Source organism: Streptomyces gobiensis, from assembly GCF_021216675.1.
GTDB lineage: Bacteria > Actinomycetota > Actinomycetes > Streptomycetales > Streptomycetaceae > Streptomyces > Streptomyces gobiensis.
On the sequence record NZ_CP086120.1, the window covers coordinates 2,412,400 to 2,465,796 of the forward strand.

The window sequence follows — 53,397 nt, forward strand, 5'->3', positions numbered from 1 at the left end:
TTGACTGACATCCCGTTCCCGTCGCCCCACCGAACGCATTACTGCGCATAAGACGTGAATTCGGATGAACAGGTTGCCCCTTTCTCAGGAAGTGCACGGTTCATGGGTCTCACCAGCAACAAGGTGCTCGCGTTGGCCATCTTCGCGGCCGTGCTGCTGTTCATCGCCACCATCTGGCTGTGGCCGAAGCTCTCCCGTAACAGCGTCCGCAGCATCCTGGGACGAATCGGACTCGTACTGGGGACCCAGCTCGCGATCTTCGCCACCGTCGGGCTGCTGGCCAACAACGCCAATGGCTTCTACGCCAGCTGGTCCGACCTCAAGGCGGATCTCTTCGGCGTCGAACGGCCGAAGGGCACCGTCACGGAGTACAACTCCGACGGCAAGCCGCTTCAGGTGCGGGGCCAGCGGAGCCTTCGCGTCAGGCACGGCGCCGACCCGGCGAAGGCGGGCCGCATCGACGAGGTGCGGATCAACGGCCTCCGGAGCGGTATCAGCTCACCCGCGCTGGTCTATCTGCCGCCGCAGTACTTCCAGCGGGGGTACGAGAGAAAGAACTTCCCGGCGGCGGTGGTGCTCACCGGCTACCCGGGCACCACGGAGAACCTGATCACCCGGCTGCGTGTCCCCCAGACCGCGTCAGCCCATATCCAGGCGGGCAGGCTGCAGCCGACCATCCTGGTCATGATGCGGCCGACCCTCATCCCGGGCCGGGACACAGAGTGCGTGGACGTCCCGGACGGGCCGCAGACCGAGACCTTCTTCACCCGGGACGTACGCGGCGCGGTGTCCACCCACTACCGAGTGGGGGACAAGGCCGAGAACTGGGGGATCATGGGCAACTCAACGGGTGGCTACTGCGCCCTGAAGATGACCATGCGCCACCCGGACGCCTTCTCCACCGGCGTCGGCCTCTCCGCCGACTACAAGGCCCCCCGCGACTCGCAGACCGGCGACCTGTTCGGCGGCAGCAAGCGGCTGGAGAACGAGAACAACCTGACCTGGCGACTGGACAACCTCCCACCGCCGCCGGTCAGTGTGCTGGTCACCAGCAGCAGGCAGGGCGAGAAGAACTACGCGGCGACCCGGGCCTTCATCAAGAAGGCAGCCGTCAATCAGCCGCCGCTGAAGATCGCTTCGATCATCCTCGACAGCGGCGGCCACAACTTCTCCACCTGGGGCCGCGAACTGGCCCCCGCCCTGGACTGGATGGGCGAGCGGCTCAGGGCGTAAGACGATCCTCGCGGTCCCCGCGATCCCCGTGGTCCCCGCGCAGGAACTCCTCGATGGCCTGGATGAGTTCCAGCGGGGTCTCATCGGCCGGGTAGTGCCCGGCGCAAGGGAGCTCGACCAGATCGATCCGCTTGTACCACCGCAGCCATGTCTGCCGCATCACCTCGGCGTTCAGCGCCGGATCACGCCCGCCCACCACCACCCGGGTGGGCACGGCCGCCCCCTGAACATCGGTGTGGAAGTCCTCCAGGGCCCAGGAGTTCAGCCACTGCCGGAAGGCCTTGGCGTCACTGCGCTCGAGGGACTGCCGCAGCATCCGGTCCAGATAGGCGTCCGGCCGCTGACCGCCGGTCGTCAGGTCGAGGATCGCGCGCCGGTTCTCCGGCCGCTCGGCGGCTCCCTCGAACAGCTCCCACTGCGCGCCCTCCATCGGCACCCCGCTCGCGGGCACCGGAGCGATACCGACCAGCCTCCGCACCCGCTCGGGAGCCGCCACCATGACCCGCTGGATCACCGCACCGCCCATCGAGTGCCCCAGCAGCGAGAACCGCTCCCAGCCCAACTCATCGGCGAGCGCCAGCACATCGCGAGCCGCCTGACTGGTCGTATACGGCCCGGAGGCGTCCCGGGCCGCACCGTATCCCCGCAGATCGACGACGGCGTAACTGAATGACCGCCGGTCCACATCCGGCAGCACGGCAGCGTACGCACCACGGTCGGCGAACCACCCATGCACCGCGATCACCCGGTGCGGACCATCACCAACGACCTCGTGAGGGAGCAGTAAAGAAGTCATGCGCTCAAGGATCGAAGCCCCGGCGTCCACCCCGCAAGACCGCCCAACTGGCGGGGTCAGCCGCCCGGCACGGTCTGGATGTCGGTGTCCTCGCGGCGTACGCCCTGCTCGTCGGCGTCGATGGAGCGGCGCAGTGCCTCGTGCAGCCGGGCCGGGGTCAGTACGCCTTCGAAGTGGTCGCCGTCCAGAATGGCGATCCAGCCCGCGTCGTGCTGGAGCATGGTGCTGAACGCCTGTTTGAGGGAGGCGCCCAGGGGGAGCCAGGCCTCCATACGGCGGGCGTGGGTGCGGACCGGGGCGGCCGGGTCCGCCGCCGCGGCGACCTCTTCCGCGGCGACCCAGCCGTGCAGAGCGTCCGCGTCGTCCAGGACGACCGCCCAGCGGGCGCCGTCGGTACGCATCCGGGTGGCCGCCTTGTCGAGGCGGTCGTTCAGCCGGACGACCGGTGGCTGCTCCAGATCGCCGCTCTCGACCGGGGTGACCGAGAGCCGCTTCAGGCCGCGGTCCGCGCCGACGAAATCGGCGACATACGGGGTGGCCGGGGCGCCCAGCACCTTCGCGGGCGGGTCGAACTGCTCGATCCGGCCGGCACCGTATACGGCGATACGGTCGCCGAGCCGTACCGCCTCCTCCATGTCATGGGTGACGAACAGGACCGTCTTGCGGACCTCGGCCTGGAGGCGCAGAAACTCACTCTGGAGGTGTTCGCGGACGACCGGGTCGACCGCGCCGAAGGGCTCGTCCATGAGGAGGACGGGCGGATCGGCGGCCAGCGCACGGGCCACACCGACGCGTTGCCGCTGGCCGCCGGAGAGCTGGTCCGGGTAGCGGTCGCCGTATACGGAGGGGTCGAGGCCGACCAGTTCGAGCAGTTCGGCGGCGCGCTCGCGGCCCTTGGCCCGCCGCCAGCCCAGCAGCTGCGGAACGGTCGCGGTGTTGTCCAGGACCGTCTTGTGCGGGAAGAGACCGACCTGCTGGATGACATAGCCGATCCGGCGGCGCAGCTTCACCGGATCACTGGCGGCGATGTCCGCACCGTCCAGCAGGATGCGCCCCTGGGAAGGGTCGGTCAGCCGGTTGACCATCTTCATCGTGGTCGTCTTGCCGCATCCGGACGGCCCGACGAGCGTCACCAGCTCGCCCTTCGCCACCTCGAAGGACAGATCGTCCACGGCGATGGTGCCGTCGCCGTAGCGCTTGGTGACGTGCTCAAACCGGATCATCGCGCCATTGTGTCAGTGCTGGGGATTGTCAGTGCTGAAGGTTAGGGTCGCGGGCGTGACTTCGAAAGGATGTCTGAGCGCCAACGACTGGGTCTGCGGAGAATATGTCCGCAGCCGTGGTGAGGAGCTGGCCGACGCGACGGTGCAGCATGTGGGGATCACCGCCGTCTCCGTGCTGCTCGGGCTGCTGCTCGCCTTTCCGCTGGCACTGCTCGCGCGCCGCTGGCGAGTGGCGGCCGGGCCGGTGCTGGGGATGACCACCGTGCTCTACACCGTGCCGTCGCTGGCCATGTTCGCGCTGCTGATGCCGGTCTTCGGGGTCTCCGTGTCGGTGGTCATAGGCGGTCTGGTGCTCTACTCGCTGACCGTGCTCGTACGGAACATCCTCGCGGGTCTGGAGGCCGTGCCCGCCGAGGCGCGGGAAGCGGCGCGGGGCATGGGGTACGGCCCGGGAAGGCTGCTGTTCAGTGTTGAACTGCCGCTCGCGGTGCCCGCGTTGATGGCCGGGGTGCGTATCGCGACCGTGTCGGCCGTCTCCCTGACCACGGTTGGCGCGATCGTCGGCTATGGCGGGCTGGGCAATCTCATCTACAGCGGCATGGAGAGCTTCTTCAAGACCGAGGTGCTGACCGCCTCGGTGATCTGTGTGGTGCTGGCGGTGCTCGCCGATGTGCTGCTGCTGGGCGTACAGCGGCTGCTGACGCCCTGGGCCCGGGCCGGAAAGGCGGCCTGACCGATGGGGGCGATGGTGGACGCCTGGTCCTGGCTGACCACCGGTGCGCACTGGACCGGGACCGGCGGGATCGGGCAGCGGCTGGGCGAGCATGTCTTTCTGACGGTGGTGTGTCTGGCGGTCGCGTGCGCCATCGCGCTTCCCGTGGCGCTGTGGCTCGGCCATATCGGCCGGGGCGGCGCGCTGGCCATCAATATCTCCAACGCCGGGCGAGCGGTGCCCACTTTCGCGGTGCTGGTGCTGCTGACGCTCAGCCCGCTGGGCAGATACGCCCTCTGGCCCACGCTGATCGCGCTGATCCTCTTCGCGATTCCACCGCTGCTGACGAACGCGTATGTGGGGATGCGGGAGGCCGACCGCGATGTGGTGGAGGCGGCGCGCGGGATGGGGATGTCGGGTGGCCAGCTGTTGTGGCGGGTTGAACTCCCGCTGGCCTTCGCGCTGGTCATGACCGGTATCCGCGCTGCGGCGGTACAGGTGGTGGCGACGGCGACGCTGGCCGCCCTGCCCGGCGGCGGTGGGCTGGGCCGGATCATCACAGCAGGCTTCAACACCTACAACACGCCGCAGGTAGTGGCCGGTGCGGTGCTGGTCGCCGTGCTGGCACTGGCCGTCGAGGCGGCCTTGGTTCTGGCAGACCGGGCGCTGGATCCGATGCGGCGGCGCGCACGAGCGGTACGTGAGCCCGAGCCCGACACGGCTCCGGTGCCGGTGGGGGTGGCGTCATGAGAGACGTCAGGAGAGGAGTATCCGTGAAGAGGACCCGTATGCGCTGTGCGGCGGCGGTCACCGTAACGGTGCTGGCCGCAGGCCTGACCGCGTGTGGTGGTGAGAGCCTGGAGAAGGCGGGAGGGAGCGGCAAGGGCACCCTGGTGGTGGGGTCGGCCGGGTTCACCGAATCGGAGATCATGGCGCAGCTCTACGCCATGATGCTGTCCGACGCCGGTTATCAGACCAAGGTGCAGAAGCTCGCCAACCGTGAGCTGTATGAACCCGCCCTGGAGAAGGGCGAGATCGATGTCGTACCCGAATATGCCGCTACGCTCGCCGAATTCCTCAACGCCAAGGTGAACGGCGCGAAGGCCGCCGCCGAGAAGCCCGTCGCTTCCAGTGATGTCGACAAAACCGTTAAGTCGTTGACGAAACTCGCCCAGCCCCGGGGTCTCACGGTTCTGGCGGCCGGTGACGCCGTCGATCAGAACGCCTTCGCGGTGACCAAGGAATTCGCCAAGAAGTACGAGCTGGATACGCTGTCCGATGTCGGCGAGGCCAATCTGAAGATCAAGTTGGCGGCCGGGGACGAGTGCCCGGAGCGGCCCTTCTGCCAGCCGGGACTGGAGAAGACCTACGGTATCGAGGTCACCGAGGTCGACCCCAAGGGCGTCGGCACGGTACCGGCCAAGCAGTCGGTGAAGGACGGCACCAACGACATGGTGCTCACCACCACAACGGACGCCACGCTCGATGAATTCGGGCTCGTCCTGCTGGCCGATGACAAGAGCCTCCAGAATGCCGACAATGTGCTGCCCGTCGTGAACACCAGGGACGCGGGCGATGACGAGATCGCTCATGCGCTCGGCAAGCTCACCCGGGTACTGACCACCAAAGATCTCACCGAGCTGAACCGTAAGGTGGCCGCGGAGCGGCAGAAGGCAAAGGATGTCGCTGAGGAGTATCTGAAGTCAAAGGGTCTGCTTGGGGACTAGGGCTGTCGCCAATGCGTAACCACCGGGGAACAGTTTGCCAGGCACCCTCCCCCGGGCCTGCCACTCACGGTAAGTTTCAGGCCATGCCACGAGGACGCCATCGCCATTCGCCGCCCCTGCACAGGCTGCTCGCACCGTCGGCCATAGCGGCCGTCGCGTTGGCCTGTGCGGGCAGCGCCTGGCTGGTCGGCGGCGGGCTCGGACAGGCCGACGCGCTGGTGCTGCGCGGCCTCAGTGGTGGGGCCGCGGTCGCCGCCGTGACCGGGGCGGTGCTGATGCGCCGCTGGGACCGGGCGGCCGGTCGCCGGGTCGGCGCTGTCAGGGCGGCCAAGGCGCGCCTTGAATGGCGGCTGGAAGAGCGGCAGGCCGAGCTGGAGACGGACTTGGAGGAGTCCGAGGAGATGCGCGGCAAGCTGGAGGACAAGCTCCGTGAGCGCCGCGAAGAGCTGAACCAGCTGCGTACGGAGCATGCCGCGCTGCTGCGGCGGTACGCGCACGCCGAGACCGAGCGGGCCAGCGCGTTGGAGGGGCGGCGGCAGTTGGCCATAGCGGCTGGGGAACCGGCCAAGGAGCTGACCGCTGAGGCCACCGACCACCGTGCGGCCTCGGGCGCGCCGACCTCGCTCACCTACCGTCAGGCGGACGAGGCGCTGCGGAATCTGCGGCGTAACGCCGCGCGTCAGCGGGAGCGCGAGCAGGAGCAAGAGCAGGAACCGGAACGAGAGCCGGAACCGGGGCAGGAGCCGGGCCCGGAGCACGGGGAGACCGCGGCGCCGGAGGGGCCCGAGGGCGGCTTCAGCTTTTTCGGGTCTCAGCCGCGGCTGCCACAGCCGCCGAAGGAGCCCGCCCCGGTGAAGGCCGCCCCGGTGAAGGCCGAGCCCGCGAAGCCCGCCGCCCCGGAGGTGCCGCGTCAGCCCGCCCGGCCCCGTCCCAACGCGGCCGGCAAGGTCATCGACCTCGCCGGTTAGCCAGCCCCGGTCCCGCCGCCCGCACTTGTCGGTTCACTCGTCGGTTCACTTGTCGATATCGCCGACGACGAAGTAGAACGACCCCAGGATGGCCACCATGTCGGCAACCAGCGTCCCCGGCAGCAGCTGGCTCAGCGCCTGGATGTTGTTGTACGAGGCCGAGCGCAGCTTCAGCCGGTAAGGGGTCTTCTCACCCTTGGAGACCAGGTAGTAACCGTTCAGACCGAGCGGGTTCTCGGTCCAGGCATAGGTCGCCCCCTCCGGCGCCTTGAGTACCTTGGGCAGCCGCTGGTTGATGGGCCCCGGCGGCAGTTCGGCCAGCCGGTCCAGGCAGGCGTCGGCGAGGTCCAGGGAGTTGTGGGTCTGGCCCAGCAGTACCTCGAAGCGGGCCAGGCAGTCGCCGCTGTCCCGGGTGATGACCTTCAGGGTGTCCTGGAGGTCCCCGTACGCCAGATAGGGCTCATCGCGGCGCAGATCGAAGTCGACCCCCGAAGCGCGGGCGATCGGCCCGCTGACCCCGTACGCGTGGACCGTCTCCGGCGCCAGCACCCCGACGCCCTGGGTCCGTCCCCGGAAGATCTCATTGCCCAGGACGAGATTGTCGTAGATGTCCATCCGGGAACGCACCTCGGCGATCACCGCCCGCGCCCGGCCCAGCCAGCCCGCCGGCAGATCCTCCTTGAGGCCGCCGACCCGGTTGAACATGTAGTGCATCCGGCCGCCGGAGATCTCCTCCATGACGTGCTGAAGATCCTCCCGCTCCCGGAAGGCGTGGAAGATCGGCGTGATGCCGCCCAGCTCCAGCGGATAGGAGCCGAGGAACATCAGATGGTTGAGCACCCGGTTCAGCTCGGCCAGCAGCGTCCGCGTCCATACCGCCCGCTCCGGCACCTCCATACCGAGCATCCGCTCGACGGCGATGACGACACCCAGCTCATTGGAGAAGGCGGAGAGCCAGTCATGCCGGTTGGCGAGCACGATGATCTGACGGTAGTCGCGGGCCTCGAACAGTTTCTCGGCGCCCCGGTGCATATAGCCGATGACGGGCTCGGCGGCGCTGATCCGCTCGCCGTCCAGGACCAGCCGCAGCCGCAGCACACCGTGCGTGGAGGGATGCTGCGGGCCGATGTTGAGCACCATGTCTGTGCTTTCGGCCGCGCCTCCGATACCGACAGTCGTCTCCGTCATGCTCTTAGTCTGGCAGCTGCCTCGCTGGCATCCTCCCTCGGTCGGAGCCATGAGCTGCGGCAGGCGCTTACGCTGGGCCTATGCGGCAGCTATCAGGGGGCGACCCCCCTCCAGGGCAAGAGGGGCGGCAAGAGGGGCCAGCGGCCCCGGGTGAAACCGTGCCGCCGGGGGAAGCGGTGCGGTGGCGGGGGGTGGAGCGTGCGCTGCTGCGGATGCGCAGAGCCGTACTGCTGGCGGCGACGGCCGTCGTGGTCACCGTCGTCGCGGCGGTGCTGGGTCCGCTGGCCGGTCCGGCGTGGGTCCTCTGGGCGCTGATTCCGCTGGCGATAGCGGGCTGGGGCTGGTTCGCGCTCGGCCGTAACTGGCGGTCCTGGCGGTATGCCGAGCGCGCGGACGATCTGCTGATCAGCCGTGGCGTGCTGTGGCGGGAGCTGACCGTGGTGCCGTACGGCCGGATGCAGCTGGTCGAGGTCACCTCGGGGCCGCTGGAGCGGCAGTACGGGCTGGCCCGGCTGCAACTGCACACCGCGGCCGCCGCCACCGACGCGGCCATCCCCGGGCTGGTGCCCGCCGAGGCCGAGCGGCTGCGGGACCGGCTCACCGAGCTGGGCGAGGCCCGTTCGGCGGGGCTGTGATCGCGGTGAACCGCGTGGTCCCGGAACGGCCGGAGGGCAACCGGCTGCACCCCATCACCCCCTGGCGGCGGGCCTGGGCGCCGATCGCCGCGCTGGTCGTCTTCGCAATACAGGACTTCCAGCGCACCCGGGAGTGGATCACCGGGCTCACCGTCGGCTGGCTGATCGTGGCCTTCCTGGTGCTGCTGCCGGTGGCCGCCGCGTACGGCTTCCTCTCCTGGTGGGTGACCAGCTACCAGGTCACCCACACCGAGCTGCGCATCCGCACCGGGCTGCTCTTCCGCCGGGTCGCGCATATCCGGCTGGACCGGATCCAGGCCATCGATGTCACCCGGCCGCTGCTGGCCCGGGTCGCCGGGGTCGCCAAGCTCAAGCTGGATGTGGTCGGCACCAAGGACAAGGACGAGCTGGCCTTCCTGGGCGAGGCGGACGCCGTCGCGCTCCGCGCCGAGCTGCTGGCCCGCGCCGCCGGGATCGCCCCCGAGGCGGCACCGCAGGCAGGCGAGGCCCCGGAACGGCAGCTGGCCCATGTGGGGCCCCAGATGCTGACGGTCGCCCTGCTGCTGATGGGCACCGGCTGGGGCTTCCTGGCCGCGACGGTGCTGGGGCCGCTGCTGATGTGGTGGTGGACCGGCAGCATCGCCGCGGCCATCGTCACCGGTATCCCGATGCTCGGCGGCGCCTGGGTGGCCACCCTGGGCCGCTATCTCACCGAGTACGACTGGAAGGTCGCCGAGTCACCGGACGGGCTGCGGCTCGACCACGGGCTGCTGGACCGTGAGCACGCCACGGTGCCGCCGGGCCGGGTGCAGTCCGTACGGATACTCGAGCCGCTGCTGTGGCGGCGGCGCGGCTGGGTCCGGGTGGAGCTCGCGGTGGCGGGCGGCCACCTGGAGTCCACCGTGCTGCTTCCGGTCGCCGAGCGGGAGGTCGCGGCCGGGGTGCTGGCCCAGGTGCTGCCCGGCGTCGATCTGGCGGCCGCCGCCAAGGTGGCGGCCCCGGTGCCACGGCGGGCGCGCTGGGCGGTGCCGGTCTGGTGGCGCGGTTACGGGCATGGGGTGACCGATTCCGTCTTCGTCACCCGGCGGGGGCTGCTGCGCCGGGAGATGACCCTGGTGCCGCACGCCAAGGTGCAGAGCGTACGGCTCACCCAGGGCCCCTGGATACGGAAGCTGGGCCTGGCCGACGTGCATGTGGACCACGGTGCGAATGGCTCGACGGCGGCGCGGCTGCGGGACGCGGATGAGGCGTACGCGGTGGTCTCGGCCCAGGCGGAGCGCTCCCGCACGGGCCGCCGGGAGGCCCGCCCGGAACGCTGGCTGACGTAGCCGGGTGTGTTCTTCCCCAACCCCGCCCCTTCCCGAAACCGGGGCTTTGCCCCGGACCCCAGTCCTCAATCGCCGGACGGGCTCGATTTCGAGCCCGTCCGGCGATTGAGGACGAATTCGGGAAGGGGCGGGTTAGGGGAGTACACCCCCGGTCTCAGCCCAAGGGGCTGCGGATGCCCACCGGCTCCACTAGCCACGTATGCGCGCCCAGCCCGGCCGGATCGACCAGCTCCGCCACCTCGCCCGCGTGGCTCAGCGCACGCAGATAGCCCGCCGGATCGGCGGACGCCATGGCCAGCGGCGGCCGCCCGCCATTGACGCCCAGCGCCCGCAGCGCGTCGCGCTGGGGGCGCAGCACCGCACCATCCCCGGCGCAGGCGTCCAGCGCGACATGGGCCGTCAGATCGCACGACCCGTCCGGCACCGGGCGCACCACGTACCCGTCCCGGTAGCCGGTCAGTGTGCCGAAGGGCGGCCGGGTCGCGGCCGTATGGGCGTAGTCGACGGCGACCGCCAGGCCACGCTCCACCGACGACACGGCCTGCCGCCACGCGGCGTCCCGGGGGCGGCCGATCTCCGCCCGCATCCCCGGCTCGGGGCGCCGTGGGGTGGGGTACCAGTCGGCGAGCCACCGCGCGTCCGCGCCCTCGACCGGCTCGCCCAGCCGCTCGGCGCCATCGGCCGGGCGGACCAGGACCCGGCGCCACACCCCTTCCCCGTCCGTCTCGGCGACCTCACACGGGACGTTGTCCAGCCACTCATTGGCGAACAGCAGACCCGTCACCCCGGCGGGGATCTCCGCACTCCACTCGATCCGGGGATCCAGCCCGCCCGGCCGGGCGGCCCGTTCCACGGCATACGGCCGCAACCGCTCGGCGACGGCGCCGGGCAGCCCGTCCAGCACCCCGGCCAGCAGCTCCCCACGTCCCGCCCCGACATCGACGAACGCCAGCCCATCCGGCTCGCCCAGCGCCTTGTCAACCTGGCACAGCAGGGCGGCGACGGCGGTCGCGTACTGCGGAGAAGCGTGCACGGACGTGCGGAAGTGGGCGCTGGGCGCCTCTCGTACGAAGAAGCCCTCCGGGCCGTACAGCGCCTGCTCCATGGCTGCCTGCCAGCCGCTCCACTCGCTCTCCACGGAAGCAACGTTACGTGGGAGCGCTGGGCCGGTCTCCACCTTGCGGAGTATGCGGGGGGAGTGGGGATCGACCGTCCGGTTGACCCGTGCACGTACTACGTCTGCCTACGCTGGGTTACGTGAACCGGCTCTATGAGTTCCTCCGCAGGCATCCCACCGGGGTCGATGCCTCCTGGGCTCTGGTCCTGCTGATGTTCTCGGCGCTGTGGCTGCTGTCCAGCGAGGCGGCAATGCAGGCCGACAGCGAGCTGGAGCACCTCGCCGGTATCCCCGTCTCGCTCGCCCTGTGCACCGTGGTGACACTGCGCCGCCGGTATCCCCAGCCCATGCTGCTGCTGGCCACCGCGGCGGGCCTGGCCCAGCTGGCCGTGGGCATCCTGGTGGTCCCCGCCAACTTCGCCCTGTTGGTGATCGTCTTTACGGTCGCCTCCCGCACCGTCCGCTGGGCGTCCCGTTACGCCCTGGTCGCCTCCCTGGTGGCGCCCACCCTCGCCACACTGCGCTTCTCGGAGACCGAGCCGGGCTCATTGGAGGCCGTCTTCGCCACGGTCTTTCTGACCGTCTGCTTCCTGCTCGCCTGGGTGCTCGGCGACTCGCTGCGCACCCGCCGCGCCTACTACGCCCAGCTGGAGGAGCGCGCCGCCCGGCTGGAGAAGGAGCGGGAGGCCCAGTCCAAGGTCGCGGTCGCCGCTGAGCGCGCCCGGATCGCCCGGGAGCTGCACGATGTGGTCGCGCACAATGTCTCCGTGATGGTCGTCCAGGCCGATGGCGCCGCGTATGTCCTGGACTCCTCGCCCGAACAGGCCAAGCAGGCCCTGGAGACCATCTCCGGCACCGGCCGCCAGGCCCTCGCCGAGATGCGCCGCCTGCTGGGCGTGCTGCGTACCGGTGAGGCCGCCGAGGGCGGCGAGTACGTTCCGCAGCCCGGCGTCGAGCAGCTCGCCGACCTGATCGAGCAGGTACGCGGGGCGGGCCTGCCCGTCGACTTCAAGATCGAGGGCACCCCGCGCCCGCTGCCCAGTGGTGTCGAGTTGACCGCCTACCGCATCGTGCAGGAAGCGCTGACCAACACCCGCAAGCACGGCGGTCCCGATGTCGGCGCCACGGTCCGGCTCACCTACGGCGACCAGGAGCTGGCCCTGCTCGCCGAGGACGACGGCCGTGGCTCCCAGCAACAGCTGTATGAGGACGGCGGCGCGGACCGCCAGGGCCATGGGCTGATCGGCATGCGTGAGCGCATCGGCATGGTCGGCGGCAGCCTGAAGGCGGGCCCCCGCCCCGGCGGCGGCTTCCGGATCAGTGCGGCGCTGCCCCTCAGGGGCGCCGACTGACGTACAGAAGAGACGCACAGGACGTACAGAAAGACGTACAGAAGGACAGAGAGGACCCGAACATGACCGTCCGCGTGATGCTCGTCGACGACCAGGCGCTGCTGCGCACCGGCTTCCGTATGGTGCTGGCCGCTCAGCCGGATATGGAGGTCGTCGCCGAGGCCGGGGACGGTGCGGAGGCGCTGGACATCCTGCGGGCCACCGCCGTCGATGTGGTCCTGATGGATATCCGGATGCCGAATATGGACGGCGTCGAGGCCACCGGCCGCATCTGCGAGGGCGGCCAGGGCGGGCCGGGCAACCCCAAGGTGCTGATACTCACCACCTTTGACCTCGACGAATACGCCTTCGCCGCGCTCAAGGCCGGGGCCAGCGGCTTTATGCTCAAGGACGTGCCGCCGGGCGAGCTGCTCGCCGCTATCCGCGCCGTGCACAGCGGCGACGCGGTGGTCGCACCGACGACCACGAGGCGGCTGATCGACCGCTTCTCGCCGATGCTTCCGGCCAGCGCCAGCGAGCCGCAGTCCAAGGAGCTGCGACGGCTCACCGAGCGGGAGCGCGAGGTGCTGCTGCTGGTCGCCCAGGGCATGTCCAACGGTGAGATCGCCGGACACCTGGTGCTCTCCGAGGCGACGGTCAAGACCCATGTCGGCCGCATCCTCACCAAACTGGAGCTCCGCGACCGCGTCCAGGCCGTGGTCCTGGCCTACGAAACCGGCCTGGTCCGCGCAGGCGGCACGGCTTCTTAACGGCCACTTCGGACCACCCCGCGAGCCCGAAAGGGGCTGGGCCGGCGGCCGAGACGGGTGGTGGGGGTGGGCCTACGCTGGGGGCATGAGTGCGACGCGTGACCCCATCCGTACGGTGACCGGATTGCCGACCTGGGACCGGTGTGCGGTCATGGGCGTGGTGAACGTCACGCCCGACTCCTTCTCGGACGGCGGCCGGTGGTTCGACACCACCGCCGCGGTCAAGCGCGGCCTGGACCTGGTCACCGAGGGCGCCGACCTGGTTGACGTCGGCGGGGAGTCCACCCGCCCCGGCGCCACCCGGGTGGACGAGTCGGAGGAGCTGCGCCGGGTGATCCCCGTCGTCCGGGGCCTCGCGGGCGAGGGCGTCGTGGTCAGCGTGGACACCATGCGGGCGTCCGTCGCCGAGCAGGCCGTCGCCGCCGGGGCCCGCCTGGTCAATGACGTCAGCGGCGGCCGCGCGGACCCCCGCATGGCGCCGGTGGTCGCCGGGGCCGGGGCGCCGTATGTGGTGATGCACTGGCGCGGCCAGTCCCTGGGAATGAACAGGCTGGCGGTCTACAGCGATGTCGTCACCGAGGTGATCGATGAGCTGCGGGCCAGCCTGGAGCAGGCCGTCGAGGGCGGTATCGCACTGGACCGGATCATCATCGACCCGGGCCTTGGCTTCGCCAAGCAGGCCGAGCACGACCTGGCCCTGGTGGCCGCGCTGGGGCGGCTGCGCCGCGAGCTGGCGCGGCCCATGCTGGTGGCCGCTTCCCGGAAGCGGTTCCTGGGCCGGGTGCTGGCGGCGGACGCGGCAGACCCGGCCGCCCCTCCGCCGCCCGCCCGGGAGCGGGACGCGGCCACGGCGGCGGTCTCAGCGCTGGCCGCCCGGGAGGGCGCCTGGGCGGTACGGGTGCACGAGGTGCGGGCGAGCGCCGACGCCGTACGCGTCGCACGGGCCATCGAGCGCGCAGAAGGAGCCGTGTGAGCACCGGCGGCACCCACACCGACATCGAAGCGGTCGAGGCCGCGAACACAGCGCTGTATGAGGCCTTGGAGCACGGCGACCTCGACGCCATGGCCGAGCGGTGGCTGGACGGCGACATCAGCGTGGTCCACCCGGGCTGGCCGGTGCTGACGGGCCGCGGCGAGGTGATGCGCTCGTATGCGCTGATCATGGCGGCCACCGAGTACATCCAGTTCTTCCTGACGGATGTCGAGGTGTCGGTGCGGGGCGACACCGCGCTGGTGACCTGTACGGAGAACATCCTCAGTGGCGGCCCGGCGGAGGCGGACGGTTCAGCGGGTCCGCTGGTGGGCGGGCTGGTGGTGGCCACGAATACCTTCCGGCGGACGACGGGGGGCGAGTGGAAGGTGTGGTCGCACCATGGCTCGCCCGTACTCGTCGAGCAGGAGGAGGAAGAGGACCAGGAAGGCCCGGAGGGCCCGGTGGGCGGGGAAGACATTCTCTGAGCGTTCTCGAGCGTTGTCGAGCGTTCTCTGAGCGTCAGCCGCGGTCACCGCGGGTCACTCATGGGAGCCATCCGACGGGGAATACCGGAGTGCCCCACAGAGCTCTTGGGTAGGCAGCGGCCCGCTGCCACCGATGACCAGGAGCCCCCGCGGGCAAGCGGGGTCAGTGCTCGCAGGTAGATTCGAATCGGCGGGTGCCTCCGTGCGCCCGGACACCGGCCAGCCACAGAAGACCAAGGGGAGTGATGCGCTGTGGACCACGTCGCTCTGCGCGGCCTGAGAGCCCGGGGGCATCACGGGGTTTTCGCGCGGGAACGGGAAGAAGGACAGACCTTCATCGTGGATGTGGAGCTGGCCGTGGACACCCGCCCCGCGGCGGCCGGGGACGACCTCAGCAAGACGGTGCACTACGGCGTCGTCGCCGAGGAGGTCGTGGCCATCGTCGAGGGCGAGCCGGTTGAGCTCATCGAAACCCTCGCCCAGCGGATCGCCGATCAATGCCTGAAGCACCAGGCGGTGCGGGAGGTCCAGGTGGTCGTCCACAAGCCGGACGCCCCGATCACCGTGCCTTTTGACGACGTGACCATCACTATCAAGCGGAGCCGATCATGACGCCGAACAGTGACCCGACAGTGCAGCCGGTGCCCGCTTCGGTGGTGCAGCAGGTCGACGACGCCGATACGACGCTGAGCAACCCGAAACACGCCGTGCTCTCCCTCGGCAGCAACCTCGGCAACCGGCTGGAGACGCTGCAGGGCGCCATCGACGCGCTGGAGGACACCCCCGGGGTACGGGTGAAGGCGGTCTCGCCCGTCTACGAGACCGAGCCCTGGGGTGTCGAGCCGGGCTCCCAGCCCACGTATTTCAACGCCGTGGTGCTCATCAGGACCACCCTGCCGCCCGCCTCGCTGCTGGAGCGCGGTCAGGCCATCGAGGAGGCCTTCGAACGGGTACGGGACGAGCGCTGGGGCCCGCGGACCATCGATGTGGACATCGTGTCCTACCAGGATGTCGTCTCCGATGATCCGCAGCTGACCCTGCCGCACCCCCGCGCGCATGAGCGGGCCTTCGTGCTGGTGCCATGGCACGATGTGGACCCGTCCGCCGAGGTGCCGGGCCAGGGCAAGGTCACTGAGCTGCTGGCGGCCGTGGGCCAGGAGGGCGTGGCCGCCCGCGGTGACCTGGAACTCGTCGTACCTGAATAGTCGTTGGGACCGTCTGTGAGAGAACTTCGCATCGGGACACTCGCCGCGCTCTTCGTCATCGCCGGGGTGCTGTCCTGGGCGGGCGCCCGGCTGTGGGACGCGATCGGCAGCCTGCCGGCGGTCCCCGTCGCGGCCCCCATCGTGCTGGCCGTCATCGCGATGGTCCTGCTGGGGACGGCTCTCTCCATCCGCTCCCGGCTGCGCGCCCAGCGTGACCGGGAGCCCGGCGCCAAGGGCGTGGAGCCGATGATGGCGGCCCGCGCCGTGGTGCTCGGCCAGGCCAGTGCCCTGGTCGCCGCCCTGATCGCCGGAATGTACGGCGGCACCGGTGTCTTTCTGCTGACCTCAGGGCTCGCCGAGGTCCCCGCCCGCCGCGATCAGGCCATCTACGCGGGCCTGTCCGTCCTCGCCGCCTTCGCCGTGATCGCTACGGCGATGTGGCTGGAGCGGATCTGCCGCCTCCCCGAGGAGCCCGACGATGACCAGGGCCCACAGGGGGCAACGGCCTGAGCCGCCCCTCCGGAGCGGCGGACCTGGTCAGCGAGCCATTATCAGGCTCATCGCCTCGGCACGGGTGGCGGCGTCCCGTAGCTGGCCGCGCACAGCGGAGGTGAGGGTTTTGGCACCGGGCTTGCGGACGCCCCGCATCGTCATGCACATGTGCTCGCACTCGATGACGACGATCACGCCGCGCGCCTCCAGCAGGCGCATCATCGAATCGGCGATCTGTGTGGTCAGCCGCTCCTGGACCTGGGGGCGGCGGGCGAAGACATCCACCAGGCGGGCGAGCTTGGACAGGCCCGTGATCTTGCCGCTGCTCGATGGAATGTAACCGATGTGGGCATACCCCACGAAGGGCACCAAGTGGTGCTCGCACTGGCTGAGGACCTCGATCTCCTTCACCAGCACCAGCTCGTCATGGCCCAGGTCGAACGTGGTCGTCAGCACGTCCTCGGGCTTCTGCCACAGGCCCGCGAATATCTCCTTGTAGGCCCGCGCGACCCGCGCCGGGGTCTCGCGGAGACCCTCGCGGTCCGGATCCTCACCGACCGCGATGAGCAGCTCACGAATGGCGTTCTCGGCCCGTTTCTCATCGAACTCGCCGATCTCGCCCTCGCCGTCAAGCCTCACCGGGTCGATCATGGATTTGCCTCGCTTCTCACACGTACGCACGGAAAAACCGCGCTCCTCAGGGTAGAACCTGAGGAGCGCGGTTGACATTCCGGGGGCTGTGACGTGTGAGGAAGCCCTCCTCGGCCCTCAGCCTTCCGTCGTCCGGGGCTGCCGCTCCCGCTCCGCGTCGCCGCCGCCCTCGGTCGGGCCGATCTCCTTGCCCTTCTCCAGGGTGGGGCCGCCGCCGTTGCTGAGCGCCAGCTCCTTCGGGGAGGTGACCGGCGGACGGGTCGACGGTGTACGGCGGGCGGAGCCGGTCCAGGCCGGGCGGGCCGGGCGCTTGACGACCGGCTTGAAGATCTCGGCGATCTCCTCCTTGCCCAGCGTCTCCTTCTCCAGGAGGGCCATCACCAGGTTGTCCAGGACGTCGCGGTTCTCCACCAGGATTTCCCAGGCCTCGTTGTGCGCGGTCTCGATCAGCTTCTTGACCTCTTCGTCAACGAGACCCGCGACCTCCTCGGAGTAGTCGCGCTGGTGTGCCATCTCCTTGCCCAGGAAGGGCTCGGACTGGTCGGAGCCGAACTTGATCGCGCCGAGCCGCTCGGTCATGCCGTACTGCGTGACCATCGCGCGGGCGGTGGTGGTCGCCTTCTCGATGTCGTTCGCGGCGCCGGTGGTCGGGTCGTGGAAGACCAGCTCCTCGGCCGCGCGGCCACCCAGCATGTAAGCGAGCTGGTCAAGCATCTCGTTGCGGGTCGTGGAGTATCGGTCCTCGTCCGGCAGCACCATCGTGTAGCCAAGGGCACGGCCCCGGGACAGAATGGTGATCTTGTGCACCGGGTCGGCGTTCGGGGAGGCCGCCGCGACCAGGGCATGTCCGCCCTCGTGGTACGCGGTGATCTTCTTTTCCTTCTCGCTCATGATCCGGGTCCGCTTCTGCGGTCCGGCCACGACCCGGTCGATCGCTTCGTCCAGGAACTTGTTGTCGATCAGCTTGGCGTCGCCACGGGCGGCGAGCAGCGCGGCCTCATTGAGGACGTTGTTCAGATCCGCACCGGTGAAGCCGGGCGTACGGCGGGCGACGGCGCCCAGATCGACATCCGGGGCGACCGGCTTGCCCTTCTGGTGGACCCTGAGGATCTCCAGACGGCCCTGCATGTCCGGGCGGTCGACCGCGATCTGCCGGTCGAAGCGGCCGGGCCGCAGCAGCGCCGGGTCGAGGATGTCGGGACGGTTGGTGGCGGCGATCAGGATGACGCCGCCCTTGACGTCGAAGCCGTCCATCTCGACGAGGAGCTGGTTCAGCGTCTGCTCGCGCTCATCGTGGCCGCCGCCCATACCGGCGCCACGGTGGCGGCCCACGGCGTCGATCTCATCGACGAAGACGATCGCCGGGGCGTTGGCCTTGGCCTGCTCGAAGAGGTCACGGACGCGGCTCGCACCGACACCGACGAACATCTCCACAAAGTCGGAGCCGGAGATCGAGTAGAACGGGACGCCCGCCTCCCCCGCGACGGCGCGGGCCAGCAGGGTCTTACCGGTGCCGGGCGGGCCGTAGAGCAGCACGCCCTTGGGGATCTTGGCGCCGACGGCCTGGAACTTCGCGGGCTCCTGCAGGAACTCCTTGATCTCATAGAGCTCCTCGACGGCCTCATCGGAACCGGCCACATCGGAGAAGGTGGTCTTCGGGGTGTCCTTGGTGATCAGCTTGGCCTTGGACTTCCCGAACTGCATGACCCGGGAGCCGCCGCCCTGCATCTGGTTCATCAGGAACAGGAAGACGACGATGATCAGCAGGAAGGGCAGCAGTGAGAGCAGCATCCCGACGAACGGATTCTGCTTCTTCGGCGAGACGGTGTACCCCTCGCTGAGCTGCTTGTCCTGGAACTTGGACTGCAACGCCTTGGCGAGCTCTGAGCCCTGCTCATCGATGTAGCTCGCCTTGATCTTGCTGCTGTCCTTGATCTTGACGCCGTCCTTGAGCTCGACCTCGATGTTCTGCTCATCGCCGGTCGTCAGCTTTGCGGACTTGACCTTGTTGTCGTTGATCGCCTGAACGACCTGGCCGGTGTCAACCGTCTTGAAGCCCTCGGACGACCCGACGACCTGCATCAACACGACCACGGCGAGGACGGCCAGCACGATCCACATGACTGGCCCACGGAAGTATCGCTTCACGTCCATCCATACGAGGCGATGCCGCCCCGTCCCTCCTGCCACAGTGAGTTGAAAAGACTGACCTTCGGACCGTACCCCAGCATCGTCACCCGATGCCGCCGGGCACAGTAAACCAACCGGTCTCTGCCTGCTCCAACGGCGGGAAGCGGCTCAATGTTCCCGCCGTCGGACGTCCGGGCGGCCATCAGCCGCCGTAGACGTGCGGAGCCAGGGTGCCGACAAAGGGCAGATTGCGGTATTTCTCGGCGAAGTCGAGCCCGTAGCCGACAACGAACTCATTGGGGATGTCGAAGCCGACCCACTTCACATCGATGTCGACCTTCGCCGCCTCCGGCTTGCGCAGCAGCGTGCAGACGTTCAGCGAGGCGGGCTCCCGCGAACCGAGGTTCGACAGCAGCCAGGAGAGAGTCAGCCCGGAGTCGATGATGTCCTCGACGATCAGGACATCCTTGCCCTTGATATCGGTGTCCAGGTCCTTGAGGATCCGGACGACACCGGAGGACTGGGTGCCGGCTCCGTAGGAGGACACCGCCATCCAGTCCATGGTGACCGGAGTGGACAACGCACGTGCCAGATCCGCCATCACCATCACGGCGCCCTTGAGAACACCCACGATGAGCAGGTCCCTGCCCGCGTACTCCGCGTCGATCTTCGCGGCCAGCTCGGCCAGCTTCGCGTCGATCTCTTCCTTGGTGATGAGCACCGACTTGAGGTCGGCGCCCATGTCCTTGTCGTCCACCGTGCTGCTCTCGCTAGGTCGATCGGGGTGCGCTCGGGTCCGGATGAGCGCTCAGCTGTCGCTCTGCCGGATGACCAGTGTGCCACCCTGCCGACGGGCCTCGACCCGGCCGGGCAGATTGATGGCCCGCTGACCGCGCCAGCCGGTGATCAGACGGTCGGTTTCCTCGATATGACGGGCGAACAGTGATCCCGCGGGCGCTCCGGCGGCGATGGCCGCACGGCGGAGCACCCGGCGGCGGACGGCGGGCGGGAGTGCGTAGAGCCGGTCCACGTCGAGCACGGCCTGCGCGCCCGCCGTGCCCTGATCGAGCGCACCGCTGCGGACGGCACGCTCGGCGTCGGCCGCCCAGGCGTCCAGGGCGTCCGCGTCATCGCGGGAGAGCTGCGCGGTGCGGGCAAGGGCCTCGATGACGCCCTTACCGAGCGCCTTCTCCAGGGTGGGCATGGCTTCGTGACGGACACGGGAGCGGGTGTAGGCGGGGTCAGCGTTGTGCGGGTCGTCCCAGACGGGAAGGGACTGGACCATGCAGGCCTTGCGGGTGGTCTGCCGGTCGATGGTCAGGAACGGGCGGCGGTAGCGACGCTCGGTGCCGGGGCGGGCGGTGAGCGAACCGGAGACGGCGGCCATACCGGACAGTGAGCGGGTGCCGGAGCCACGGGCGAGGCCGAGCAGCACGGTCTCGGCCTGGTCGTCGCGGGTGTGGCCGAGCAGCACGGCGGCGGCGCCATGGCGGTCGGCGACCTCGTCCAGAGCGGCATAGCGGGCCTGACGGGCGGCGGCCTCGGGACCCGCACCACGGCCGACGGTGACGGTGACGGCCTCGACCGGGTCGAGGCCGAAGGCGGTGAGCCGGCTGGCGACATCGAGCGCCCGGCTGTCGGAGCCGGTCTGGAGCCCATGGTCCACCGTGACGCCGCCGGCCCGCGCCCCCAGCCGTGGGGCTTCAAAGGCCAGCGCCGAGGCGAGCGCCATGGAGTCGGCACCACCGGAGCACGCCACAAGGATGAGCGGAGCGGGCCGGTCCGGGGCGGGCTGGGTTCGGGGGGTGGATGGGGTGTGGGCGGCTTGGTCGTGAAGCACCTCGTGGAGGATTTCCGCCTCGTTGAGGACTTCATGGAGTACGCGGCGGACCGCCAGGCGTATCGCGGCGACCGCGGGGTGAGGGCCCATGTCCGTTTCACTTCCTCGGGATGTCGTCTAGCACGCTTCGTTACGCTGAGTGCGTTGATGGTGACAGAGACGGGCTATTCCCCTGAGCATCGCACGCGCTCATGGCTGGTCACGGTCCCTCGGATGGGTGATTCGTGGGTCATTTTGGGCTCATGATTCAGCTTTGCGGTGCACCCTCGCCACCCATTCCGTCGGCTTGGCGATCTCCGACTTGGTCGGCAGCGTGTTGGGCGACGTCCACACCCGGTTGAAGCCGTCCATGCCGACCTGGTCCACCACGGCCCGTACGAACCGCTCCCCGTCCCGGTACTGCCGCAGCTTGGCGTCCAGTCCGAGCAGCTTGCGCAGCGCCTGGTCAAGGCGGCCCGCACCGGTCTGGCGGCGCTTTTGGAACTTCTCCCGGATCTCGACGACGGACGGCACGACCTGCGGGCCGACCCCGTCCATCACATAGTCGGCATGGCCCTCGAGGAGTGACATCACGGCGGTGAGCCGCCCCAGGATGTCCCGCTGTGCGGGCGTCTGCACAAGCTCCACAAAGCTACGGCTGCCGTCGTCCTCGCCCGTCCCCTCCGGCCTGCCGCCGGCGGCGGCCTGCGCGGCCTCCCGCAGCCGCTCCAGCAGCGTGGACGGGTCGACCTCGGTCTCGCTGAGGAAGGCCTGGATCTCGCCCTCGATGTGGTCCCGCAGCCAGGGCACGGCCGTGAACTGGGTGCGGTGAGTCTCCTCGTGGAGGCTCACCCAGAGCCGGAAGTCGTGCGGCTCCACATCGAGCTCCCGCTCGACATGCACGATGTTCGGGGCGACGAGCAGCAGCCGCCCGCCGCCCTCCCCCGGCGAGCCGGGCAGCTCCCGGGAGGCGGGAGCGAAGGTCTCGTACTGGCCGAGGACGCGCGAGGCCAGAAACGACAGCAGCATGCCGACCTCGACGCCGGTCACCTTGCCGCCGACGGCACCGAGCATCGCACCGCCGGGCACGCTCGCGCGGCGCTGCCGCATCTTGTCCAGAAGCGGCGCCAGCAGCTCCCGGAATCCGGCCACATTGGCCCGGATCCAGCTCGCCCGGTCCACCACAAGGACGGGGGTGTCGCTTGCCGGACCAACGGGTTCCATGCCGGTGAAGGCGCGTACGTGCCCCTCCGAGGCCTTGGCGTGCCGCCGCAGCTCAGCGACGACAGCACGCGCCTCGTCACGGCTCACTTCGGGCCCGGGCCGCACGAGCCGGGTCGCGGTCGCGACCGCGAGATTCCAGTCGACCATCTCCACACCACCGAGGCTCGTCATGACTTCACGGTACGTGGCGTTGGCCGCGTACGGGAGGAGACGGTCTCCCCGCTCAGCGGCAGCCGCAGCCCGCCACCGCCGTGGCCAGGCGGTCCAGGGCGGCCTGAGCGCTGTAGGGGTACTGCGTGCCGGTGGTCATAAAGGCGAAGGCCAGCAGTCGCCCATCGGCGTCAACGACCGTACCCGCGAGGGAGTTCACCCCGGTGAGGGTGCCGGTCTTGGCGCGTACGAGGCCCGCCCCGCCGGATACGGAGTCGGCGGCGTAGCGGCCGCCGAGGGTGCCGTTGAAGCCCGCTACCGGCAGCCCGGTCAGCAGCGAGCGCAGCTCGGGATGGTCCGGGTCGGCGGCGCGGACCAGCAGCTCGGTGAGGAAGCGGGCCGAGACCCGGTCCGCGCGGCTGAGTCCGCTGCCGTCGGCGAAGCGGGTGCCGGACATCGGCAGGTCCAGCTTCGCCAGCCGGTTGCGCACCGCCCGCTCGGCGCCCGCGAAGTCGGCCTTGTGACCATCGGCGCGCGCGGTGTGCCGGGCCAGCGCCTCGGCGATGTCGTTGTCGCTGTTCGTCAGCATCCGCTCGACCAGCGCGGACAGCGGCGCCGAACGCACCGCGGCCAGCTGCTCCACCCGGCTGTGCTTCCCGGCCGTTCCGGTCGTTCCGGTCGTTCCGGGCGCTTTCGCCTGGGTGGGGCGGCTGGTGCCGACGCCACGGTCGCGCAGCAGCTCGGCGAAGCGGGCGGCGGCGTCGGCGGCCGGATCGGCGGCGCGCGGGGCGGGGCCACGGGTGCTGTCGTCGAGCCGGGCCTCGTTGAGCATCAGGGCGGTGACCGGCGCGATGTTGTTGTTGACGCCGATGGGGTGCCGACTGGGTCCGGCGTAGCGGGAGGTGTCGTAGGCCAGCGTCCTGGGCTTCAGGCCGCGTTTCCGGACGGTACGGGCCGTGGCCTCGGCCAGCTCCGTGAGCCGCTTCTCGGTCAGTGTGGGGTCTCCCCCGCCGACCAGCGTGATCCGCCGCTTGTCCGGGTCCCATACGGCCCGCGTGGGGATCCGGTGGTCGGGGCCCAGGGCGCTGAGCGCGGCGGCGGCGGTGCCGAGCTTGATCGTGGAGGCGGGGGTGGCGTTGGTGCCCGCGCGGACCGAGAAGAGCTCCTTGCCGCTGCTGACGTCCACCACCGAGGCGGTACGCAGGGGGCCGAGCGAGGGGTCCTCCAGCAGTGGCTCCAGTGCGTCGGCGAGCGCCGACCGGGTGGGCGGCGGCGCCGCGTTCCTCAGCGCGGTGAGCACCGCGGGGGCGCTGGGCGCGGGCTTGGGGAGCGCGTCCCGGTCCCGGGCTCCCCGGGGGTCGTCGGTGTGCTGGCCGGTGTGTTGGCCGGTGTGTTGAGCGCCACTGTCCCTGTCCGGTTCCTGACCGGCCGCGCGGGCGCGTTCCGCCGTACGCTGACCCGAGTCCCACGGTCCCGCGACGGCTACCGCGGTCAGGGCGAGCGTGAGGCCGACGGCGGCGGAACCCGCCGTCAACCGCCAGGTCTGCCGCTTCCGCGGCGGTGCCGTCCGCCAGCGCTGCCGGACGTTCGACCAGTTCACGGGCGTACCCCGCACCTCGGACCAGCCCCTTTCGCGAGCACACACCTGCGTGGGGGACACTTAATCACCAGAACATGTGTTGATCACGGAGGAGCCTCCCTTGGAGTTCGACGTCACCATCGAGATCCCGAAGGGGTCACGGAACAAGTACGAGGTTGACCACGAGACCGGTCGCATCCGTCTGGACCGTCACCTCTTCACCTCGACCGTGTATCCGGCCGACTACGGTTTCGTCGACGGCACCCTTGGCGAGGACGGCGACCCGCTGGACGCGCTGGTGCTGCTGGAGGAACCGACGTTCCCGGGCTGCATCATCAAGTGCCGGGCGATCGGCATGTTCCGGATGACGGACGAGGCGGGCGGCGACGACAAGCTGCTGTGCGTCCCGGCTTCTGACCCGCGGGTGGAGCACCTGCGTGACATCCACCATGTGAGCGAGTTCGACCGCCTGGAGATCCAGCACTTCTTCGAGGTCTACAAGGACCTGGAGCCGGGCAAGTCGGTCGAGGGCGCGAACTGGGTTGGCCGCACCGACGCGGAGGCGGAGGTAGAAGCCTCCCGCAAACGCCTGGAAGCCCAGGGCGGCCACTGATTTTTTTTGCGGCTCTCGCGCTGCTCGGCCCTGGGGGCCTCCCAGGCTTCGAGCCGCTGCACCGGACTCCGTCCGGTGGTTTGGGCTGAGCACCACCGCGAGCTGACACGGGTGCGCACCCCGAGGGGTGCGCACCCGTGAGCATTCCCCAACCCCGCCCCTTCCCGAAACTGGGTGCTGCCGCCCCCAGACCCCACCCATGTTGTGGGCACTCGGTCCGCCCGAGGGGCGGAACGGGTGGGCACAACACCGGCCACCGAAGCCGCACCGCCCAACCCCGGGGCCCCGGGGCAAAGCCCCGGTTTCCGGGAAGGGGCGGGATACGGGGAACCCCACCCACAGCCACCCACCCGCCCCGGGGCGAAGCCCCGCCACGCGGCGGAGCCGCGCACCCACCCGGCGGCACGTACCCACCCGGCGGCGCGTAAGCCCCGCGCAGCGGCCCGCGGCGCTCAGAAGCCCCGCGTCCGCTTCGCCCCGCGCCGCCCCGGCAACGGCGTCTCCACCCCCGGAGACTTGATGAAGAGCCGGGCCAACTCGTTGCCGAGATTCACCCCGATGGCGATAGCCAGCGCCAGCGCCACCGCCGTGGCGAGATGCTGGATGCCCTTGTCCATGTCCCCCTGCGCGATCCCCAGCAGCCCGAAGTAGATCGCGCTACCAGGCAGCAACGGACCAATCGCCGCCGTGATGTACGGCATCGCGGAGACGAACTGATAGCGGGACATCAGCTGGCCGAAGAGGCCGACAAGCCCGGCCGCCGCGACCGTCGCGGGCACCGGGTCCATTTCGGCGGTGTGGGCCAGCGTGCCGAACACCAGCCACGCGACACCGCCATTGAACGTGGCCCACACCACGGTGTGACGTTCCTGCTGGAGCAGTACGCAGAAGGCCAGCGCCAGCAGCATCGCGGCGAAGATCTGAATCACCGGCCGCTCGACATGGTGCACCACGTCCGGGTTGAACCGCGCGCCGAGCTGACCGCCCACATACAGCACCGTCAGCACCCCGAAGACGATGCCGACGATGAGATAGATGACCTCCAGGAGCCGCGCTCCCGCGGTGATGTAGTAGCCGGTCAGCCCGTCGTGCACCGCGGCCACCAGCGCCCGCCCCGGGATCAGCGCGAAGAGTCCACCCGTGATCACCGCGGAGGCCCGTACATCCCCCAGCACCGGATGATCAGACAGCACAACCGTTACGCCCATCGCGGCGGACGGCATGGCCGCCGCCACGAACTGGTAGAACTCCGGCAGCCCCCGGCCTGAGCTCAGCCAGGCCAGCCGGTCTCCCGCCATCGCGCCGAGCGCCGCGAGCAGGAAGACCAGCCAGCCGCCGCCGACCAGCGTCGCCGCCGCCCCCGCCAGCAGCCCGCTGGCCAGGGTGAGCGTCCCCTTCGAATACGGGTGCCGGTTACGGCGGATCTCCGCGAGGCGGCCGTACGCCTCCTCCAGGGTCACGTGCCCGGACGTGATGTCATCGACCAGCCGGAAGACCGCCGCCAGCCGGGTGTAGTCGGTGCCCCGGCGCCGTACGGTCCGGCTCAGCGTCACCGGATCGTCGACCAGCGACGGCTGATGGGTGACCGAGATCAGCGTGAACGTGACGGTCGGCTCACAGCGGTCCAGCCCATACGCGTGGGCGACACCGAACATCGCCGCCTCAACATCCTCCGCGCCCTCGCCGCCCCCGAGCAGCAGATCGCCGATCCGGAGCGTGAGGTCGAGCACACGCGGGACGGAAGGCCCGTGCTCGCCCTCCACCCGTTCCAGCCGCTCAGGCGCGGGCCGCTCGGCGAGCGGCGTACGCACCATGGCGCGCATACGGTCCTGCCAGGGCACATTGGGCTGCGCCAGCGGCCCTATCGCGGGGGTGCCCTTGGCGGGCGTGAAGGCGAAGGCGCTGTGCTCCGGCTCCGGCGGCTGGGGCTGCTTGAAGCCTTCCGGAACAGCGAACTCCGAGGTGGGGTGCTCCTCCTCCGGCGCGGGTGGCATCGGAACACCCAGCGGCGGGGTGAACGCGCTGTGCGCCTCGTCCGAGGAGGGCTTGGCGTCCTCGGAGCCTTCCGATTCCGCGCCAGCGTCATTCCGCTTCGGGTCCCCGACCACTACCAGCTTTCTCCTTCTGCCCCCAGAGGGTGCCTATGACCGGAAGCATAAGATGAACCCCGCCGCACCGCCCGCTTGAGGGCTTCCCGGGGAAACAGGAGATCATGGCCAACTCACTCGGCACCCGACTGTTCAACGCGTTCCGCGGGTCACTCATCGGCGCCGCCGAGGTGGTACCCGGTGTCAGCGGCGGCACGGTCGCTCTGATCATCGGCGTCTACGAAAAGCTCATCGGCGGCGCCGGGAACATCACCACGGCCGTCCGCTACGGCCTCACCGATCTGCCCCGCGGCCGGGGCACGGCGCGGGCCGCAGCGGAGCTGCGCAAGGTCGACTGGGGGGTCATCTTTCCCCTGATGATCGGCATGGCCGCCGCCCTGGTGCTGGGCGCCAAGCTGATCGCCCCGCTGGTGGAGGACCACCAGCAGTACGCGTACGCGCTCTTCTTCGGCCTGGTGCTGGCCTCCCTGTGGATCCCCTTCACCCACTCGGGCCGCCGCTGGACGCCGGCCAACTACGCGCTGGCTCTGCTCGTAGCGGCAGGCGCGTTCCTGCTCACGGGGCTGCCCCCGGCGAACGGGACCGTCAGCCCCGTAAGCATCTTCCTGGGTGGCTCGGTCGCCATCTGCGCCCTGGTGCTGCCGGGCCTGTCCGGCTCCTTCATTCTGCTGACGCTCGGGCTGTACGAGCCGGTGATCGACGCAGCGAACAACCGGGACCTGGGCCTGCTGGCCGCCTTCGGCCTCGGCTGCCTCGTCGGCCTGGCGCTCTTCGTCAAGCTGCTGAAGTGGCTGCTGGAGCACCATCACCACCTCACCCTGGTGGTGATGACCGGGCTGATGGCCGGTTCGCTGCGCGCGCTGTGGCCGTGGCAGGACGAGGACCGCAACATCTTCGCCCCCGGCGACGCCGCGCCCCAGACCTTCGCCCTGCTGGCCCTGGGCTTCGCCATCGTCGTCACGGTCCTCGTGGTGGAACACCGCCTGCGCCGCGCGAAGGCCCAGCCCGACCAGCCCCGCCGCCGCCACGCCCGCGTGTAGACCCCGGGTCAGACCGCGCGGGCCGCGTTGGCGAGGATCGCCCCCCGCAGATACACGGCCAAGCCGGGCTTGATGTTCTCGTATGTCGCGGTGAACCGCTCATCCGCGACATACATCTCCGCGAGCCCGGTATGCACCTCGTACCCGCAGTCGTAGAAGTACCGGCAGATCTGCTGCCGGTGCTCCTCGGCCAGCTCCATCGCGGCCGGTGACTGCGGCCCGGCCCCGGACTCCATCAGCGCGACGATCCGCCGGTTGAGGTCGCCCTGCTCAGCCTTGATCCGCAGCCAGTCCTCCTTGCCGTACGCAGCGACCCGCCGCTGCGACTCCCGGTACGGTTCACCGCCGCCCCAGCGCCGCTCCGCCTCCTGCGCATACTCATCCGGATCAAAGTCCCCGAAGACCTCGAACTTCTCCTCGGGCGTGAGATTGATGCCCATCCTCCGTGCCTCCATGGCCTCTTCAATGGCGGCGGCCATCTTCCGCAGCTTCTCCATCCGGTCAGCCAGCAGCCGGTGCTGCCGCCGCAGATGCGCGTACGGATCCGCGCCCGGGTCATCAAGCAGCTGAGCGACTTCCTCCAGCGGGAAGCCCAGCTCCCGGTAGAAGAGGATCTGCTGCAACCGGTCCAGATCGGCATCGCTGTACCGCCGGTGCCCCGCGTAAGTGCGCTCGCTGGGCGCCAGCAGCCCGATCTCGTCGTAGTGGTGCAAGGTGCGCACCGTGACCCCGGCGAAACCGGCGACCTGACCAACGGAGTAGCCCACGTCCGCCGCCTCCTTCTCTCGCTTACACGCTCCACGGTCCACCCTCACGCCACGTGAGGTGCAAGCGCGACGGCCTTTCGCTGTCCCAGAAAGCAAAAACCCCTACACCCCTGACATCGGCACATGCCAGGCTGCCGCTCATGCTGGGAATCACCGATCTGCCGACTTATCTGGTGGGCCTTGCCCTGATCATCCTGCTGCCAGGGCCAAACTCGCTCTACGTCCTATCGGTAGCGGCCCGCCGTGGCGTGCGCGCGGGCTATCAGGCGGCCGGTGGTGTGGTCTGCGGCGACGCGGTGCTGATGATCCTGTCGGCGGGCGGGGTCGCCTCGCTGCTCAAGGCGAGCCCGGTGGCGTTCTCGGTGGTGAAGTTCGCGGGCGCGGGCTACCTGACCTGGCTCGCGGTGGGCATGCTGCGGGCGGCCTGGAGGCTGTGGCGCGGCCGGGGCGAGGCGGTGCGGGTCGAGGAGGAAGCGGCCCCCGCACGGCCGATCGGTGAGCGGCCGTACCGCCGAGCGTTGCTGGCCAGCCTGCTCAACCCCAAGGCCATCCTGTTCTTCGTCTCCTTCTTCGTGCAGTTCGTGGACCCCGCCTACCCCTATCCGGCACTCTCTTTCGTGGCGCTGGGCACCTGGGCACAGCTGTTCAGCATCGCCTATCTGTCGGTGCTGATTTTCAGCGGCGCCCGACTGGCAGCCGCCTTCCGCAAACGCCGTCGGCTCCAGGCCGGATCCTCAGCAGCAGCAGGCACCGCCTTCCTTGGGTTCGCGGCCAAGCTGTCTATCGCTGGCGGAGGTTAGGTCCCGAGAGGTCGTCGGCCAACGCAAGCCTTACGTGCATGCACGTCTGCGCTAGATACGTATGGAAACGGGCGCCTTAGGTGTTATCGCAGTGCCTCGATGGCGTTGACGATGAGCGCCCGGGCCTCGGCGCCGTATACGGCCAGGCCGCGTAGCTGGTCGAACGCTTTCAGGTACAGGGCGATCTCGCTCGGCTGAGTGACGGTCACCCGTGCCGACAGCAACTCGATGGATACGAGGGTGTCGTCGCAGATGTGGAAGGACCGGACAGGGCAAGCGCGTCGAGCCAGTTCGGCTGATCGACGCACCCCCCTCTGACTTTCTACGCTTCGAGCTGTGGGGCACCCCGCACAATCTCAGTGCGGGGGAGGACATCCGCTACCTCCAGCGCGCAGAGGCCAAACCCCTCGGCCTGCCCGAGTACGACTACTGGCTTTTCGACAGCCGCATCGTGGCACGGCTCCAGTTGATCAGCGCAGGGCTTCGGGCAACGCAGTATGAGCCCCAGAGTGGCGCGGCGCGGCGGTCACCGCCGTGGATCGGGGCCACGTAGCTGGTCCGTCCCCGTCGCGTACGGGTTCTCCGCGCCCTCCGGGAGTACGTTCACTTCCCGCTCGCCCTCGCCCGCCATCACATACGCGCCGTTCTCCAGCCGCTCGATCAGGCCGCGGGTCCACTCCGCGCCGCTGTCGGAGGTGTGGACCCACAGGCCCATGATCTCGCCGATGTGTCCCCACTCCTCGGGTGTGGAGCCCTCCGGGGTCCAGTGCTGGGTGACTTCGGCGCGCCAGTCCTCCAGGGCGGCCACCCGCTCCTTGAGCAGTGCGATGGCCTCCTCGCGGGGCAGGTCGACGATGAAGCCGACGCCGGAGGTCAGCATGTCCTGCTTTTCGTCGATCGCCGTCAGCGCGTGACGGAGCAGCTTCAGATACTCCGTCTCACCGGCGTCGGTGAGTTCGTACTCGGTGCGGGGTGGGCCCCCGGCCGTGCTCGGGGCGACATCGTGGGCACGCAGCAGTCCCTGCTTGGCCAGCTGTTTGAGCGCGTGGTAAATCGAGCCCGGCTTGGCGTTGGACCACTCGTGGGCGCCCCAGAACTCCAGGTCGTTGCGGACCATATAGCCGTGCGCCCGCCCATGCTGGCGTACCGCCCCCAGTACCAGCAGCCGGATCGCTGACATCGTCGCCCTCTCTGCGCGTTCTCTGATCTCACCAGCCTAGATGGTGATGTATTCAAGTTTGACTAGTTGGGCCGGTCTCTCTACGCTCGCGCCATGACTGAGAAAGTGGCTCCGGGCCTCAGCTGCCCGTCTCTCTCCGAACAGCTGGACTTCTACCGGGCCCTCGGCTTCGAGGTGACCTACGAGCAGCACCGGCCCTACTCCTTCGGCGCCGTCGAGTACGGCGACGGTATCGAGCTGCACTTCGTCGTGGACGACTCGGTTGTCCCCGAGGAGTCCTGGGGCGGCTGTTACATCACGACGGACCGGGTGGACGAGCTCTACGCGGCCTTCCGGGCCGGACTCAAGCAGGCCTTCGGCAAGATACCCACCCATGGCATTCCCCGGATCGGGCAGCTGAAGGACACCTCCTACGGAGTCCGCCAGTTTCTGCTGACAGATCCCGGCGGCAACTCCGTCCGCGTCGGTCAGCCGAATGGCGAACCCCTGGAGCACGGCCCGGCCCCGAAGGAGAAGTTTGCCAAGGCGGTGCACTACGGCTGGCTGCTGGGGGAGTCCAAGGGCGATCCGGCTCAGGGCGCCAGAATCCTCGACCGTGCTCTGGCCGAGGAGACCCCTGCCTCCCAGGCGGAGTATGTGTTGGCGCTGATCCTGCGGGCCGATCTTGCGGCGCAGCTGAAGGATACGGAGACCGCGCGACGGCTGCTGGCCGAGGCGGAACCGGTGGAGGCGGAGCTCAGCGAGGCCGAGCGGGCGTCGGTGGCCGACGAGCTGGAGCGGGCGGCGGATCTGCGGGCGGCGCTCGGGGGCGACTGAGCGGCGGAGTTCGCCCCGGCCACCCCCGCACCGCCGGGTGGCCGCTGACGACGACATTACGGGCCCTTGCGGTCAGGTTCGTCCGCAAGGAAGAGAGAGGGGACTTCAGAAGGGGAAGCCGCTGCGGCCGTGCTGGATGGCGATCCACTTCGTCGTGGTGAACGACTCCACGAAGTGCTCGCCGTTCAACCGTCCGAGGCCCGACTGCTTCTCGCCGCCGAAGGGGACGATCGGCTCATCGGCGACCGTGGAGTCGTTGATGTGGATCATGCCGGTCTCGATCCGGTGGGCGACGGCCACACCCCGGTCGACATCGGCGGTGTGCACGGCCCCGCTGAGACCGTACGGGGTGTCATTGGCGACCCGTACGGCCTCGTCCTCACCGTCGACGGGGATGATCAGCGCCACCGGGCCGAAGATCTCCGTACGCAACGCCGGGGCGTCGGCAGGCAGATCCGTCAGCACCGTCGGCGAGACAAGGCTCCCGTTGGTCTCGCCGCGCAGCAGCACCGTGGCGCCGGCGTCGATGCTCTGCTGGACGACGGAGGTGACGCGGTCGGCCTGGCTAGAGTTGATCAACGGGCCGATATGGGTCTGCGGGTCCTGAGGGTCACCGACCTTCAGCGTCTTGATCTTGGCCACGAACTTCTCGGTGAACTCCTTCTCCACGCTGCGGTCGACAATGACCCGGTTGGCCGCCATACAGACCTGGCCCTGGTGAACGAACCGGCTGAATACGGCCGCGTCCACGGCGTAGTCCACATCGGCGTCATCGAGGACGATCAGCGCGCTGTTGCCGCCCAGTTCCAGTACGGCGTGCTTGAAGTGGCTGGCGGCGACCGTCGCGACATGGCGGCCGACGGTGTCCGAGCCGGTGAAGGAGATGACCTTCGGGACCGGATGTTCCAGCAGCGCGTCGCCGATCTCCGCGATATCGGTGATGACGACGTTGAGAAGCCCCTTCGGCAGCCCCGCGTCCTCCAGGATTCTGGCGACCAGCGAGCCACCGCAGATGGGGGTGTTCTGGTGCGGCTTGAGCACCACCGCGTTGCCCAGGGCGAGCGCGGGGGCCACCGACTTGAGGGAGAGCAGGAAGGGGAAGTTGAAGGGGGAGATGACGCCTACGACGCCCACCGGCAGCCGGTAGACGCGGTTCTCCTTGCCGTCCACCGGCGAGGGGACGATCTGGCCCTTGGCGCGCAGCGCCAACTGCATGGACTCGCGCAGGAACTCCTTGGCGAGGTGCAGCTCGAAGGCGGCCTTCAGCCGGGTGCCGCCGAGCTCGGCGATGATCGCCTCGGTGAGCTCCTGCTCCCGGTCCTCTATCAGGCGTATCGCACGCTCGAAGACCAGACGCCGGGTGTACGGATTGGTGGCCGCCCAGGCGGGCTGGTGCCGCTCAGCCGCGCGATAGGCCTGATCGACCTCATCCCTCGTGGCCACGGTGATGGAGCAGAGCTTCTCGCCGTTGTACGGGTTGAAGTCGATGATGTCCCAGGAACCGGTCCCCGGCACCCATTCACCATCGATGTGCTGATACGCCAAGTCCGTGAAATAGGGCATGCCATTCCTTCGGAGGGGGGTGGATACACTACTGATGAGTCGTCATCGTACTGGCGTTTTAAGCTAGTTGACGGACCTTGTGCAGATGGTCGCGGGTCCTGGCCGGAGAGAGGCTGCTCTCGACCAAGCGGTCCAGCACCTGGGCGTACTGTGCGACATCCTCCGCTTTGTCGAGATAGAGCGAGCCGGTCAGCTGCTCCAGATAGACGACATCGGGGATTTCCGGTTCCGGAAAGCGCAGCAGGGTGAAGGCGCCGCTCTCGGCAGGATGGCCGCCGAGCTCGAACGGCACCACCTGAAGCGTGACATTCGGCCGCTCGGAGAACTCCGCGAGATGGCGCAGCTGGGCATCCATGATGGCGCGGCTGCCAAAGGGGCGCCGCAGCGCGGCCTCGTCGAGGACGCAGCGGAACTGCGGGGCGTTCTCGCCGAGCAGCAGCTTCTGCCGCTCCATCCGCAGGGCGACCCGCCGGTCGATCTCCTCCTCGGACATCCGGGTCTTGTGGCCGCTGGCGACCACCGCGTGGGCGTAGCCCTCCGTCTGCAGCAGTCCGTGGACGAACTGCACCTCGTAGGTATGGATTTCTGCGGCGGCGCCCTCCAGGCCCACATAGGTCTGGAACCAGGCAGGCAGCACATCGCTGTAGCTGTGCCACCATCCCGCGATGCTGGACTCCCGCGCGAGATTGAGCAGGGGCTCGCGCTCGGCCTCGTCGGTGACGCCATAGAGGGTGAGCAGATCCGCGACATCACGCGCCTTGAAACTCACCCGGCCCAGCTCCATCCGGCTGATCTTCGATTCGGATGCCCGGATCGAATACCCAGCCGCCTCACGGGTCACCCCGCGCGACTCCCGGAGCCGCCGCAACTGGGACCCGAGCAGGATGCGACGCACCATCGACCCACTCGAACCACTTGTCCCATTCGCCCCACCACTCACCGGAATTACCCCTAATTTGATCGGACACTCGTCCCCGATTGAAGGGCAGTCTGCCATCTTCGGGCTCCGTTGCGTGCCCGTGCGGTTACACACGATCGAAAGTTACACATGCACGTGCATCTGCCCTTGCATCTGATGTTGGCATTGGGAACCATGGGAAGCGTCCAAGTGCACGGGGTGTCAACGCATTTGAGTCCCAACCGCCAAAGCCAGGGGGAGCTTGATATGGGGACCGAAGGATCGACCGTACTTGAGCCGTTATGGCAGGGCCTCCCACCGCTTGACTCCGGTGCGCTCTCCAGTTCCGCGTCCTGTGCACTGCCGTCGCACTACGAAGCGGTGAAGACAGCCCGGGAGTTCACCCGCGCCACACTGGGCGGCTGGGAGCTTTGCGATCACTTCGACAACGTCACGCTGGTCGTCTCCGAACTGGTGACGAACGCGCTTCGGCACGGACTGCCCACTGCCACCACCCCGGAGCTTGACCCTCCGGTACGGCTGCATCTGATGCGCTGGTCCGCACGGCTGGTCTGCGCGGTTCGCGACCCCAGCCGGAAGGCGCCACTGTCGGCCGATGCGGACGGCGAGGGGGGCGCTGGCGCCATCGCCGAGCTGATCGACCTCTCGGACTACACCGCCGAATCAGGGCGTGGGTTGTTTCTTGTGGAGTCGTTCAGCGACAGCTGGGGCTGGCAGCCCCTGGACGGAGCCCTGCCGGGAAAGGTCGTCTGGGCGCTCTTCCGCCTCGGCCCCATCAGTCCCGCGTGAGCCGGCTCCGTACGGGTCAGTCGCGTATGAGGTGGTCGAACTCGCCGTCCTTGATGCCCAGCAGCATCGCTTCCACCTCGGCCGGGGTGTACACGAGCGCGGGTCCCTCCGGGAAGCGGGAGTTACGCACGGCCACCTCACCCGTGGCCAGCTTGGCGAACTCCACGCATGTTCCCTGGGAATTGCTGTGCTTGCTCTTCTGCCAGGTGACCTCGTGGAGGTCCTGGGCTGCCATGCCGTTGTATGGGCGGTGCATAGAGGACTCCCCCGGAATAGTTCAGTACCCAACTAGCCGGGATGATAGCTCTGTTCACCTGCATATGCACGTGCTGATGCACGTGCACGACCGACTGTTCTGTCGTCATTACCCCCGGTAAGAGATGTGGAAGGCGAGCCAGCGCCTCCCTGAACAGGGGGAAAGCGAGCTGAGTCGGTGCCCATGGCATGGAAATAGACGCATACCGCGCCGCGCAGGTTGCCTGCCGCCGACTCAGCGGCTCAGCGGGCTCACTCCCACAGCCGCTCATACGGGGCCAGCCAGTCCCGTATCTCAGCGAGTGCCGCCACCTCCAGGCTGTAGTGCCGCTCCCGGCCGATCCGGCGCTCACTGACGAGACCGGCCTCCCGCAGCACCCGAAGGTGCTCCGAGAGGCTGGGGCGGCGCATATCGAAGCGAGCGGCCAGCTGCCGCACCGGCTGAGGCCCCTCCTCCCAGAGTACGCGCAGCACTTCCCGTCGGGTGGTGTTCGCGAGCGCGGCGAAGAGCGCGCCCTCTCGGTCGCCCATGGCGTCAGCGGGACGTGGACGCGTACGGCAGCAGTGCCATCTCACGGGCGTTCTTGATCGCACGGGCGACCTGCCGCTGCTGCTGCGCGGTGATCCGGGTGACCCGGCGGCTGCGGATCTTGCCACGGTCGGAGATGAACTTCCGCAGCAGATCGGTGTCCTTGTAGTCGATGTAGGTGATACCCGCCGCGTCCAGGGGATTGGGGCGGGACTTGACGGGCTTGCGCGTGGTGACACGACGGGACATGGCGGGACCTCGTTGTTTTTTATGGGGACGTGGACGTCTCAGCGGTGGTTACGAGACGGGGTCGAGCAGTTCGTCAAAGGCGGGCGGCAGCAGCTTCCAGGCCTCCGGGCCGCCTTCGTACTCGGCATCGGTGAGCAGGCAGGAGTCCAGCAGCGAGCGCAGCGCGTCGGTGTCCAGGCCGGGTGAGGTGAACACCAGATGCTGGGCGCGGTCGCCGTGCTCGGGGTGCCAGTCGAGGGCGGCCGCCGCGCGGCGTACCGGCGGCACCATGTCCCAGGCGGCGTCCGGCAGCGCGGCCAGCCAGGGCCCGGCGTTCTCCACGCAGAGCGCACCGCCCGCGGAGTCCCAGGACAGCAGGGTGTCGGGCCGGTCGGCGAGCCAGAAGCGGCCCCGGCTGCGGGCGGCCGCGCAGGACAGGTCCTCCAGCGCGGCGTAGAGCCGTCCGGGGTGGAAGGGCCGTACCCGGTGCCAGACCAGCGTCTCCACGCCCTCGGCGTCCGCCTCCTGTGGCAGCAGCGCACAGGCGGGGTGCTGCCGGGCGGCGGCGGCCTCCACGTCAAACCCCGCTGTGGCGGCGGCGATGAACTCCTCGGCGTCGATCCTGACCTGGCGGGCCATGGGGTGCAGTTGGTGCAGCAGCGCCAGATCCGCCGCGTCGGCCGCCTCCTCGCCGTCCACCAAGGCCAGCACCGGGGCGTACTCCAACTGGCGCGCCCAGGTGTCGGCGACGGTGCGCTGGTCGGTCGCGGCGGCGGCGAGCCCCGCCTCGGCGAGATCGTCACCGTTGGCGAGATAGGGCAGCACCAGCGCCGGGTCCACGGCGGTGACCACTCCGGCCAGCCGCAGCGCGTCATCGCTGTGTGCGGCGATGACCTCGGCCATCGCCTTGGGCTCCACGGAGTCCCACAGCTCGACCACGGCCAGCCGGCACAGCCCCGTGTCCGCCAGCCGCTCCAGCTCCGGCACCAGGTCCTCGCGGAGCGCGCAGCAGGCGCAGTCGTTGACCAGCGGCGCCTCACCGGTGTCCAGCACGCCACGGCACTCCCGTACGGTCCGGCGTACCGAGCCCTGCGAGGCGGCACTGGCCAGGTCGTGATGGAGGGCCACGCTGCCGGGCACGGCGGTCAGCAGCCGTTCGACGGCGGCCTTACGGGCGTCGGAGTGCAGCCCGCCGATGATGACGACGGGCAGCTTCTCACCTGCCTCCATCAGCGGGCCTCGCGCTTGCCGTAGCGCCGCTCAAAGCGCTCGACGCGGCCAGCGGTGTCCAGGACCCGGGCGGTGCCGGTGTAGAAGGGGTGGCTCGCCGAGGAGATCTCCACATCGATGACGGGGTAGGTGTTGCCGTCCTCCCACTCAATGGTCTTGTCGCTGTCGGCGGTGGACCGGGTGAGGAAGGCGAAGTCGGCGGCCCGGTCGCGGAAGACGACGGGGCGGTACGGCGGGTGGATGCCGGGCTTCATAGACGCGTACTCCTAGCGCTCTTCGCGGAAAGCGACATGGCGGCCGGCGACCGGATCGTACTTACGCAGCTCCAGTCGGTCCGGGTCATTACGGCGGTTCTTGCGGGTGACATACGTGTAGCCGGTCCCAGCGGTGGACCGGAGTTTGATCACCGGGCGTATTTCATTGCGGGCCATGCGGGTACTATACACAAACGAAAACCGTTTTCATTAGCTCCCGAGGAGGCCAGCCCCTTGTCCGCCCACTGCCAGCTCACCGGTCGCGCACCGGTCTTCGGCAAACAGATCTCCCACTCACACCGGCGCACATCACGCCGCTTCAACCCGAACATCCAGCGCAAGCGCTACTGGCTGCCCAGTGAGCACCGCCATGTGCGTCTCACCCTGAGCGCCAAGGGCGTGAAGACCGTGGACACCATTGGCATCGAGAAGGCCGTCGCCCGGATCCGGGCCCGTGGAGGCAAGGTCTGATGGCGAAGAAGAGCAAGATCGCTAAGAATGAGCAGCGGCGTGAGATCGTCGCCCGATACGCCGAGCGCCGGGCCGCGCTCAAGGCGCTCATCCGCAACCCGGCCACCCCGGACGCGGAGCGCGCCGCCGCCCAGCAGGAGCTGAACCGGCAGCCACGGGACGCCAGCGCGACCCGGCTCCGTAACCGCGACAGCGTCGACGGGCGTCCGCGCGGGCACTTCCGTGCGTTCGGGCTCTCCCGGATCAAGCTCCGGGAGATGGCGCACGCGGGCCAGCTGCCGGGCGTCCGCAAGTCCAGCTGGTAGCGGCTTCCCTCCATGTTGTGGGCACTCGCAGCCCCGCGAGGGGCTGTGGGTGGGCACAACACCGGCCACCGGCCCGCACCGGGCCAGCCCCGGGGCCCGGGGCGAAGCCCCGGTTTCCGGGAAGGGGCGGGATACGGGGAAACCCACCCCCCGGCACCCCGCAGCCGCGCAGCGGCAGCTCCGTTCCGGGAGCCGGCGCGGCACCCTGGAGGTAGGTCCACCCCGGGAGGCTCGCCATGGCGACAAAAACCGTGCTGGCCCTGCTGGCCGCAGTGATCGCCGGAGCACTCATCTTCTGGGCCTTCTGGGGCGCCGTCCAGCCCCAACTCGGGCAGCAGGACGACACCGAGCAACGCTCCCCGTACACCGGGCAACCGGCCGATCCGGCCCCGGTGCTCGCCGTAAAGGTCGACAACGCCAAGCAGGCCCGGCCGCACACCGGGCTCGACAAGGCGGACATCGTCTACGTCGAGAAGGTCGAGGGCGGGCAAAGCAGGCTGATCGGGATCTTCTCCAGCCAGCAGCCGGATTCGATCGGGCCGGTACGCAGCGCCCGGGAGTCGGATATAGAGCTGCTCCGGCAGTTCGACCGCCCCGCGCTCGCCTACTCGGGCGTACGGAAGGCGCTTATCGAGACCGTCGAAGAGTCCCCGCTCTACGCCCTGCCACCCGGCGACGCCCCCAAGGCATACTTCCGTGACCCCGACCGGCGGTCACCGCACAATCTCTTCGTCCGGCCCGAGGAGGCGCTGCGCGCAGCTCCCGACGCGAGCCTGAGCGAGGACATTGGCTTCCGCTTCGGCCCCCGGCCAGCGGACGGCAAGCCCACCGACGAGCGAACCGTCAGGTACGCCTCGGCCAGCACCTCGTTCAACTGGTCGGCCAAGGAAAAGCGCTGGCTGGCCTCGTTCGACGGCACACCGGCCCGGACAGAACAGGGCGAGCGGCTGGGCGCCCCGACCGTCGTCATCCAGCATGTGACCATGCAGCCTTCCCGCTACAAGGACGTCACCGGGGCCGTGACCCCGTATATCGAGACCGTGGGCAGCGGAAAGGCCACTGTGCTGCGCGACGGCCAGGCGTTCAACGCGACATGGCAACGGGAGACGGCCACCGACGGTACGAGCTTCAGCCAGCCCGGCGGCGAACCGATGCCCTTTGCCAGGGGCCAGGTCTGGGTGGTCTACGCCGACCGCTGAGCGGCCCTTCCCTCTGATCCTCTGATCCTTGACCTGAACCATGGTTCAAGTCCTACGGTCCTTACTACCGATTCTTTCCGGAGGTGCGGGATGTCCATGGAGATGACCGCGTGGCACGCGCTCTACAACGCGCGACACGCAACGAAGGACCAGCGGCCCTTCTCCCGTGCCACACTGCGGCGCATCTTCGCGTTCGCCCGGCCACACCGCCGCAAGATCGCACTGTTTCTGCTCTTCAGCGTGGCCACCGCGCTGCTCGCGGTGGCCACCCCGCTGCTGGCGGGCCGAGTGGTCAACGCCATCGTGGAGGGAGCGGCGGAACGCACCGTTGTGCTGCTCGCCATACTGATCGCGTTGATCGCCATCGCCGAGGCGGGCATCGGACTGCTGACCCGCTCGTTGTCGGCCCGGATCGGCGAAGGGCTGATCCTCGATCTGCGTACCGCCGTCTATGACCATGTGCAGAAGATGCCCATCGCGTTCTTCACCCGGACGCGCACCGGGGCGCTGGTCAGCCGACTCAACAACGATGTCATCGGCGCCCAGCGGGCGTTCAGCGATACCCTCTCCGGACTGGTCAGCAATGTGGTGACGCTGCTGCTCACCCTCGCGGTGATGCTCCAGCTCTCCTGGCAGATCACTCTGCTCGCGCTGGTCCTGCTGCCCGTCTTCGTACTGCCCGCACGCCGGATGGGCGCCCGGCTGGCCCAGCTCTCCCGCGAGGCCGCGAACCACAACGCCACGATGAGCACCCAGATGACCGAGCGGTTCTCCGCGCCCGGCGCCACCCTGGTCAAGCTCTTCGGCCGCCCGGAGCGGGAGTCCGCCGAGTTCGCCGAGCGCGCCAGCCGGGTGCGGGACATCGGGGTACGTACGGCCATGCTCCAGATGACCTTCGTCACCGCGCTCACCCTTGTTTCGGCCCTCGCCCTGGCGCTGGTCTACGGCCTCGGCGGCTTCTTCGCGCTGCGCGGCACGCTGGACGCCGGTGCGGTCGTCGCGCTGGCGCTGCTGCTCACCCGGCTGTACTCACCGCTGACCTCGCTGGCCAGCGCGCGGGTCGAGGTGATGAGCGCGCTCGTCAGCTTCCAGCGGGTCTTCGAGGTGCTCGACCTCAAGCCGCTGATCGAGGAGAAGCCGGACGCCCGGAAGGCCCCGGACGGCCCGCTGTCGGTCGAGTTCGACGCGGTGAACTTCGCCTACCCGTCCGCGGACAAGGTCTCGCTGGCCTCCCTGGAGGAGGTCGCCACCCTCGACATCCGTGGCGGCGAGCAGATCCTGCACGACGTCTCGTTCCGGGCCGAACCGGGCCAGCTGGTCGCCCTCGTCGGCTCCTCGGGGGCGGGCAAGTCCACCATCGCCCAGCTGGCGCCCCGGCTCTACGACACCGACAGCGGAACGGTCCGGCTCGGCGGCGTGGATGTCCGGGACCTGAGCGCCGAGGCACTGCGCCGTACGCTGGGCATGGTCACCCAGGACGGCCACCTCTTCCATGACTCCATCCGCGCCAACCTGCTGCTGGCCCAGCCGGAGGCAACGGACGACGAGCTCTGGAACGCCCTGCGCCGGGCCCGGCTCGACGGCCTGATCGTCTCTCTGCCGGACGGCCTGGACACCATCGTCGGCGAACGCGGCTACCGGCTCTCAGGCGGCGAACGCCAGCGGCTGACCATCGCCCGGCTGCTGCTGGCCCAGCCCCGGGTCGTCATCCTCGACGAGGCCACCGCCCACTTGGACTCCACCTCTGAAGCGGCCGTGCAGGAGGCGCTGACCGAGGCGCTGGAGGGACGTACGGCGGTGGTCATCGCGCACCGGCTGTCCACGATCCGCGCCGCCGACCAGATCCTCGTCCTGGAGGCAGGCCGCATTGTGGAGCGCGGCACACACGAGGAACTGCTGGCCCTCGGTGGCCGCTACGAGGAGCTGCACCGCACACAGTTCAGCGAGCCGGAAGGGGAGCCGGTGGCGGCAGCCTGAGCGACGGGTGTCCTGGGCGTAGCGTGGCGTGGACGGACGAGTGCACCCACCGCGAGCGCGGCGAGCGACCGTCGTCGCGCGGGGCTCACACCGAGCCTCTCACCCCATAAGCGGGGTGGCGGTCGAAGCGGCACCAGATGCCTTTGCCTTCGGTGCCGCCGAGGCCGAGTGGAGCGCCGAGGGTGGCGCCCCACTCGGTGGCCAGCGCGTCGAGCAGCGGCAGGCCGCGCCCGGTTTCGCAGGCCTCGCTCACTGGGCGGGTGCGTGGGAGGGCGGTGTTGCCGTCGTAGACGGTCAGCCGTACCTCCGCCCAGCTGACGGCCAGCCACAACAGCGAGCCGACACCGGCCGCGTGCACCACGGCGTTGGTCACCAGCTCCGAGGTGCACAGCATGACGGCGTCGGCGAGGTCGTCCAGATGGTGCGAGCGCAGCACAGTGGCGGTGAAGTGGCGTGCGATGCGCGGGGAGGTCTCCAGCGGCGGACAGAAGACGGTGTAGGAGTGCGGTACGGCCGGACCGTTGGGCGGCCAGGCGCCGTTAAGGACATTGCTCATGACAGCGGCCCTTCTGCGGGTGCTCGTAACGGCAACTGCCAAGCGGTGGCAATGCCCCTCCCCATGGGTTGCGGACCGGCCGGTCACGAGAGGTGCGCTTCCGTCTCACAGGCAGCACAAGGCAGTTACGGCAGCAGGCAGCTGCCGCAACCCCGTGTGAGAGGTACACCACACACAGTAGGGGTCAATCTGACTCCGGGGCAAGCTTGAAGCGGGTAGAAGTCACTCAGCCGACCGGGACCGTACGATGCTGTGCGTCACGCGCTGCAAGGACATCAGGAAGGCAAGGACCTTATGCCGCCGAGGAGTACACCAACTACCCGCCAAGAGCGGCTTGGCGTGGAGCTGTACAGAATGCGTGAAGCAGCGGCAATGACGGCCCGCGATGCCGCCAAGCTCCTGGGAGTCGATCCGGCGAAGATCAGCCACATCGAAGCAGGTCGCGTCGGCGTCAGCGAGGAACGGCTCCGCCGTCTCGCCGCCTTCTACTCATGCAGCGACACCGCGCTCATCGACGCGCTCTCCGCCATGACACACGAGCAGCGTGGCCAGGGCTGGTGGGAGGAATACCGGGGGATTCTCCCCGCGCCGTTCCTGGATCTCTCTGAGCTGGAGCACCACGCCAGTTATCTGCAAGCCATCCAAATCACGGACATCCCAGGGCTCTTCCAGACCGAGGACTATGCCCGCGCAATTTTCGGCTGCACGGTTCCCCAGCTTCCACAAGCAGAGCTGGAAGCACGAGTCGCACATCGGATGGAACGTCAGAAGATCCTCCTGCGCGAAGAGCCACCCACATACGAGGCAATCATCCACGAAGCCGTGCTGAGGATGCACTTCGGTGGCCGGAAGGTCGTGCGTGCGCAGCTCGCGCACCTCTTGGAGCAAGGCGACCGGCCAGGCATCACAGTACGTGTAGTCCCGTTCACAACGGAGGAGTACATGGGCGCCAACCGCACGATGCTCTACGCCGGAACAGCTGTCCCCAAGCTCGACACCGTACAGATCGAAACCGCAGTCGGCGTCACCTTCCTTGACGCAGAATCACAGCTCAAGCGATACCGAACCCTGTTTCAAACGGCCGAGATTGCCGCCTTGGGCGTCACGGAGTCACATGACTTCGTCCATGCCATCAGCCGCGAACTGTGAAGGGGAGCAAAATGAACGCACCAGCTTCTTGGCAGAAATCGTCCTTCTCCGGGCCAGAGGGAGACTGTGTAGAGTTGGCCGCGATTAACGGAGAGATCGCACTTCGTGAAAGCGATGAGCCCCACGCCGTACTCAGCACAGACCACGTTCGGCTAAGAGCACTGGTCAGCCATATAAAGGCTGGCCAACTCGATCACATGGCACGGGAGATATGAAGGGGCATATGATGACTGCACCGATCGCATGGCAGAAGTCGTCGTACTCGCAAGAGGGTGGCGACTGTGTCGAACTGGCGGCAGTGGGCTGCGCAATCGCACTTCGTGAGAGCGACGAGCCAACTACAGTCATAGCGGTCAGCCACTCGCGGGCAGCTGCCCTTGTGTCAGGCATAAAGGCCGGAGGCTTCGACTACGTCGACCTGCCTGAGCGGCGGTAGGCGTGACCACACCACCCGCCTGGCAGAAGTCCTCCTTCTCCGGAACGCAGGGCGAATGCGTCGAACTCGCCGCTGCGGACGGTGCGATCAAGATTCGCGAGAGCGATGAGCCCCATACCGTACTGAGCTCAGACGGCGTTCGGCTGAGAGCACTGATCAGCCACGTAAAGGCTGGCCAACTCAATTACCTGCCGGAGGAGACCGTGAACGCCACAACGATGACCACACCGCCTCTCCAAGGTGGCCAGGACGGTCGGCCCTGGATGTGGACGGCCTCCGCGTCGGTCTAGGTCAGATCGAAGTCCTTGGTGGTCTACCGACCGAGTGGTCACCGCGTCGGTACAGCTCAACGTTCTCGGCCTTGAACTCCGGTGTGAACGGCGGCGAGGGCCAGCGGCGGGCGTTGACGAGCGACCGATCGATACCGCCCTACGCGTGCGTACGCGGGGAACGGCCCTTCTCTCGGGATCGAACCCCAAAAGCCACCCCTACGCGCACGCGAGCGCGGCGTCGGCCAGGCTCAGGCGCTCATGTTCGAGCGGCACGAGAGGCACGGTAGGCGGCCCAGTCCCGTGCGGCGGTGGTCAGTGCGGCCCTGTGGGGTAGGGGGTCGGCTCGTTCCCGGTCGGCCCACACCGCGTGGACGACCTCGGCGAACGTGGTCACGGCGTCCGGAGCGGCGTCGCAGTACGCGGGGACCTGTCGGCCGAGCGCCTCGGCCTCGTCCGGGGTGTGCCCGGCATGGACAAGCCGTAGCACGGTGAACGCGGTGTCGGCCCATGCCGGCGCGGGCGCAGCCAACGCCCAGTCGACCATGCGCAGCCCGTCGGGCGTGATCAGCATGTTCAGGGCGGAGATGTCCGTATGGGCCAGCGTTCGGCCCTCAAGGGCAGACCGCCGGTCACCGGGCAGGAAGGCACCCCATCGCTTGCCGAGAGGCTTCTTATTGACTGACTCGGGCCAGGACACGGCCGACATAGTGACGAGCGCGCCGAGCAACTGCTCAATGTCCGGCGATCTGGGCGACAGGTCAGGGTGGCGGCCGTCCGCGTACTCGTAGCCGCACAGCAGCCAGCCGCCCGCTTCGACGTGCCACAGCGGCCGAGGCGCCAGGGGCGCGCGATGTGCGACCTCGGCCTCGCGCCGGTACATCCAGGCCACGGCATCGTCCAGCCACGTGCCCTTGACGAAGAACCGCCCGGCCTCGGTGTACAGGGCACAAGCGAGATGGGACATGACCCCGGCGCTGGCAGTATCGGCGGCCTTCACCGTTCCCGTATGTGCCTCAACGGCTTGCCGGGCAGCCCCGGGGAGCACCTCCCACGCTGTGCGTTCCACGTGTGCGCCCTCCTCGACGGATACATGGGCCGGTCCCCGGCTCGGCCACAGCGTGGCACAAACCGGGGACCGGCGTAGCGAAGCCTCAGGCGTTCACCGGACTGTTGTGACAGTTCGCGTGGCACTGCGAGCAGTCGGCGGTCTCCAGTTCCGGCCAGAACTCAAGGTCGACCAGGAACCCGGCCGCGCCGATGGCGTCGACGGTGCGTGCGCGTAGCGCCTTTCCGCCGCCGTGCTTCTCCTTGTCGAGGAAGCCGGGCTGATGGTGGACGAACGTCCCGAACGTGCGCTCGCAGAAGTCCTGATACGCCTTGGTGTGCAGCAGGAAGGCGTGCCAGAAGTCATCTACCAGCGGGGACGGGCTGAGCGGCTCGGCGGTACAGGCGCTGGCTGCCACGAAGGCGAGCATCTGCCCCACGCCGCGCTCGGCTCGCTCCTTGGTCAACTTCGGGAAATTTTCACGCATGTTGGCCACGAGCGTTGCCCGAAGCCCTGCGCTGATCAGCGTCCGCGCGTCGGTCGCGGAGCGCTCCTGCACGATGGTCACGATCCTTGCCTCCTTGGTCGGTGGTGCATCGGACGTGGATGGCCGGGCGCAACGCGCATGGCGATCCCTTCTCGAGCGGGTCCAGTCGTGCACGTGCCGGCCTGTCCTCTGCCGGGCTTGCCAGGTCGCAGGCAGAGGACAGGACTCCTAAGAGCTGTCGCCGTCGGCCCCTACCGCGTTCCGCGCGGCCCGCCACGACGCGTACAGCGCACGCCCCCTCGGACACGCCCGGCCATCCACGCAGTGGCACCGCGCACAGCCCTGCGCGTGGACCAGCCACCCCAGCCACCGCTCCTCCTCCAGCCACCGCCCCAGCCCCCGCGCCGTCACCGTTCCGCCCTCCGCCGCTGCCAGGACCTCAAGGTCGTCCGGACACGGCGGGATACGTGGCGCACAGGCGGAGCAGGCATAGACCGACCGGCCAGGGCCGGACGCGGCGTGCACGATCCGCACCAGCACCGGCACCTCCGTGAAACGCTCACAACGGCAACAGAGGGCAGTCACCGGACAGCCTCTCCGGGCGGGCTGGCAGCGTCGGCTTGCGCACGGTGGGAAATCCGCAGAGACGGGCACCCGCTCAAGGTCTCCGGCATGCGTCCGCTGGCGCGGGGCGTACCTGGCTTGGTCTCCATGCTCAGGACGCTAAGGACGGCATACGCTCGCTGGCCACATTTGTACACGGATGTACACGAGACCCCTCTCGCAGGGTGGATGGCTGCTTCGCACCCTTGACGCATCGCCATGTGGGCGCGACGGTCGTGTACGTCCATGCACAGCTCAGCGTGGAGGCAGCCATGGCCTTACTGTTCATCGGCATTGACCCCAACACCGGCGACGGAGAGAGCCCCACTGTGTGGGTCGACACAGAAGCGAAGGAGTTTCTTTTCCAGGGGTGGAAGCCAAGTGCGGAGCGCGAGGCACAATGCGCAGCGACCGAGGTCCCCGGGCATGCGGTGGGCATCCCCGAAGGTGAAGCGGTGATCCGGATCCCGGCCCGCATGGTGCATCAGATCAGGGAGGCGTGCGATGCCCTCGAACGTGCCGACGTTCGCTGAACTGCTGCGCGGCTCCGAGTTCTCGGCCGTGCACCTGGAGATGCGTGATGTGTACGCGGTCGACAACGAGAAGGAATCGTTCGCCGCGTGGAAGGCCGGGTTCCGTCACGATCCAGCCGACCGGGACTCGTGGTGGCGTCCGTGGCTGGACCTCATCTCGGAGACCGTCGCCCGTGGCGTCGTCGTACGTCGCGCTCGCATCGTTTCCGAGCCGGTCACCGACTACATCCAGTATGAGCACTCCGGTACGTTCACCAACGTCGCGGCTGGGGAGCAGGTGCGCTGGCTGCCGCGTCGACGTGCCTCGGACATCGCCCTGCCGGGCAACGACTTCTGGCTGTTCGACGACCGGCTGATCCGGTGGAACCACTTCACCGGTGACGGCGCCTCGGGCGGCGGAGAGCTGAGCGAAGACCCCGCTGCGGTCAAGCTGTGCGCATCCGCCTTCGAGACCGTATGGGAACGAGCCATACCGCACGAGGACTACCAGATCCGCTGAGACGAAAGACCCCGTCAGGCCAGCTCATGCCTATCTCCTCGTCGTCCGCTGCCCAGGCTGCGCGGGAATGCGTGGCGAGACGTTTGCGGGAACTCCGCCAGGACGCCGGACTCACCGGCACTGAGCTGGCCGCACGGTGTGGCGGTTGGTCCCACGCGAAGGTGTCGCGCATCGAGAACGCCCGTACACCACCCTCATCGACCGACATCCGCCTGTGGTGCCGCGCTTGCGACGCGACCGAGCAGGCCGCGGACATCATCGCGGCATCGCACAACGCCGAGTCCCTGTACGTCGAATGGCGCCGTCGGCAGCGCACCGGTCTTCGCCAACTCCAGGAGTCGTACATCCAGCTGTTCCGCTCCACGCGGCTGTTCCGGGTGTACTCGGGCACGCTGGTGCCCGGGCTGCTGCAAACCGAGGGCTACGCGACCGCCCTGCTGTCCGCCATCACGAGCTTTCGGGAGATCCCCGACGACGTGAGTGACGCTGTCGCTGCCCGCCTCGAGCGCTCCCGGATCCTCCACGAAACCGGTCACCGATTCCTGTTCCTCCTTGAAGAGGAAGCCCTGCGGCATCAGGTCGGAGACTCCGAAGCGATGGCCGCACAGCTGGGGCATCTGCTGTCAGCGGGAGCGCTGCCCTCCGTGGCGATGGGCATCATCCCGTTCGCAGCAGCGGCCCGCAGCGCCTGGCCCCTGGAGACCTTCCACATTTACGACGACACCCTCGTATCCATCGAGTTGCTGTCGGCACGGGTGACCGTCACTCAGCCCCATGAGATCGCCCTGTACCTGAAGGCGTTCGACCAGCTACGCGGGCTGGCGGTATACGGCGCCGAGGCACGGGCGCTCATCGTCAACGCCATCGAGGCACTCCCGGGACATGACGAGTAGCCCTGTCCAGGACCGGAAACGTCCGAACCTCGCCGGAGGGGTGGCAGAACGACCCCCTACAGGGCGTCGACCGCGCTGATCTTCCAGCCGGCGTCCGTGCGGGTCAGGGTCATGCGGACGCGGTTGAGGTCCAGGCGGTCGCCCTTGACCTGGGTGCTGTTGGTGACCTGGTTCATGAAGAGCAGGACGACGACCTTGTCGGGGGCGGCCGAGACCACTGAGGCGGAGGGTTCCTTGCCGGATGGCGGGGTGGCGACCGATGCCTTGACCACGCCTTCGTACTTTTTGGCGGTCGGGGCGACCACGGTCTTGGTCGTCTTCTTGTACTCGTCGAGGAACGAGCCGGTGAGGTGCTTGCGGGCTGCCGCGAAGTCCTTGTCCAGGTGACGGTGGTCGTAGGAGAAGATCTCCGGTGCAGCCTTGCGGGCGGTGGTCAGGGCCTGAGAGCGGGCCTGGTCGGTCTGCTCGGCCTCCCAGTACTTCCAGCCGAGCACGGCGGCCGCGGTCAGGCTCAGGATGACGAGGACCGCGAGGCCGATGAGGGGCAGGCGGGGGCGGGTGGTGAGGCGGCGGCGGAGGCCGCTGGGCTCGCGGGTGGTTTCCGGTTCCGGGGCGGAGGCGGGGGCGGGCTTGGCTGCTGGGGCCTCGCCGGTCTCCTCCGTACGGACCCGCTCGGCCCGTTTGGCGGCGGCGCGGGCGGCTGCGCGGACGGTTGTTCTGGCCATGGTTCTGCCCCTTTCAGCCGACGAACTCGACGTTGGACGTCAGCCAGCGGCCGTCCTTGAGTACGAGATCGAGTTGCAACCGGTAGTTACGGGCCTCGCCCTCCGGCACGGCCACATTCGCCACCTTGCTGTCGGCGACGACCAGCACCCGGGCGGAGTCCTTGTCGGCCCGTACGATGCCCGCCTCCAGCACCTGGCCCTCGGAGACCGATTTGTTGTCGGCGACCAGCTTGGTCAGCTCCTCGGTCTGTGCCGTGAACTGCTCCTTGAACTCACCCGTGGCCGACTTCAGTACGTTCTTGCTGTCCTTGTCGTAGGTGCGGTGGTTCAGCGAGGTGAAGTTCACCGTCATCTGCCGCGCGGCGGCCACGATGTCCTGGCGGCGCTTTTCCTCCTGATGCTGCTGGTATGTCTGGAAAGAGAGCCAGCCGATCAGGGTCACCAGGACCAGGGATGCCGCCGCGAGGGACACGGTGGTCTTCCGTGCCGTTATGCCATGGGTCCAACGAGCAGCCATCGCCATGAGTCCTTTCCGAACGTGCTCTGTTCCCCGCCTGTCGAGCCAATCTGAATGGGCCTGCCTCCCGGTCCGTACGCGTTTCCGGTTTCCGGGTCGTAGGGAGCAACATACGTTGCCTGACCGGCCTGGCCAGCCTGGCCCCTGCCGGAGCTCTCCCCCCGGGGGGCGTTCTGGGCGCCGCGGACCGAGGTGCCGCTGCCGCGTGGCTCCGCGCACCGGGCGTTCGTGTTGGCCGGGCGGTCGCTGGTGTCCGAGGGGTCACGCCACTTCGTACCGCCGTAGCCCCGCTCGCAGGCGTGCGGCTCGGCCTGGCCGGCGACCAGTCCGAAGTGGGTGGTGCCGTCGCCCGGAAGCACCGTGTAGCTGCCGCTGACCGTGAGGGGGAGGGTGACCATGAACTGCTCGACACCGGGCAGCCGGGCCACGGTGACCTGGCCGCCGCTGATCAGATTGTTGACCAGTACGGGGATGGTCTTCTCGTTCGCCTTGACCAGGGAGTTCAGCTGGTACGAGGCCGAGGAGCCGCCCTTCATCAGCTTGCGGAAGTCCTTGTCGCTGGCCTTCAGCTGATCCGTGAGGAGTCCCAGATCGCGGGAGAAGGACTTGATCGCCGAGCCCTTGTCGATCTGGGTCTTCAGGACCTGCTCGGAGTCCTCGATCAGCGAGATGGTCTGGGGCAGCGACTCGGTGGCGGAGCCCACGAGCTTGTTGCCGGAGTCCACCATCTTGCTGAGATGCGGGCCGGTACCGGCGAAGGCCTTGCCCAGCTCATCGACGGTGACCCGGAGATCATCCTGGTCCACGGAGTTGGCCAGCCGGTCCAGGCTGCGGATCATTTCCGTGGTGGGCAGCGGCACCCGGGTGTCCTTGAGGCCGATGGTGCTGCCGTCCTTGAGTACCGGGCCGCCCCGGGTCCTGGGCTGCAGGTCCACATACTGCTCCCCCACCGCCGAGCGGTGCGCCACCACGGCGAGCGAATCCGTGGGGATGCCGGGGCCGTCTTCGAGCCGTAGCTCCACCGAGACCCCGCCGCTCTTCGTCAGCCGCAGCTCTCCTACGCGGCCCACGGGGACCCCTCGGTAGGTGACCTCCGCGCCCTCGAAAATACCGCCGGAGTCGGCGAACTCGGCCCGTACGGAGTAGTCACGGCCCAGCACGGCGTCGGCGAGGCCGGCGTATTCCGAGGCGACATAGGTGACCCCGACGGCGGTCACGGTGGCGAAGGCCATCAGCTGGACTTTGACCATACGAGTGATCAACGGAACAACCCCCTTGTCATCAGGTCGGCGAGCGACATGGAGACGCCGGAGGGATAGCTGGCGTTGGCGCCATCGCCGTACAGCGCGTAAGTCCCCGTGCACACCGGGGGACAGACCAGATCGGGTGAGTCCGGTCCCGAATCACCGGGCGAGTCCGAGGGCGGGGAGGGGGTGACCAGGGGCATGTCCGGGGTACTGGGGGCGGACGGGGCGCCCGGGAGGTCGGGGAGACCGGGGTCGGGGATGTCCGGGTTCTTGGGCTTCTTGGGGGTTTTTGGCGTCTTCGGGGACTTCTCGTCGTCGGTCATATTGCCGTAGACGCTCTCAAGGTCGAGGTCGGCCGTGGCCTTCAGATTGACGAAGTCGCCCTTGATGGCGTCGGTGACACCGCGCGGGAACGGGTAGGTGGTGAGCAGCTCCAGCGCGTTCGGCAGATCGCTGCCCGCCTTGTTCAGCTGGGTGAGGATCGGCTGGAGATGCTTGAGGTTGGCGACGAGATCCGCCCGGGAGGCGTTGATCACCTTGCTGCCGGTGGTGCCGAGCTTCGATATCGAGGTCAGCATCTTGGTGAGATTGCGGCGCTGGTCCGCCAGCACCTTCAGACCGTCCGGGATGGTGTCGACGGCGTCGGCGATGGTTTTCTTCTCCTTCGCCAGTGTCTTGGAGAGCTTGTCCAGACCCTCGATCGCGCGGACGATCTCATGGCGCTGTTTGTCGAGGCCGCCCAGGAAGGTGTTCAGCTCCTTGAGGAGTGACTTGATCCGGTCCTCGCGGCCTTCCATGGTGTTGTTCAGCTCTTTGGTGATCGTCTTGAGCTGGGCCACGCCACCGCCGTTGAGCAGGGCGGAGAGGGCGGAGAGGACTTCCTCGATCTCCGCGTTCCGGCTGCTGCGGGAGAGCGGGATACGGGAGCCGTCCGTGAGCCTGCCCTTGGGCTTCGCCTCCGGGGGCGCGGAGAGCGCGACGTACTTCTCGCCGAGGATGCTGGTTTGGCGCAGCTCGGCGACGGCGTTCTGAGGCAGCTTCACCGAGTCGGAAATGCGCAGCCGCGCGCGGGCGTGCCAGCCGGCCAGCTCGATCTTCTCCACGGTGCCCACGGTGACGTTGTTGACCTTCACCGTGGACTGGGGCACCAGGTCAAGTACGTCCTGGAACTCCACGGTGACGCGGTAGGCGTCGCCGTCCGCGGCGGCGCCGCCGGGCAGCGGGATGTCGTGGAGGCCGTTGAAGCCGCAGCCGGTGAGCAGCAGGGTGCCGGTGGCCAGCCACAGGGCGGCGCGGTAGTGACGGCGGGATGGCTTCATGGCTTTGCCTCCAGGAGTCCGCCCAGGGTTTTGTCGGTGCCGGGCTCTGGCGGTTTCGGCAGGGAGTTGAAGAGGGGCTCCAGCTCCTTGCAGTCGGCGTTCTTGTCGGCCGTCCTGAGCAGCGAGCAGACCAGGGCGGCTGGGTCCGGGTCCTGGTGGTTGTCGCGGGTGTCGAGGGTGCCGGAAGAGGGGTTGTAGGCGTTCTGCAGGTTGGAGAGACCGGCGGGTGCGACGTCCATCAGCTCTTCGAGTGCGGAGCGCTGTTCCACCAGGACCTTGGTGACCTTGCTGAGGCCCTTGACGTCCTTGGTCAGGGCGTTCTTGTTCTCCTTGACGAAGACGGCGACATCGGTCAGTGCGGCGGAGAGGTGCTTGATGGCCTTCCCCAGGTCCTTGCGCTCTCCGGCGAGCTGCTTGGAGACCTTGGCGAGGCTGTCGTTGAAGCGGCGGACGCTGTCGTCGTCGGCGGCCAGTGCCGCCGTGAACTTCTGGAGGTTTCCCACGGTGCCGAAGAGGTCCTGGCGGCCGTCCGAGAGGGTGGTGACGGCCTGCGAGAGGTCCTTGACCGTGCGGTGCAGCTGCTCGCCCTGGCCGTCCAGGTTGTCGGCGCTGACCCCCAGCAGCCTGGAGAAGGAGCCGTCCTTGTTGGCGCCGTCGGGGCCCAGTGCTTCCGCTGTCGTATGGAGGCTGTCGTAGACGCGTTCCAGCTCGACGGGGACCGCGGTGCGCTCCTCGGGGATGACCGCGCCGTCGCTCAGCGCCGGGCCCTCGCGGTAGACCGGCAGGAGCTGGACGTAGCGGTCGCTGACCACCGAGGAGTTGATGATCGCGGCCTGGGCGTCGGCGGGGATCTTACGGTCGGCCGGGAGCTCCAGCTCCACCCTGACCCGCTTGCCCTGTGGGGTGATCCTCTTGACCTCACCGACCCGGACGCCAAGGACCCGCACATCGGACCCGGGGTAGATACCGACGGTACGCGGGAAGTACGCGGTGACCTTGGTGGTGTCCTGCCGGGGCCAGAAGGCCACGGCGAGGCCGACGATGAGCGCCAGCACGAGGGCGATCACCACGGGGCGGGTGGAGCGGCGGGTCAGCAGGTTCCGCGTCCGGTCCATACGGGCCGTACGGAACATACCGGTTATGCGAGCCATGCCAGCCATACGGGCTATACCGTCCTTGCGGCTCATCGGGCGCCTCCCGGGGGGACCTGTACGGAGGGGCCGCCGCCTGGCTCCACCCCTACGGCGACGAGGTTCTGTACATAGGAGTCGAACCAGGGGCCGTTGCCGAGGGTGTTGGTGAAGACCCGGGCGTAGGGCGCGAGGAGCTTGACGCTGCGGTTCAGGCTCTCCTGGTTGCGTTCCAGCATCCTCACCACCTGGCCCAGGCGCTTGAGCGCCGGGCCGAGCTGTTCCCGGTTGTCCTTGACCAGACCGGTGAGCTGGACGCTGAGCGCGACCGAATTCCTGAGCAGTGCGCTGATGGCCTTACGGCGGTTGTGGATCTCCTTGAACAGCTTGTCGCCGTCCTTCATCATCTTGGTGAGCTCATCAGAGCGGTCGGCGAGGACACCGGTGACGCTGTTGGTGTTCTTCAGCAGCTCGCGCAGCTCCGCATCGCGGGAGGCCACGGTCCGGGAGAGCTTGGAGAGCCCGTTGATCGACTCCCTGACCTCCTTCGGCGAGTCCTTGAAGGTGTCGGAGATGGTGTCCAGCGCCGTGGCCAGCTGTTCGGTGTCGATCTCCTCGGTGGTGGTGGTCAGATCGCTGAACGCCTCCACCACGTCATAGGCCGAGACCGTACGGGAGAGCGGGATCTCGCTGCCCGGCTCAAGCTGTCCCGGGCCCTTGGGCACCAGGGAGAGGTACTTGGCGCCCAGGATCGTCTTGACCCGGATGGCGGCGCCGGTACGGGTGCCGAACTCCGGGCCGCCCTTGATCCGGAAGTCCACCTTGACGTGGTCGCCGTCCAGGTCGACGTCATCGACCTTGCCGACCTTGACCCCGGCGATACGGACCTCGTCACCCGGCTTGAGGCCGCCCGCTTCGGAGAAGGCCGCGCTGTACTTCTTGCCGCTGCCGATCAGCGGAAGGTCGTCGATACGGAAAGCGGCGATGGTCAGCAGCGCGATCACGGTGAGGCCGATCACCCCGATGGTGACCGGGTTGCGCTCGCGGAAGGGGGTCACGATGCGCACCTCCCCTGGTTGACATGGAGCTTGGGGCTGATCACCTCTGCGGTGTTCGGCAGCACGACCCGGCCGTCGAAGTCACAGAGGTAGAAGTTGAACCAGGACCCGTAGGACGCGGTGCCGGTCAGTTTGTTGAGCTTGTTCGG

The 53,397-nt window shown here is 68.7% G+C and carries 64 protein-coding genes and 1 pseudogene (2 of these 65 cut by a window edge); 31 read left to right on the forward strand and 34 right to left on the reverse strand.

Annotated features, from left to right (window positions below):
- Positions 1–11 carry the 5' end (the start) of a phosphatidylglycerol lysyltransferase domain-containing protein gene (locus test1122_RS11020; protein ID WP_232268996.1) on the reverse strand. It extends 1,900 nt beyond the left edge of the window, so 11 of the gene's 1,911 nt are visible here — the first part of the coding sequence; it begins with the start codon at positions 9–11; its stop codon lies beyond the left edge, outside the window.
- A 91-nt stretch (positions 12–102) separates the two neighbouring features.
- On the opposite strand from test1122_RS11020, the gene test1122_RS11025 reads away from it, so the two are divergent.
- Positions 103–1,233 carry an alpha/beta hydrolase gene (locus test1122_RS11025; RefSeq protein WP_232268997.1) on the forward strand — a complete coding sequence of 377 codons (1,131 nt, stop codon included), beginning with the start codon at positions 103–105 and terminating at the stop codon, positions 1,231–1,233.
- Here the strand turns inward: test1122_RS11025 and test1122_RS11030 are convergent.
- Both test1122_RS11030 and test1122_RS11035 read right to left on the reverse strand, forming a co-directional pair.
- On the reverse strand, positions 1,223–2,029 hold the full coding sequence (locus test1122_RS11030; RefSeq protein ID WP_232268998.1) for an alpha/beta fold hydrolase: 807 nt from the start codon (positions 2,027–2,029) through the stop codon (positions 1,223–1,225). The genes test1122_RS11025 and test1122_RS11030 overlap by 11 nt on opposite strands.
- Positions 2,030–2,085: 56 nt before the next feature.
- A complete protein-coding gene (locus test1122_RS11035) occupies positions 2,086–3,252 on the reverse strand; it encodes an ABC transporter ATP-binding protein (protein WP_232268999.1) in 1,167 nt (388 codons plus the stop codon).
- A gap of 55 nt (positions 3,253–3,307) precedes the next feature.
- Between test1122_RS11035 and test1122_RS11040 the strand changes: the two genes are divergently transcribed.
- From test1122_RS11040 to test1122_RS11055, 4 genes are all read left to right on the forward strand, one after another.
- A complete protein-coding gene (locus test1122_RS11040; protein ID WP_232269000.1) occupies positions 3,308–3,985 on the forward strand; it encodes an ABC transporter permease in 678 nt (225 codons plus the stop codon).
- Positions 3,986–3,988: 3 nt separating this feature from the next.
- Positions 3,989–4,714: an ABC transporter permease gene (locus test1122_RS11045; protein WP_232269001.1), complete on the forward strand. Its 726-nt coding sequence runs from the start codon at positions 3,989–3,991 to the stop codon at positions 4,712–4,714.
- Positions 4,715–4,752: 38 nt separating this feature from the next.
- Positions 4,753–5,691 (forward strand): ABC transporter substrate-binding protein, encoded by a 939-nt coding sequence (locus test1122_RS11050; RefSeq protein ID WP_232271863.1) that lies wholly within the window; start codon positions 4,753–4,755, stop codon positions 5,689–5,691.
- Between the two features lie 83 nt (positions 5,692–5,774).
- Complete coding sequence (locus tag test1122_RS11055; RefSeq protein ID WP_232269002.1) at positions 5,775–6,659, forward strand: coiled-coil domain-containing protein; 885 nt, start codon at positions 5,775–5,777, stop codon at positions 6,657–6,659.
- Between the two features lie 45 nt (positions 6,660–6,704).
- Here the strand turns inward: test1122_RS11055 and test1122_RS11060 are convergent, their stop codons facing one another.
- Positions 6,705–7,847, reverse strand: a complete 1,143-nt coding sequence (locus test1122_RS11060) for an NADH-quinone oxidoreductase subunit D (protein WP_232269003.1) — start codon at positions 7,845–7,847, stop codon at positions 6,705–6,707.
- Between the two features lie 80 nt (positions 7,848–7,927).
- On the opposite strand from test1122_RS11060, the gene test1122_RS11065 reads away from it, so the two are divergent.
- Both test1122_RS11065 and test1122_RS11070 read left to right on the forward strand, forming a co-directional pair.
- The gene (locus test1122_RS11065) at positions 7,928–8,482 is read left to right on the forward strand and encodes a PH domain-containing protein (RefSeq protein WP_422396964.1); all 555 of its coding nucleotides are present in this window, start codon (positions 7,928–7,930) and stop codon (positions 8,480–8,482) included.
- Between the two features lie 5 nt (positions 8,483–8,487).
- Positions 8,488–9,810: a PH domain-containing protein gene (locus test1122_RS11070; protein WP_338423529.1), complete on the forward strand. Its 1,323-nt coding sequence runs from the start codon at positions 8,488–8,490 to the stop codon at positions 9,808–9,810.
- Positions 9,811–9,964: 154 nt separating this feature from the next.
- Here test1122_RS11070 and test1122_RS11075 read toward each other — a convergent pair whose 3' ends face one another.
- On the reverse strand, positions 9,965–10,948 hold the full coding sequence (locus test1122_RS11075) for an SAM-dependent methyltransferase (RefSeq protein ID WP_232269006.1): 984 nt from the start codon (positions 10,946–10,948) through the stop codon (positions 9,965–9,967).
- A gap of 119 nt (positions 10,949–11,067) precedes the next feature.
- Between test1122_RS11075 and test1122_RS11080 the strand changes: the two genes are divergently transcribed.
- The 7 genes from test1122_RS11080 to test1122_RS11110 all read left to right on the forward strand — a co-directional run bounded on the left by test1122_RS11080 (position 11,068) and on the right by test1122_RS11110 (position 16,201).
- Positions 11,068–12,279 (forward strand): sensor histidine kinase, encoded by a 1,212-nt coding sequence (locus test1122_RS11080; RefSeq protein WP_232269007.1) that lies wholly within the window; start codon positions 11,068–11,070, stop codon positions 12,277–12,279.
- A gap of 62 nt (positions 12,280–12,341) precedes the next feature.
- Positions 12,342–13,028 carry a response regulator gene (locus test1122_RS11085; RefSeq protein ID WP_232269008.1) on the forward strand — a complete coding sequence of 229 codons (687 nt, stop codon included), beginning with the start codon at positions 12,342–12,344 and terminating at the stop codon, positions 13,026–13,028.
- Positions 13,029–13,113: 85 nt separating this feature from the next.
- On the forward strand, positions 13,114–14,001 hold the full coding sequence (folP, locus tag test1122_RS11090) for a dihydropteroate synthase (RefSeq protein ID WP_232269009.1): 888 nt from the start codon (positions 13,114–13,116) through the stop codon (positions 13,999–14,001).
- Complete coding sequence (locus tag test1122_RS11095; protein WP_232269010.1) at positions 13,998–14,486, forward strand: nuclear transport factor 2 family protein; 489 nt, start codon at positions 13,998–14,000, stop codon at positions 14,484–14,486. Before folP ends, test1122_RS11095 begins: the two co-directional genes overlap by 4 nt.
- 252 nt (positions 14,487–14,738) lie before the next feature.
- On the forward strand, positions 14,739–15,098 hold the full coding sequence (folB, locus tag test1122_RS11100) for a dihydroneopterin aldolase (RefSeq protein WP_232269011.1): 360 nt from the start codon (positions 14,739–14,741) through the stop codon (positions 15,096–15,098).
- Complete coding sequence (folK, locus tag test1122_RS11105; protein ID WP_232269012.1) at positions 15,095–15,691, forward strand: 2-amino-4-hydroxy-6-hydroxymethyldihydropteridine diphosphokinase; 597 nt, start codon at positions 15,095–15,097, stop codon at positions 15,689–15,691. Before folB ends, folK begins: the two co-directional genes overlap by 4 nt.
- A gap of 15 nt (positions 15,692–15,706) precedes the next feature.
- A complete protein-coding gene (locus test1122_RS11110; RefSeq protein ID WP_232269013.1) occupies positions 15,707–16,201 on the forward strand; it encodes a DUF3180 domain-containing protein in 495 nt (164 codons plus the stop codon).
- 27 nt (positions 16,202–16,228) lie between these two features.
- Here test1122_RS11110 and folE read toward each other — a convergent pair whose 3' ends face one another.
- The 6 genes from folE to dacB form a co-directional block, all read right to left on the reverse strand.
- Complete coding sequence (gene folE, locus test1122_RS11115) at positions 16,229–16,834, reverse strand: GTP cyclohydrolase I FolE (protein ID WP_232269014.1); 606 nt, start codon at positions 16,832–16,834, stop codon at positions 16,229–16,231.
- A 117-nt stretch (positions 16,835–16,951) separates the two neighbouring features.
- A complete protein-coding gene (ftsH, locus tag test1122_RS11120; protein WP_232269015.1) occupies positions 16,952–18,988 on the reverse strand; it encodes an ATP-dependent zinc metalloprotease FtsH in 2,037 nt (678 codons plus the stop codon).
- A 178-nt stretch (positions 18,989–19,166) separates the two neighbouring features.
- Positions 19,167–19,706: a hypoxanthine phosphoribosyltransferase gene (gene hpt, locus test1122_RS11125; RefSeq protein ID WP_232271864.1), complete on the reverse strand. Its 540-nt coding sequence runs from the start codon at positions 19,704–19,706 to the stop codon at positions 19,167–19,169.
- A gap of 66 nt (positions 19,707–19,772) precedes the next feature.
- Positions 19,773–20,894, reverse strand: coding sequence for a tRNA lysidine(34) synthetase TilS (gene tilS / locus test1122_RS11130; protein WP_232269016.1), 1,122 nt, complete (start codon positions 20,892–20,894; stop codon positions 19,773–19,775).
- 150 nt (positions 20,895–21,044) lie between these two features.
- A complete protein-coding gene (locus test1122_RS11135) occupies positions 21,045–22,178 on the reverse strand; it encodes a zinc-dependent metalloprotease (RefSeq protein WP_232269017.1) in 1,134 nt (377 codons plus the stop codon).
- A 52-nt stretch (positions 22,179–22,230) separates the two neighbouring features.
- Entirely contained in the window at positions 22,231–23,757 is a 1,527-nt protein-coding gene (dacB, locus tag test1122_RS11140; protein ID WP_232269018.1) for a D-alanyl-D-alanine carboxypeptidase/D-alanyl-D-alanine endopeptidase, read from the reverse strand.
- Between the two features lie 100 nt (positions 23,758–23,857).
- Between dacB and test1122_RS11145 the strand changes: the two genes are divergently transcribed.
- A complete protein-coding gene (locus test1122_RS11145; protein ID WP_232269019.1) occupies positions 23,858–24,349 on the forward strand; it encodes an inorganic diphosphatase in 492 nt (163 codons plus the stop codon).
- A gap of 452 nt (positions 24,350–24,801) precedes the next feature.
- Here test1122_RS11145 and test1122_RS11150 read toward each other — a convergent pair whose 3' ends face one another.
- A complete protein-coding gene (locus test1122_RS11150; protein WP_232269020.1) occupies positions 24,802–26,457 on the reverse strand; it encodes a threonine/serine exporter family protein in 1,656 nt (551 codons plus the stop codon).
- Positions 26,458–26,561: 104 nt separating this feature from the next.
- On the opposite strand from test1122_RS11150, the gene test1122_RS11155 reads away from it, so the two are divergent.
- Positions 26,562–27,497 carry a DUF368 domain-containing protein gene (locus test1122_RS11155; protein ID WP_232269021.1) on the forward strand — a complete coding sequence of 312 codons (936 nt, stop codon included), beginning with the start codon at positions 26,562–26,564 and terminating at the stop codon, positions 27,495–27,497.
- 8 nt (positions 27,498–27,505) lie between these two features.
- Here the strand turns inward: test1122_RS11155 and test1122_RS11160 are convergent, their stop codons facing one another.
- A complete protein-coding gene (locus tag test1122_RS11160; RefSeq protein WP_232269022.1) occupies positions 27,506–28,264 on the reverse strand; it encodes a MerR family transcriptional regulator in 759 nt (252 codons plus the stop codon).
- Positions 28,265–28,404: 140 nt separating this feature from the next.
- Here test1122_RS11160 and leuE point away from each other — a divergent pair, with 140 nt between their 5' ends.
- Positions 28,405–29,064, forward strand: coding sequence for a leucine efflux protein LeuE (leuE, locus tag test1122_RS11165; protein WP_232269023.1), 660 nt, complete (start codon positions 28,405–28,407; stop codon positions 29,062–29,064).
- Between the two features lie 83 nt (positions 29,065–29,147).
- On the opposite strand, the pseudogene test1122_RS11170 reads toward leuE, so the two are convergent.
- Positions 29,148–29,324, reverse strand: a pseudogene (locus tag test1122_RS11170) (transcriptional regulator); the annotation flags it as partial.
- Here test1122_RS11170 and test1122_RS26685 point away from each other — a divergent pair.
- The gene (locus tag test1122_RS26685) at positions 29,276–29,617 is read left to right on the forward strand and encodes a DUF6879 family protein (RefSeq protein ID WP_338423530.1); all 342 of its coding nucleotides are present in this window, start codon (positions 29,276–29,278) and stop codon (positions 29,615–29,617) included. The pseudogene test1122_RS11170 and the gene test1122_RS26685 sit on opposite strands and share 49 nt — an antisense overlap.
- On the opposite strand, the gene test1122_RS11175 is transcribed toward test1122_RS26685, so the two are convergent.
- Entirely contained in the window at positions 29,591–30,244 is a 654-nt protein-coding gene (locus test1122_RS11175) for a PadR family transcriptional regulator (protein ID WP_232269024.1), read from the reverse strand. The two genes, test1122_RS26685 and test1122_RS11175, sit on opposite strands and share 27 nt — an antisense overlap.
- 93 nt (positions 30,245–30,337) lie before the next feature.
- On the opposite strand from test1122_RS11175, the gene test1122_RS11180 reads away from it, so the two are divergent.
- Positions 30,338–31,060, forward strand: a complete 723-nt coding sequence (locus test1122_RS11180; RefSeq protein ID WP_232269025.1) for a VOC family protein — start codon at positions 30,338–30,340, stop codon at positions 31,058–31,060.
- A gap of 105 nt (positions 31,061–31,165) precedes the next feature.
- On the opposite strand, the gene test1122_RS11185 is transcribed toward test1122_RS11180, so the two are convergent.
- Both test1122_RS11185 and test1122_RS11190 read right to left on the reverse strand, forming a co-directional pair.
- Positions 31,166–32,623, reverse strand: a complete 1,458-nt coding sequence (locus test1122_RS11185; RefSeq protein WP_232269026.1) for an aldehyde dehydrogenase family protein — start codon at positions 32,621–32,623, stop codon at positions 31,166–31,168.
- Between the two features lie 58 nt (positions 32,624–32,681).
- A complete protein-coding gene (locus test1122_RS11190; RefSeq protein ID WP_232269027.1) occupies positions 32,682–33,521 on the reverse strand; it encodes a helix-turn-helix domain-containing protein in 840 nt (279 codons plus the stop codon).
- Positions 33,522–33,788: 267 nt separating this feature from the next.
- Between test1122_RS11190 and test1122_RS11195 the strand changes: the two genes are divergently transcribed.
- Positions 33,789–34,331 carry an ATP-binding protein gene (locus test1122_RS11195; protein WP_232269028.1) on the forward strand — a complete coding sequence of 181 codons (543 nt, stop codon included), beginning with the start codon at positions 33,789–33,791 and terminating at the stop codon, positions 34,329–34,331.
- A gap of 16 nt (positions 34,332–34,347) precedes the next feature.
- Here test1122_RS11195 and test1122_RS11200 read toward each other — a convergent pair whose 3' ends face one another.
- The 6 genes from test1122_RS11200 to rpmG form a co-directional block, all read right to left on the reverse strand.
- Entirely contained in the window at positions 34,348–34,587 is a 240-nt protein-coding gene (locus test1122_RS11200; RefSeq protein WP_232269029.1) for a DUF397 domain-containing protein, read from the reverse strand.
- A 251-nt stretch (positions 34,588–34,838) separates the two neighbouring features.
- Positions 34,839–35,117, reverse strand: a complete 279-nt coding sequence (locus test1122_RS11205) for an ArsR/SmtB family transcription factor (protein WP_232269030.1) — start codon at positions 35,115–35,117, stop codon at positions 34,839–34,841.
- A 4-nt stretch (positions 35,118–35,121) separates the two neighbouring features.
- The gene (rpsR, locus tag test1122_RS11210; protein WP_232269031.1) at positions 35,122–35,364 is read right to left on the reverse strand and encodes a 30S ribosomal protein S18; all 243 of its coding nucleotides are present in this window, start codon (positions 35,362–35,364) and stop codon (positions 35,122–35,124) included.
- A gap of 48 nt (positions 35,365–35,412) precedes the next feature.
- The gene (locus test1122_RS11215; RefSeq protein WP_232269032.1) at positions 35,413–36,573 is read right to left on the reverse strand and encodes a CobW family GTP-binding protein; all 1,161 of its coding nucleotides are present in this window, start codon (positions 36,571–36,573) and stop codon (positions 35,413–35,415) included.
- On the reverse strand, positions 36,573–36,827 hold the full coding sequence (locus test1122_RS11220; protein WP_232269033.1) for a type B 50S ribosomal protein L31: 255 nt from the start codon (positions 36,825–36,827) through the stop codon (positions 36,573–36,575). The genes test1122_RS11215 and test1122_RS11220 overlap by 1 nt, the downstream gene beginning before the upstream one ends.
- A gap of 12 nt (positions 36,828–36,839) precedes the next feature.
- Complete coding sequence (rpmG, locus tag test1122_RS11225) at positions 36,840–37,004, reverse strand: 50S ribosomal protein L33 (RefSeq protein ID WP_232269034.1); 165 nt, start codon at positions 37,002–37,004, stop codon at positions 36,840–36,842.
- A 57-nt stretch (positions 37,005–37,061) separates the two neighbouring features.
- Between rpmG and rpmB the strand changes: the two genes are divergently transcribed.
- The 4 genes from rpmB to test1122_RS11245 all read left to right on the forward strand — a co-directional run bounded on the left by rpmB (position 37,062) and on the right by test1122_RS11245 (position 40,779).
- Positions 37,062–37,298, forward strand: coding sequence for a 50S ribosomal protein L28 (rpmB, locus tag test1122_RS11230; protein WP_232269035.1), 237 nt, complete (start codon positions 37,062–37,064; stop codon positions 37,296–37,298).
- A complete protein-coding gene (gene rpsN / locus test1122_RS11235; protein ID WP_232269036.1) occupies positions 37,298–37,603 on the forward strand; it encodes a 30S ribosomal protein S14 in 306 nt (101 codons plus the stop codon). Before rpmB ends, rpsN begins: the two co-directional genes overlap by 1 nt.
- A gap of 236 nt (positions 37,604–37,839) precedes the next feature.
- On the forward strand, positions 37,840–38,802 hold the full coding sequence (locus test1122_RS11240; protein ID WP_232269037.1) for a DUF3048 domain-containing protein: 963 nt from the start codon (positions 37,840–37,842) through the stop codon (positions 38,800–38,802).
- A gap of 90 nt (positions 38,803–38,892) precedes the next feature.
- Positions 38,893–40,779, forward strand: a complete 1,887-nt coding sequence (locus test1122_RS11245) for an ABC transporter ATP-binding protein (RefSeq protein WP_232269038.1) — start codon at positions 38,893–38,895, stop codon at positions 40,777–40,779.
- An 85-nt stretch (positions 40,780–40,864) separates the two neighbouring features.
- Here the strand turns inward: test1122_RS11245 and test1122_RS11250 are convergent, their stop codons facing one another.
- On the reverse strand, positions 40,865–41,335 hold the full coding sequence (locus tag test1122_RS11250) for an ATP-binding protein (protein ID WP_232269039.1): 471 nt from the start codon (positions 41,333–41,335) through the stop codon (positions 40,865–40,867).
- Between the two features lie 294 nt (positions 41,336–41,629).
- On the opposite strand from test1122_RS11250, the gene test1122_RS11255 reads away from it, so the two are divergent.
- From test1122_RS11255 to test1122_RS11270, 4 genes are read left to right on the forward strand one after another with little or no spacing between them, the layout of a single operon-like run.
- Positions 41,630–42,484, forward strand: a complete 855-nt coding sequence (locus test1122_RS11255; protein WP_232271865.1) for a helix-turn-helix domain-containing protein — start codon at positions 41,630–41,632, stop codon at positions 42,482–42,484.
- 11 nt (positions 42,485–42,495) lie between these two features.
- Positions 42,496–42,699 carry a DUF397 domain-containing protein gene (locus tag test1122_RS11260; protein ID WP_232269040.1) on the forward strand — a complete coding sequence of 68 codons (204 nt, stop codon included), beginning with the start codon at positions 42,496–42,498 and terminating at the stop codon, positions 42,697–42,699.
- Positions 42,700–42,710: 11 nt separating this feature from the next.
- The gene (locus test1122_RS11265) at positions 42,711–42,920 is read left to right on the forward strand and encodes a DUF397 domain-containing protein (protein WP_232269041.1); all 210 of its coding nucleotides are present in this window, start codon (positions 42,711–42,713) and stop codon (positions 42,918–42,920) included.
- Between the two features lie 2 nt (positions 42,921–42,922).
- Positions 42,923–43,210 carry a DUF397 domain-containing protein gene (locus test1122_RS11270; RefSeq protein ID WP_338423531.1) on the forward strand — a complete coding sequence of 96 codons (288 nt, stop codon included), beginning with the start codon at positions 42,923–42,925 and terminating at the stop codon, positions 43,208–43,210.
- A 238-nt stretch (positions 43,211–43,448) separates the two neighbouring features.
- Here test1122_RS11270 and test1122_RS11275 read toward each other — a convergent pair whose 3' ends face one another.
- The 3 genes from test1122_RS11275 to test1122_RS11285 form a co-directional block, all read right to left on the reverse strand.
- On the reverse strand, positions 43,449–44,258 hold the full coding sequence (locus test1122_RS11275) for an aminoglycoside phosphotransferase (RefSeq protein WP_232269042.1): 810 nt from the start codon (positions 44,256–44,258) through the stop codon (positions 43,449–43,451).
- Positions 44,259–44,343: 85 nt separating this feature from the next.
- The gene (locus test1122_RS11280) at positions 44,344–44,805 is read right to left on the reverse strand and encodes a glycine-rich domain-containing protein (protein WP_232269043.1); all 462 of its coding nucleotides are present in this window, start codon (positions 44,803–44,805) and stop codon (positions 44,344–44,346) included.
- Between the two features lie 147 nt (positions 44,806–44,952).
- Complete coding sequence (locus test1122_RS11285) at positions 44,953–45,264, reverse strand: hypothetical protein (protein WP_232272085.1); 312 nt, start codon at positions 45,262–45,264, stop codon at positions 44,953–44,955.
- Between the two features lie 335 nt (positions 45,265–45,599).
- Here test1122_RS11285 and test1122_RS11290 point away from each other — a divergent pair, with 335 nt between their 5' ends.
- The 3 genes from test1122_RS11290 to test1122_RS11300 are packed head-to-tail and all read left to right on the forward strand — an operon-like array spanning position 45,600 to position 47,252.
- Entirely contained in the window at positions 45,600–45,860 is a 261-nt protein-coding gene (locus test1122_RS11290) for a hypothetical protein (protein WP_232271866.1), read from the forward strand.
- Entirely contained in the window at positions 45,832–46,359 is a 528-nt protein-coding gene (locus test1122_RS11295) for a DUF6879 family protein (RefSeq protein WP_232269044.1), read from the forward strand. The genes test1122_RS11290 and test1122_RS11295 overlap by 29 nt, the downstream gene beginning before the upstream one ends.
- 26 nt (positions 46,360–46,385) lie before the next feature.
- A complete protein-coding gene (locus tag test1122_RS11300; protein WP_232269045.1) occupies positions 46,386–47,252 on the forward strand; it encodes a helix-turn-helix domain-containing protein in 867 nt (288 codons plus the stop codon).
- Positions 47,253–47,308: 56 nt separating this feature from the next.
- Here test1122_RS11300 and test1122_RS11305 read toward each other — a convergent pair whose 3' ends face one another.
- The 7 genes from test1122_RS11305 to test1122_RS11335 all read right to left on the reverse strand — a co-directional run.
- Positions 47,309–47,977, reverse strand: coding sequence for a hypothetical protein (locus test1122_RS11305; RefSeq protein ID WP_232269046.1), 669 nt, complete (start codon positions 47,975–47,977; stop codon positions 47,309–47,311).
- Positions 47,978–47,990: 13 nt separating this feature from the next.
- Complete coding sequence (locus test1122_RS11310; RefSeq protein ID WP_422396965.1) at positions 47,991–48,494, reverse strand: hypothetical protein; 504 nt, start codon at positions 48,492–48,494, stop codon at positions 47,991–47,993.
- Positions 48,467–49,756, reverse strand: coding sequence for an MCE family protein (locus test1122_RS11315; RefSeq protein ID WP_232269048.1), 1,290 nt, complete (start codon positions 49,754–49,756; stop codon positions 48,467–48,469). The genes test1122_RS11310 and test1122_RS11315 overlap by 28 nt, the downstream gene beginning before the upstream one ends.
- Entirely contained in the window at positions 49,753–51,060 is a 1,308-nt protein-coding gene (locus test1122_RS11320; protein ID WP_232269049.1) for an MCE family protein, read from the reverse strand. Before test1122_RS11320 ends, test1122_RS11315 begins: the two co-directional genes overlap by 4 nt.
- Entirely contained in the window at positions 51,057–52,175 is a 1,119-nt protein-coding gene (locus tag test1122_RS11325; RefSeq protein WP_422397069.1) for an MCE family protein, read from the reverse strand. The genes test1122_RS11320 and test1122_RS11325 overlap by 4 nt, the downstream gene beginning before the upstream one ends.
- A gap of 68 nt (positions 52,176–52,243) precedes the next feature.
- Positions 52,244–53,248, reverse strand: a complete 1,005-nt coding sequence (locus test1122_RS11330; protein WP_232269050.1) for an MCE family protein — start codon at positions 53,246–53,248, stop codon at positions 52,244–52,246.
- Positions 53,245–53,397, reverse strand: the end of a protein-coding gene (locus tag test1122_RS11335; protein ID WP_232269051.1) for an MCE family protein. 885 nt of this gene lie beyond the right edge of the window; 153 of the gene's 1,038 nt are visible here — the last part of the coding sequence; its start codon lies off the right edge, out of view — the gene reads right to left on this strand; its stop codon occupies positions 53,245–53,247. The genes test1122_RS11330 and test1122_RS11335 overlap by 4 nt, the downstream gene beginning before the upstream one ends.

What these genes read in the sequence shown, in the direction of transcription:
- test1122_RS11215 (WP_232269032.1), bottom strand. Translation starts at nt 36,573, where the DNA reads ATGGAGGCAGGTGAGAAGCTGCCCGTCGTCATCATCGGCGGGCTGCAC.
- ftsH (WP_232269015.1), bottom strand. Translation starts at nt 18,988, where the DNA reads ATGGACGTGAAGCGATACTTCCGTGGGCCAGTCATGTGGATCGTGCTG.
- test1122_RS11260 (WP_232269040.1), top strand. Translation starts at nt 42,496, where the DNA reads ATGAACGCACCAGCTTCTTGGCAGAAATCGTCCTTCTCCGGGCCAGAG.
- test1122_RS11035 (WP_232268999.1), bottom strand. Translation starts at nt 3,252, where the DNA reads ATGATCCGGTTTGAGCACGTCACCAAGCGCTACGGCGACGGCACCATC.
- test1122_RS11310 (WP_422396965.1), bottom strand. Translation starts at nt 48,494, where the DNA reads ATGGCTGCTCGTTGGACCCATGGCATAACGGCACGGAAGACCACCGTG.
- test1122_RS11055 (WP_232269002.1), top strand. Translation starts at nt 5,775, where the DNA reads ATGCCACGAGGACGCCATCGCCATTCGCCGCCCCTGCACAGGCTGCTC.
- test1122_RS11030 (WP_232268998.1), bottom strand. Translation starts at nt 2,029, where the DNA reads ATGACTTCTTTACTGCTCCCTCACGAGGTCGTTGGTGATGGTCCGCAC.
- test1122_RS11060 (WP_232269003.1), bottom strand. Translation starts at nt 7,847, where the DNA reads ATGACGGAGACGACTGTCGGTATCGGAGGCGCGGCCGAAAGCACAGAC.
- folK (WP_232269012.1), top strand. Translation starts at nt 15,095, where the DNA reads ATGACGCCGAACAGTGACCCGACAGTGCAGCCGGTGCCCGCTTCGGTG.
- test1122_RS11320 (WP_232269049.1), bottom strand. Translation starts at nt 51,060, where the DNA reads ATGAAGCCATCCCGCCGTCACTACCGCGCCGCCCTGTGGCTGGCCACC.
- test1122_RS11220 (WP_232269033.1), bottom strand. Translation starts at nt 36,827, where the DNA reads ATGAAGCCCGGCATCCACCCGCCGTACCGCCCCGTCGTCTTCCGCGAC.
- hpt (WP_232271864.1), bottom strand. Translation starts at nt 19,706, where the DNA reads ATGGGCGCCGACCTCAAGTCGGTGCTCATCACCAAGGAAGAGATCGAC.
- test1122_RS11195 (WP_232269028.1), top strand. Translation starts at nt 33,789, where the DNA reads ATGGGGACCGAAGGATCGACCGTACTTGAGCCGTTATGGCAGGGCCTC.
- test1122_RS11200 (WP_232269029.1), bottom strand. Translation starts at nt 34,587, where the DNA reads ATGCACCGCCCATACAACGGCATGGCAGCCCAGGACCTCCACGAGGTC.
- test1122_RS11255 (WP_232271865.1), top strand. Translation starts at nt 41,630, where the DNA reads ATGCCGCCGAGGAGTACACCAACTACCCGCCAAGAGCGGCTTGGCGTG.
- test1122_RS11065 (WP_422396964.1), top strand. Translation starts at nt 7,928, where the DNA reads ATGCGGCAGCTATCAGGGGGCGACCCCCCTCCAGGGCAAGAGGGGCGG.
- test1122_RS11300 (WP_232269045.1), top strand. Translation starts at nt 46,386, where the DNA reads ATGCCTATCTCCTCGTCGTCCGCTGCCCAGGCTGCGCGGGAATGCGTG.
- test1122_RS11245 (WP_232269038.1), top strand. Translation starts at nt 38,893, where the DNA reads ATGTCCATGGAGATGACCGCGTGGCACGCGCTCTACAACGCGCGACAC.
- test1122_RS11155 (WP_232269021.1), top strand. Translation starts at nt 26,562, where the DNA reads ATGGCCAACTCACTCGGCACCCGACTGTTCAACGCGTTCCGCGGGTCA.
- folE (WP_232269014.1), bottom strand. Translation starts at nt 16,834, where the DNA reads ATGATCGACCCGGTGAGGCTTGACGGCGAGGGCGAGATCGGCGAGTTC.
- test1122_RS11325 (WP_422397069.1), bottom strand. Translation starts at nt 52,175, where the DNA reads ATGGACCGGACGCGGAACCTGCTGACCCGCCGCTCCACCCGCCCCGTG.
- test1122_RS11205 (WP_232269030.1), bottom strand. Translation starts at nt 35,117, where the DNA reads ATGGGCGACCGAGAGGGCGCGCTCTTCGCCGCGCTCGCGAACACCACC.
- test1122_RS11085 (WP_232269008.1), top strand. Translation starts at nt 12,342, where the DNA reads ATGACCGTCCGCGTGATGCTCGTCGACGACCAGGCGCTGCTGCGCACC.
- test1122_RS11240 (WP_232269037.1), top strand. Translation starts at nt 37,840, where the DNA reads ATGGCGACAAAAACCGTGCTGGCCCTGCTGGCCGCAGTGATCGCCGGA.
- test1122_RS11190 (WP_232269027.1), bottom strand. Translation starts at nt 33,521, where the DNA reads ATGGTGCGTCGCATCCTGCTCGGGTCCCAGTTGCGGCGGCTCCGGGAG.
- test1122_RS11295 (WP_232269044.1), top strand. Translation starts at nt 45,832, where the DNA reads ATGCCCTCGAACGTGCCGACGTTCGCTGAACTGCTGCGCGGCTCCGAG.
- rpsR (WP_232269031.1), bottom strand. Translation starts at nt 35,364, where the DNA reads ATGTCCCGTCGTGTCACCACGCGCAAGCCCGTCAAGTCCCGCCCCAAT.
- test1122_RS11250 (WP_232269039.1), bottom strand. Translation starts at nt 41,335, where the DNA reads ATGAGCAATGTCCTTAACGGCGCCTGGCCGCCCAACGGTCCGGCCGTA.
- test1122_RS11050 (WP_232271863.1), top strand. Translation starts at nt 4,753, where the DNA reads ATGCGCTGTGCGGCGGCGGTCACCGTAACGGTGCTGGCCGCAGGCCTG.
- tilS (WP_232269016.1), bottom strand. Translation starts at nt 20,894, where the DNA reads ATGGGCCCTCACCCCGCGGTCGCCGCGATACGCCTGGCGGTCCGCCGC.
- test1122_RS11185 (WP_232269026.1), bottom strand. Translation starts at nt 32,623, where the DNA reads ATGCCCTATTTCACGGACTTGGCGTATCAGCACATCGATGGTGAATGG.
- folP (WP_232269009.1), top strand. Translation starts at nt 13,114, where the DNA reads ATGAGTGCGACGCGTGACCCCATCCGTACGGTGACCGGATTGCCGACC.
- test1122_RS11045 (WP_232269001.1), top strand. Translation starts at nt 3,989, where the DNA reads ATGGGGGCGATGGTGGACGCCTGGTCCTGGCTGACCACCGGTGCGCAC.
- test1122_RS11025 (WP_232268997.1), top strand. Translation starts at nt 103, where the DNA reads ATGGGTCTCACCAGCAACAAGGTGCTCGCGTTGGCCATCTTCGCGGCC.
- rpmG (WP_232269034.1), bottom strand. Translation starts at nt 37,004, where the DNA reads ATGGCCCGCAATGAAATACGCCCGGTGATCAAACTCCGGTCCACCGCT.
- test1122_RS11290 (WP_232271866.1), top strand. Translation starts at nt 45,600, where the DNA reads ATGGCCTTACTGTTCATCGGCATTGACCCCAACACCGGCGACGGAGAG.
- rpsN (WP_232269036.1), top strand. Translation starts at nt 37,298, where the DNA reads ATGGCGAAGAAGAGCAAGATCGCTAAGAATGAGCAGCGGCGTGAGATC.
- leuE (WP_232269023.1), top strand. Translation starts at nt 28,405, where the DNA reads ATGCTGGGAATCACCGATCTGCCGACTTATCTGGTGGGCCTTGCCCTG.
- test1122_RS11180 (WP_232269025.1), top strand. Translation starts at nt 30,338, where the DNA reads ATGACTGAGAAAGTGGCTCCGGGCCTCAGCTGCCCGTCTCTCTCCGAA.
- test1122_RS11175 (WP_232269024.1), bottom strand. Translation starts at nt 30,244, where the DNA reads ATGTCAGCGATCCGGCTGCTGGTACTGGGGGCGGTACGCCAGCATGGG.
- test1122_RS11305 (WP_232269046.1), bottom strand. Translation starts at nt 47,977, where the DNA reads ATGGCCAGAACAACCGTCCGCGCAGCCGCCCGCGCCGCCGCCAAACGG.
- test1122_RS11265 (WP_232269041.1), top strand. Translation starts at nt 42,711, where the DNA reads ATGACTGCACCGATCGCATGGCAGAAGTCGTCGTACTCGCAAGAGGGT.
- test1122_RS11135 (WP_232269017.1), bottom strand. Translation starts at nt 22,178, where the DNA reads ATGACGAGCCTCGGTGGTGTGGAGATGGTCGACTGGAATCTCGCGGTC.